This is a genomic window from Pediococcus pentosaceus, from assembly GCF_001437285.1.
GTDB lineage: Bacteria > Bacillota > Bacilli > Lactobacillales > Lactobacillaceae > Pediococcus > Pediococcus pentosaceus.
Genome location: NZ_JQBF01000005.1, coordinates 57,672 through 115,342 on the forward strand (window position 1 = coordinate 57,672; position 57,671 = coordinate 115,342).

57 protein-coding genes and 1 other annotated feature (2 of these 58 cut by a window edge) are annotated in these 57,671 nt (G+C 36.1%); of the genes, 7 read left to right on the forward strand and 50 right to left on the reverse strand.

Annotated features, from left to right (window positions below):
- The 3 genes from IV86_RS06415 to rpsO form a co-directional block, all read right to left on the reverse strand.
- Window positions 1-832: the 5' portion of a hypothetical protein gene (locus IV86_RS06415; protein ID WP_232625432.1), read on the reverse strand. The gene continues 44 nt to the left of window position 1, outside the view; 832 of the gene's 876 nt are visible here — the first part of the coding sequence; it begins with the start codon at window positions 830-832; its stop codon lies off the left edge, out of view.
- The gene (locus IV86_RS06420; protein ID WP_002833448.1) at window positions 825-2,537 is read right to left on the reverse strand and encodes a ribonuclease J; all 1,713 of its coding nucleotides are present in this window, start codon (window positions 2,535-2,537) and stop codon (window positions 825-827) included. The genes IV86_RS06415 and IV86_RS06420 overlap by 8 nt, the downstream gene beginning before the upstream one ends.
- Window positions 2,538-2,661: 124 nt before the next feature.
- Window positions 2,662-2,931: a 30S ribosomal protein S15 gene (gene rpsO / locus IV86_RS06425; protein ID WP_002833449.1), complete on the reverse strand. Its 270-nt coding sequence runs from the start codon at window positions 2,929-2,931 to the stop codon at window positions 2,662-2,664.
- 205 nt (window positions 2,932-3,136) lie between these two features.
- On the opposite strand from rpsO, the gene rpsT reads away from it, so the two are divergent.
- Entirely contained in the window at window positions 3,137-3,391 is a 255-nt protein-coding gene (gene rpsT / locus IV86_RS06430) for a 30S ribosomal protein S20 (protein WP_002833450.1), read from the forward strand.
- A 25-nt stretch (window positions 3,392-3,416) separates the two neighbouring features.
- Here rpsT and holA read toward each other — a convergent pair whose 3' ends face one another.
- From holA to IV86_RS06485, 11 genes are all read right to left on the reverse strand, one after another.
- Window positions 3,417-4,436: a DNA polymerase III subunit delta gene (holA, locus tag IV86_RS06435; RefSeq protein ID WP_002833451.1), complete on the reverse strand. Its 1,020-nt coding sequence runs from the start codon at window positions 4,434-4,436 to the stop codon at window positions 3,417-3,419.
- Entirely contained in the window at window positions 4,433-6,550 is a 2,118-nt protein-coding gene (locus IV86_RS06440) for a DNA internalization-related competence protein ComEC/Rec2 (protein WP_029258049.1), read from the reverse strand. Before IV86_RS06440 ends, holA begins: the two co-directional genes overlap by 4 nt.
- 133 nt (window positions 6,551-6,683) lie before the next feature.
- A complete protein-coding gene (locus IV86_RS06445; RefSeq protein WP_011673523.1) occupies window positions 6,684-7,166 on the reverse strand; it encodes a ComE operon protein 2 in 483 nt (160 codons plus the stop codon).
- Between the two features lie 18 nt (window positions 7,167-7,184).
- Complete coding sequence (locus IV86_RS06450) at window positions 7,185-7,892, reverse strand: helix-hairpin-helix domain-containing protein (protein WP_056979447.1); 708 nt, start codon at window positions 7,890-7,892, stop codon at window positions 7,185-7,187.
- A 69-nt stretch (window positions 7,893-7,961) separates the two neighbouring features.
- Window positions 7,962-8,438, reverse strand: a complete 477-nt coding sequence (gene coaD, locus IV86_RS06455; protein WP_002833455.1) for a pantetheine-phosphate adenylyltransferase — start codon at window positions 8,436-8,438, stop codon at window positions 7,962-7,964.
- Between the two features lie 4 nt (window positions 8,439-8,442).
- The gene (gene rsmD, locus IV86_RS06460; RefSeq protein WP_002833456.1) at window positions 8,443-8,994 is read right to left on the reverse strand and encodes a 16S rRNA (guanine(966)-N(2))-methyltransferase RsmD; all 552 of its coding nucleotides are present in this window, start codon (window positions 8,992-8,994) and stop codon (window positions 8,443-8,445) included.
- Window positions 8,991-9,251: a DUF2129 domain-containing protein gene (locus tag IV86_RS06465; protein ID WP_002833457.1), complete on the reverse strand. Its 261-nt coding sequence runs from the start codon at window positions 9,249-9,251 to the stop codon at window positions 8,991-8,993. The genes rsmD and IV86_RS06465 overlap by 4 nt, the downstream gene beginning before the upstream one ends.
- A 1-nt stretch (window position 9,252) precedes the next feature.
- Window positions 9,253-10,461 (reverse strand): FtsW/RodA/SpoVE family cell cycle protein, encoded by a 1,209-nt coding sequence (locus IV86_RS06470; protein WP_056979455.1) that lies wholly within the window; start codon window positions 10,459-10,461, stop codon window positions 9,253-9,255.
- Between the two features lie 101 nt (window positions 10,462-10,562).
- Window positions 10,563-12,407 carry a translational GTPase TypA gene (gene typA / locus IV86_RS06475; RefSeq protein ID WP_002833459.1) on the reverse strand — a complete coding sequence of 615 codons (1,845 nt, stop codon included), beginning with the start codon at window positions 12,405-12,407 and terminating at the stop codon, window positions 10,563-10,565.
- A gap of 74 nt (window positions 12,408-12,481) precedes the next feature.
- Entirely contained in the window at window positions 12,482-13,267 is a 786-nt protein-coding gene (locus IV86_RS06480; protein WP_002833460.1) for an inositol monophosphatase family protein, read from the reverse strand.
- Window positions 13,251-13,550 (reverse strand): UPF0223 family protein, encoded by a 300-nt coding sequence (locus IV86_RS06485; protein WP_002833461.1) that lies wholly within the window; start codon window positions 13,548-13,550, stop codon window positions 13,251-13,253. The genes IV86_RS06480 and IV86_RS06485 overlap by 17 nt, the downstream gene beginning before the upstream one ends.
- A gap of 84 nt (window positions 13,551-13,634) precedes the next feature.
- Here IV86_RS06485 and def point away from each other — a divergent pair, with 84 nt between their 5' ends.
- A complete protein-coding gene (gene def, locus IV86_RS06490) occupies window positions 13,635-14,189 on the forward strand; it encodes a peptide deformylase (protein ID WP_011673527.1) in 555 nt (184 codons plus the stop codon).
- A gap of 96 nt (window positions 14,190-14,285) precedes the next feature.
- On the opposite strand, the gene IV86_RS06495 is transcribed toward def, so the two are convergent.
- On the reverse strand, window positions 14,286-14,753 hold the full coding sequence (locus IV86_RS06495; protein WP_002833464.1) for a hypothetical protein: 468 nt from the start codon (window positions 14,751-14,753) through the stop codon (window positions 14,286-14,288).
- A 162-nt stretch (window positions 14,754-14,915) separates the two neighbouring features.
- On the opposite strand from IV86_RS06495, the gene IV86_RS06500 reads away from it, so the two are divergent.
- Entirely contained in the window at window positions 14,916-15,131 is a 216-nt protein-coding gene (locus tag IV86_RS06500) for a DNA-directed RNA polymerase subunit epsilon (protein ID WP_002833465.1), read from the forward strand.
- 4 nt (window positions 15,132-15,135) lie between these two features.
- Window positions 15,136-16,812, forward strand: a complete 1,677-nt coding sequence (gene rnjA, locus IV86_RS06505) for a ribonuclease J1 (protein WP_002833466.1) — start codon at window positions 15,136-15,138, stop codon at window positions 16,810-16,812.
- A gap of 178 nt (window positions 16,813-16,990) precedes the next feature.
- Here rnjA and IV86_RS06510 read toward each other — a convergent pair whose 3' ends face one another.
- The 30 genes from IV86_RS06510 to mraZ all read right to left on the reverse strand — a co-directional run bounded on the left by IV86_RS06510 (window position 16,991) and on the right by mraZ (window position 49,635).
- A complete protein-coding gene (locus IV86_RS06510) occupies window positions 16,991-18,397 on the reverse strand; it encodes a peptidoglycan endopeptidase (RefSeq protein ID WP_056979448.1) in 1,407 nt (468 codons plus the stop codon).
- 361 nt (window positions 18,398-18,758) lie between these two features.
- Entirely contained in the window at window positions 18,759-20,672 is a 1,914-nt protein-coding gene (locus IV86_RS06515; protein ID WP_002833468.1) for a PTS fructose transporter subunit IIABC, read from the reverse strand.
- A gap of 11 nt (window positions 20,673-20,683) precedes the next feature.
- Window positions 20,684-21,595, reverse strand: a complete 912-nt coding sequence (gene pfkB / locus IV86_RS06520) for a 1-phosphofructokinase (RefSeq protein WP_002833469.1) — start codon at window positions 21,593-21,595, stop codon at window positions 20,684-20,686.
- A complete protein-coding gene (locus IV86_RS06525; RefSeq protein ID WP_023440522.1) occupies window positions 21,592-22,347 on the reverse strand; it encodes a DeoR/GlpR family DNA-binding transcription regulator in 756 nt (251 codons plus the stop codon). Before IV86_RS06525 ends, pfkB begins: the two co-directional genes overlap by 4 nt.
- Window positions 22,348-22,471: 124 nt before the next feature.
- The gene (locus IV86_RS06530) at window positions 22,472-23,524 is read right to left on the reverse strand and encodes an AI-2E family transporter (protein WP_002833471.1); all 1,053 of its coding nucleotides are present in this window, start codon (window positions 23,522-23,524) and stop codon (window positions 22,472-22,474) included.
- 90 nt (window positions 23,525-23,614) lie between these two features.
- Entirely contained in the window at window positions 23,615-24,592 is a 978-nt protein-coding gene (locus IV86_RS06535) for a ribose-phosphate diphosphokinase (RefSeq protein ID WP_002833472.1), read from the reverse strand.
- Between the two features lie 68 nt (window positions 24,593-24,660).
- Window positions 24,661-27,105 (reverse strand): SF1B family DNA helicase RecD2, encoded by a 2,445-nt coding sequence (gene recD2, locus IV86_RS06540; protein ID WP_002833473.1) that lies wholly within the window; start codon window positions 27,103-27,105, stop codon window positions 24,661-24,663.
- Complete coding sequence (locus IV86_RS06545) at window positions 27,105-27,755, reverse strand: tetratricopeptide repeat protein (protein WP_011673534.1); 651 nt, start codon at window positions 27,753-27,755, stop codon at window positions 27,105-27,107. The genes recD2 and IV86_RS06545 overlap by 1 nt, the downstream gene beginning before the upstream one ends.
- Window positions 27,756-27,768: 13 nt before the next feature.
- Window positions 27,769-28,443, reverse strand: coding sequence for a histidine phosphatase family protein (locus IV86_RS06550; RefSeq protein ID WP_002833476.1), 675 nt, complete (start codon window positions 28,441-28,443; stop codon window positions 27,769-27,771).
- Window positions 28,444-28,549: 106 nt separating this feature from the next.
- Window positions 28,550-29,695 carry a tRNA 2-thiouridine(34) synthase MnmA gene (gene mnmA / locus IV86_RS06555; RefSeq protein WP_307724820.1) on the reverse strand — a complete coding sequence of 382 codons (1,146 nt, stop codon included), beginning with the start codon at window positions 29,693-29,695 and terminating at the stop codon, window positions 28,550-28,552.
- A 109-nt stretch (window positions 29,696-29,804) separates the two neighbouring features.
- Window positions 29,805-30,146 (reverse strand): DUF1831 domain-containing protein, encoded by a 342-nt coding sequence (locus tag IV86_RS06560; protein WP_002833479.1) that lies wholly within the window; start codon window positions 30,144-30,146, stop codon window positions 29,805-29,807.
- A 15-nt stretch (window positions 30,147-30,161) separates the two neighbouring features.
- On the reverse strand, window positions 30,162-31,322 hold the full coding sequence (locus IV86_RS06565; RefSeq protein WP_002833480.1) for a cysteine desulfurase family protein: 1,161 nt from the start codon (window positions 31,320-31,322) through the stop codon (window positions 30,162-30,164).
- Complete coding sequence (locus IV86_RS06570) at window positions 31,322-32,023, reverse strand: 5'-methylthioadenosine/adenosylhomocysteine nucleosidase (protein WP_002833481.1); 702 nt, start codon at window positions 32,021-32,023, stop codon at window positions 31,322-31,324. The genes IV86_RS06565 and IV86_RS06570 overlap by 1 nt, the downstream gene beginning before the upstream one ends.
- Window positions 32,024-32,034: 11 nt before the next feature.
- Entirely contained in the window at window positions 32,035-32,295 is a 261-nt protein-coding gene (locus tag IV86_RS06575) for a hypothetical protein (protein ID WP_002833482.1), read from the reverse strand.
- Window positions 32,296-32,303: 8 nt separating this feature from the next.
- The gene (locus tag IV86_RS06580) at window positions 32,304-32,843 is read right to left on the reverse strand and encodes an NUDIX hydrolase (RefSeq protein WP_002833483.1); all 540 of its coding nucleotides are present in this window, start codon (window positions 32,841-32,843) and stop codon (window positions 32,304-32,306) included.
- Window positions 32,844-32,845: 2 nt separating this feature from the next.
- A complete protein-coding gene (locus tag IV86_RS06585) occupies window positions 32,846-33,055 on the reverse strand; it encodes a cold-shock protein (RefSeq protein WP_002833484.1) in 210 nt (69 codons plus the stop codon).
- Between the two features lie 105 nt (window positions 33,056-33,160).
- Window positions 33,161-35,962: an isoleucine--tRNA ligase gene (gene ileS, locus IV86_RS06590; protein WP_056979450.1), complete on the reverse strand. Its 2,802-nt coding sequence runs from the start codon at window positions 35,960-35,962 to the stop codon at window positions 33,161-33,163.
- A 46-nt stretch (window positions 35,963-36,008) separates the two neighbouring features.
- Window positions 36,009-36,223 (reverse strand) — a binding site (T-box leader).
- Entirely contained in the window at window positions 36,219-36,950 is a 732-nt protein-coding gene (locus tag IV86_RS06595; protein ID WP_002833486.1) for a DivIVA domain-containing protein, read from the reverse strand. Its footprint overlaps the feature before it by 5 nt.
- Window positions 36,951-36,973: 23 nt before the next feature.
- Window positions 36,974-37,759, reverse strand: coding sequence for a YlmH family RNA-binding protein (locus IV86_RS06600; protein WP_011673538.1), 786 nt, complete (start codon window positions 37,757-37,759; stop codon window positions 36,974-36,976).
- Window positions 37,760-37,761: 2 nt separating this feature from the next.
- Window positions 37,762-38,034, reverse strand: coding sequence for a YggT family protein (locus tag IV86_RS06605; protein WP_011673539.1), 273 nt, complete (start codon window positions 38,032-38,034; stop codon window positions 37,762-37,764).
- An 81-nt stretch (window positions 38,035-38,115) separates the two neighbouring features.
- Window positions 38,116-39,435 carry a cell division protein FtsZ gene (gene ftsZ, locus IV86_RS06610; protein ID WP_002833489.1) on the reverse strand — a complete coding sequence of 440 codons (1,320 nt, stop codon included), beginning with the start codon at window positions 39,433-39,435 and terminating at the stop codon, window positions 38,116-38,118.
- 21 nt (window positions 39,436-39,456) lie between these two features.
- On the reverse strand, window positions 39,457-40,818 hold the full coding sequence (ftsA, locus tag IV86_RS06615; RefSeq protein ID WP_056979451.1) for a cell division protein FtsA: 1,362 nt from the start codon (window positions 40,816-40,818) through the stop codon (window positions 39,457-39,459).
- A gap of 297 nt (window positions 40,819-41,115) precedes the next feature.
- Window positions 41,116-42,228 carry a cell division protein FtsQ/DivIB gene (locus tag IV86_RS06620; RefSeq protein WP_002833491.1) on the reverse strand — a complete coding sequence of 371 codons (1,113 nt, stop codon included), beginning with the start codon at window positions 42,226-42,228 and terminating at the stop codon, window positions 41,116-41,118.
- A gap of 14 nt (window positions 42,229-42,242) precedes the next feature.
- Window positions 42,243-43,331 (reverse strand): undecaprenyldiphospho-muramoylpentapeptide beta-N-acetylglucosaminyltransferase, encoded by a 1,089-nt coding sequence (gene murG, locus IV86_RS06625; RefSeq protein WP_011673542.1) that lies wholly within the window; start codon window positions 43,329-43,331, stop codon window positions 42,243-42,245.
- A 4-nt stretch (window positions 43,332-43,335) separates the two neighbouring features.
- On the reverse strand, window positions 43,336-44,703 hold the full coding sequence (gene murD / locus IV86_RS06630; protein WP_056979452.1) for a UDP-N-acetylmuramoyl-L-alanine--D-glutamate ligase: 1,368 nt from the start codon (window positions 44,701-44,703) through the stop codon (window positions 43,336-43,338).
- A gap of 13 nt (window positions 44,704-44,716) precedes the next feature.
- Complete coding sequence (mraY, locus tag IV86_RS06635) at window positions 44,717-45,673, reverse strand: phospho-N-acetylmuramoyl-pentapeptide-transferase (RefSeq protein ID WP_002833494.1); 957 nt, start codon at window positions 45,671-45,673, stop codon at window positions 44,717-44,719.
- 16 nt (window positions 45,674-45,689) lie between these two features.
- Window positions 45,690-47,855: a penicillin-binding transpeptidase domain-containing protein gene (locus tag IV86_RS06640; RefSeq protein WP_002833495.1), complete on the reverse strand. Its 2,166-nt coding sequence runs from the start codon at window positions 47,853-47,855 to the stop codon at window positions 45,690-45,692.
- On the reverse strand, window positions 47,852-48,238 hold the full coding sequence (gene ftsL, locus IV86_RS06645; protein WP_002833496.1) for a cell division protein FtsL: 387 nt from the start codon (window positions 48,236-48,238) through the stop codon (window positions 47,852-47,854). Before ftsL ends, IV86_RS06640 begins: the two co-directional genes overlap by 4 nt.
- A gap of 15 nt (window positions 48,239-48,253) precedes the next feature.
- Window positions 48,254-49,198: a 16S rRNA (cytosine(1402)-N(4))-methyltransferase RsmH gene (gene rsmH, locus IV86_RS06650; protein WP_002833497.1), complete on the reverse strand. Its 945-nt coding sequence runs from the start codon at window positions 49,196-49,198 to the stop codon at window positions 48,254-48,256.
- A 5-nt stretch (window positions 49,199-49,203) separates the two neighbouring features.
- Complete coding sequence (mraZ, locus tag IV86_RS06655; RefSeq protein ID WP_002833498.1) at window positions 49,204-49,635, reverse strand: division/cell wall cluster transcriptional repressor MraZ; 432 nt, start codon at window positions 49,633-49,635, stop codon at window positions 49,204-49,206.
- Between the two features lie 287 nt (window positions 49,636-49,922).
- Here mraZ and IV86_RS08620 point away from each other — a divergent pair, with 287 nt between their 5' ends.
- The gene (locus IV86_RS08620; RefSeq protein WP_229564005.1) at window positions 49,923-50,006 is read left to right on the forward strand and encodes a DUF4044 domain-containing protein; all 84 of its coding nucleotides are present in this window, start codon (window positions 49,923-49,925) and stop codon (window positions 50,004-50,006) included.
- A 46-nt stretch (window positions 50,007-50,052) separates the two neighbouring features.
- On the opposite strand, the gene IV86_RS06660 is transcribed toward IV86_RS08620, so the two are convergent.
- From IV86_RS06660 to IV86_RS06675, 4 genes are all read right to left on the reverse strand, one after another.
- Window positions 50,053-52,404 (reverse strand): FtsK/SpoIIIE family DNA translocase, encoded by a 2,352-nt coding sequence (locus IV86_RS06660; protein WP_029258057.1) that lies wholly within the window; start codon window positions 52,402-52,404, stop codon window positions 50,053-50,055.
- 8 nt (window positions 52,405-52,412) lie between these two features.
- A complete protein-coding gene (locus IV86_RS06665) occupies window positions 52,413-52,931 on the reverse strand; it encodes a tRNA (cytidine(34)-2'-O)-methyltransferase (RefSeq protein ID WP_002833501.1) in 519 nt (172 codons plus the stop codon).
- A gap of 177 nt (window positions 52,932-53,108) precedes the next feature.
- Window positions 53,109-54,251: an AI-2E family transporter gene (locus IV86_RS06670; RefSeq protein ID WP_023440543.1), complete on the reverse strand. Its 1,143-nt coding sequence runs from the start codon at window positions 54,249-54,251 to the stop codon at window positions 53,109-53,111.
- Window positions 54,252-54,264: 13 nt separating this feature from the next.
- Window positions 54,265-54,621: a PTS glucitol/sorbitol transporter subunit IIA gene (locus IV86_RS06675; RefSeq protein ID WP_002833503.1), complete on the reverse strand. Its 357-nt coding sequence runs from the start codon at window positions 54,619-54,621 to the stop codon at window positions 54,265-54,267.
- Between the two features lie 137 nt (window positions 54,622-54,758).
- Between IV86_RS06675 and IV86_RS06680 the strand changes: the two genes are divergently transcribed.
- Together IV86_RS06680 and IV86_RS06685 are read left to right on the forward strand one after the other, a co-directional pair.
- Window positions 54,759-55,769: a lactonase family protein gene (locus IV86_RS06680; protein WP_002833504.1), complete on the forward strand. Its 1,011-nt coding sequence runs from the start codon at window positions 54,759-54,761 to the stop codon at window positions 55,767-55,769.
- A 17-nt stretch (window positions 55,770-55,786) separates the two neighbouring features.
- Window positions 55,787-56,416, forward strand: a complete 630-nt coding sequence (locus IV86_RS06685) for a copper homeostasis protein CutC (RefSeq protein ID WP_002833505.1) — start codon at window positions 55,787-55,789, stop codon at window positions 56,414-56,416.
- A 47-nt stretch (window positions 56,417-56,463) separates the two neighbouring features.
- On the opposite strand, the gene mgtE is transcribed toward IV86_RS06685, so the two are convergent.
- Window positions 56,464-57,671: the 3' portion of a magnesium transporter gene (mgtE, locus tag IV86_RS06690; RefSeq protein ID WP_002833506.1), read on the reverse strand. 142 nt of this gene lie beyond the right edge of the window; the window shows 1,208 of its 1,350 coding nt (coding positions 143-1,350); the start codon falls outside the window, past its right edge — the gene reads right to left on this strand; it ends in the stop codon at window positions 56,464-56,466.

The window sequence follows — 57,671 nt, forward strand, 5'->3', positions numbered from 1 at the left end:
ACGCTTTTATATCTTTCCCCTCAAAAAACTGTTTCTTTAGCGCTGTAAGCCATTCTTCTGAGGTAGGTAGGACACGCTTTGAAAAAGGATAGGAAAGCTCATATAGCAATTCAGCTTGCTGCTGTAGCATTTCTGATTGAACTGGATCATTATAGTTTTCAATAGCTTTTTTTATTTTTTTCCACATCTCATCAGTTCCTAATAAGTCCTTTGGAAACACTTCATATTCTTTTTCATCAATCCAAATAAAGCGCACTGGTTCCTCTAATCTCATCAAAACCAAGTCTTTTAAAATTGAAACACGCGTTATTTGGTTTGAAAACGGATCAACTAAATTAAACTTTGCCGCCCGTTTAAAGTTACTCCATGGTAAATAGTAAGCTTTTTCAATTACAGCAGCTTGCTGAATAACCCTCTTATCACCTAGATGGTAAAAATCTCGTTCGTTTTCTTTCACAGTTTTAGGAAAAGCAATCGCATATTCATTTTCTTGATTCTCGAGAAAATTTAAATATTTCTTTAAATCTGGCGTAGTCTCTTCATAATAGTTAAAAAGTTCTTTTCGAGCTAAACTAAAAATTTTTGTTTGAACCAGCGCCTCAAAATAATCTCTAAAAGTATTTTTCTGCTCAATGAACTTAGCTGGTTGATCACGAATCAACTCAATCGCTACCTTAAATTGTTTATTTTCAACGTAAAAATGAATTAAAACACGGATTAATTCATCATCTTGTTTTAATTCATTCTCAGTTTCAAGAATATGAATAGCTTCTGCACGTTGACCTGTTTTCCAAGCTTCATTTGCTTTGCTAATTACATTCATATTATTCATCGTCTTTAGATTTATTCGATTTTTTGCTCTTCTTATGATGTTGGTTCACTTCCATAATTACTGGTAAAATTACTGGACGTCGTTTCGTTTTATCGTATAAGAATTTACCTAATTGGTCACGTACATCTTGCTTCAAATGTCCCCAATCGAATTCTTTATTATCGAGATTAGCTTGCACTGCTCGTTCAACCAAGTCCGAACTTTCTTGAATTAAATCTACACTTGTTTTAGCGTAAACAAACCCTCTAGACGTAATTTTAGGTTCTTTAATAATGATTTTCTTCTTACGGTCAATTGTCACTACCGCAATGAAAACCCCATCTTCAGATAAAATTTTACGATCTCGAAGAACAATGTTACCGATGTCCCCTACACCAATCCCATCAATCATTGTATTTCCGACCGTAATTCCTTTACCTAGGAACATTTCACCATCTTTATATTCTAAAACATCACCCTTTGAAGCAATGAAAATTTGATTTTCATTGAGACCAACTTGTTCTGCAAGTTCTTTATGAGCTACTAAAAGACGGTATTCGCCTTGAATCGGAATTAGAAATTCTGGCTTAATTAGATTAAGCATTAACTGTAAATCATCTTTGCTAGCATGACCTGTAGCATTAGCTCGGTCTGAAATCGACTTAACTTCGGCTCCAGCACGATACAACATATCTTTAGTCTTAGCAAACGTTGTTTCCATCGCATGGGAAGGATTAGTAGCTATTACTACCAAATCACCTGGTTGAATCTTAAGATTTCCCTTTTTTCTAGCGGCCATTTTTTGTAAGGCTTTGATGGGTTCACCCAATTTACCAGTTTCCAAAATAATCGTTTCTTCTGGTTTCAACTTATCTAGTTGGTTTAAAGGAACAATTAATTCGTCATCTGGAATGTTTAATTTATTTAACTCGATAGCTGTGTTAACAATCTTCTCTAAATCATGTCCCGTTAAAACGACTTTTTTATCTGATTTAGCTGCAGCGTCAATCACCTGTTGAATCCGTAAAATATTCGAAGCCACTGAAGCTACAATTACCCGACCTTCATGGTATTTAATTGTCTCAGCCATTACATCAGCAATATCAGTTTCATTAGATGAACGTTCTGGATTTTCGGCGTTAGCAGAATCACTTAAAAGCGCGATAACTTTTTTACTTCCAATTTGTGCTAGCCGTCCGAAATCTGTCTGATATCCATCAGTAGCCGTTTGATCAAATTTAAAATCACCAGTATATACAATTTGTCCTTCCGTACAGCTCAACACAATTCCAAGTGATTCAGGAATTGTATGCGTAGTCTTGAAAAACGAAACAGTAACGTCGCCAAAATCAATTTCTTTCTTGTCATCTACCACATGGAAATTATCGAATGCTTTAAGTTCAGGGTCATCATTAACCGTAATTTTAGCCAAGGCAATGGTCATTTCTGAACCAAAAACCGGTACATTAATTTCTTTTAAGAAATATGGCAAAGCACCAATCGCGTCAGCATGCCCGTGAGTTAGGAACACACCCACAATTTTTTCTTTGTTTTCAACCAAATATGAAATATCTGGGATTACAATATCAATACCCAGCAATTCATTTTCCGGGTATTTTAGTCCACAATCCAAGATATAAATATCATCATGAATTTGAACAGCATACATATTCTTTCCATTTTCGCGAACACCGCCAAATGGAATTATTTTTATTGTGTCACTCATTTTTTCACCTACATAAATTAATTTTTTATTTTCCGCACAATACATACTTCCTTAATTCTAGCATAGATTAAACGCCAAAAACAAAAAAGCCTCCTGAATTAACAGGAGGCAAAAAAATATAATATTAACGACGAAGACCAAGACTCTTGATTAAATCACGGTAACGTTGTACATCTGTCTTACGTAAGTAAGCAAGAAGGTTACGACGATGACCAATTTTCTTCATCAATCCACGTTGTGAATGGAAATCTTTACGATGAACACGTAAATGTTCGTTGATTTCGTTAATATCAGCTGTCAAAACTGCGATTTGGACTTCAGCAGAACCAGTATCGCCTTCGTGACGAGCATACTTTGCAATAATTTCGTTTTTCTTTTCTTGTGAAATTGCCATGTTAAAACACCTCATTCTTTAAATTCCCCAAGACTGAGTAAATCGTCGGCAGATCGATGGACTAAGTAATGGGTTTGCTATTATCAAGCAGTATCTAGTTTAACTAATATAATGAAAATTTTCAAGTGCATTCAAGCATTGCAATAATTACGGGTCATCTGTATAATAATATTGTTGTACTAACCATATTCTGGAGGTGAATAAAATGCCAGTTATCAAATCTGCAATGAAACGCGTTCGCACAAGTGAAAAAGCTGCTGCTCGCAACCGCTCACAAATGAGTGCAATGCGTACAAGCATCAAAGCATTCGAAATTGCTGCTACAAACAACGCTGAAAACGCTAATGAACTTTTACAAACAGCTTACAGTCGTATCGACCGAGCTAAGTCAAAAGGTTTAATTAAAGCTAACAACGCCGGCCGTAAGAAGTCACGTTTAGCTAAAATGCTTAGCAAATAAAAAAACACCGGATTTCCGGTGTTTTTTATTTCCATCCATTTTTAAATTTAACTAAGAACAACTCAAAGAGTTCCTTCGGATCTCGTTGGGTTGTTTTTAATTGTTCTTCTAAATCAACCAACCCCATATAAGCATTTTCGAGACTTTGAATATTAAACTGACGCACAGATTGCATTGCTAACTTAATTCGGTAAGGATGCGCCTTTAACTCTTGTGCTAGCTTTCCTTGTGAGAAACCTCTCTCCATCAATATTTTAACTTGCAGCAACAATCGAAATTGGCTAACCAAAGCCGCGTTTATCCTTAGTGGCTGTTCTTGATTTAGGAGTAATACAGAATAATCATCGATTGATTTACGTAAATTTCCTTGCATTAATACATTGATTAAGTCAAAAACATTTTGGTTTAAGCTCTTAGGAACTAATTTTTGAACGGCATTCAAATCAATTTTCTCTGTTCCCGATGCATATACAGTTAATTTCTGTAATTCATTAATAATTTGTGCTAAATCATTATCCGTCCTTAAAATTAATTCATCTAACGCATCACTGTCAATTTCTGTTCGTTTCTCATCAACGTATTGCTGGATAATCTTCCGAGTATCGCTTTCTTTCGGTGAATTAGCATCGATAACTTCTACAATCTTTTTTAAGTCTTTGACAATTTTTTTCCGACCATCGAGTTTTTCATATTTTGCAGCGATTAACATAATTGTAGTAGGTTCCGGATTTTTAATATAGCTAAGCAACCCGTCCAAGTTAAACTTTAATTTAGTTTTTTCACCAGTCAAGAATACAGGGTTATTTAAAATGACCAAACGATAATCGCCAAAAAAAGGGGCAGACTGTGCATCATCTAAGACCATCCCTAAGTCCACATTTTCAAGGTCATACGTTCCTACGTTCATTACCCTTTGATCTTCAGGAATGAAATCAATTAATTCTTTTTTGACCGCTTTCTGGATATAGTTATCAGGACCTTCAACCAAATAGATTGACTTCAATTGCCCTTGTTTAAGTTTTTTTCTTAAATCAGTTAATTTCATTGAATAATACTTTCCTTTTCATCTATTCCTGTCTTCCATCTTCCCATACCATTCAAAAAATATCTATAAGAAATCATTCCTTCATCCTGTGTCGAAGCGTAAGGAATCCCCATTGAATTCAAGCGATTTATAACTTCTAGATTTGGATGTCCATACCGATTATGACGCCCAGCTGAAACAATAGCTAATTTAGGCATAATTACTTTTAGAATTTCTTCAGAATTAGCCGTCTTACTCCCATGGTGCCCTAATTTAAAAATATCCACCCGTTGATTTAATACACCACTTTCTAACAATTTACGTTCACCAGCTAGGTCTAGATCACCTGTTAGTAGTAAATTTTTACCACCCACATTACCAGCTAAAACTAAAGAATCACCATTTTCACCCTTTCCAGCTTGAAACGGATACTTAATTTCCATTGGTAAGTGATCAATTTTCGTCCCCGCTAAGCACGCAATCACCTTTGTATTGCGTCGGATAAATGGCAATATTTTTCGTTGATAATTTTGAGTTGTATCAACCCCCACCGGAAAAACCAAATTTTTCACTTTAAAATTGTTTAAAATTTCACTGGCTTCTCCAATATGATCAACATCTTGATGCGTCAAACATAAATTATTTAACTTAGATACTCCTATACTTTGTAAATAATTAATTGAACTATTCTTAGCGATGGTATGCTTCATTGCAACCGGCTTTTTGCCAAATTGCATTTTACCGCCTGTATCAATTAACGTTACTGTTCGATTAAACGGTTCACGAATTAAAATGCTATCGCCTTGACCTACATCAAAAAAGGTGATTTCACCATACGGGTTCAATTTAAACCAACTCCACAACCCCAGCCAAATCAGACTATAGAACGTTAACGCTCTTTTCTTAAATTTACTTTGCTTTGTTGAAATAATTTTTAGCGCTAATATCACCATGAATAAAGTGATCAGCCGCGAAGGTTTACCTACTTGAATTAATCCCGGTAATTTATCTAAATATTTCAAAGTTACTTCGAACATCATAATAATTGGATTTAATAGCACCATTAATTGGGGAATTGCAAAAGCTACAATTACGATTGGAACGATTACACTCGAAAAAATCGGAACAATAATTAAATTAAAAACCATCGTTAATAAGTGGATTTTGTATGTTGAAAATAGAATAATTGGTAATTCTACCAAAAATAATTTTATTCCTGTTGTCCAGCTATTTTCCATTTGTTGCATAATTAAGACAAAAGATAATAAATAACTAAGTTGCCCACCCATCTGAAGTAAGACAAACGGATTAAGCCATAAATTGACTAATAAAACTAAGCACCAGCTATCAAGCGTACTAACTTTTATAGCTATTTTTTTAGTTATCAACTGAACTAAAACTAATACCACCGCGCGAAATAGGCTAGTACTTCCCCCACCCAAAATAAAATAGAGGGGTAAAACTCCTATTTGGGTTATCTCCATCGTTTCCCTTTTAATTTTAAATCTAGTAAAAACAATTTCAATTAACTTGATGAAATAAAACACATGTAATCCTGAAATACAAAACAAATGAATAATACCCATATTACGTAACTTAGTGCTATTTTCTTTTAGATAATCCGTCTGTTCCCCAAGGATAATCCCCATACAATAACTCTGTAGTGGTTCCTCTAACTTTGTACATCTTTTCAATAATTTTTTACGCCAACTATGTATCTTAGCAATCAAACTATTTTTAGTTAAAATATTATATTCTATCAGACTAGCTTTACTCACTTTAAAATAAACTGCCTTACCATACATAATCCGTCGAAAATCAAATTGATTTATATTCGTTGGTCGTTCAAGCGGTTCAATATTCCCCTTAATTTTAAATTCAACTACTTTTTGAGTTTTACTAATTTTTTTTAAATCGTCAACCGTTTTAACTGGAATAAAAACTTGCAAGCCTTTACGGTTAACATTGTTAGTATATGCTCGAATTGAAACGCCGTCTTCCATTGGCTTAATTTCATCGGGATAAACTCTCAAATCAATTTCAATATCACTTCTACTTTGGTTATAAGTATTAATTGAATTTGCTTTATGACTAAAGTGAATAAAAAAACAGACACTAATCAATAATGCCTGCATTACCACTGTAAGTTTTTTTAAACATATAGTTCTAATTAACCAAATTATTAATAATAATAAAAATATTTTAGCTCTGGTAAAGATTAATCCAGACAGTAAAAAAACAGCTACTGTTGCCCATATAAAAGAAACCTCATTCACCTTCTCTTAAAATATGATTAATATTAATTTTATCTAAATCATCCTCTGAGAATTTAATCTGCTTAATTTCGACATTCTTTCTTTTTAAGAGCTCTACGGCATATTGGTCATTATGGTAATTTCTAAGATAATTAATTTTAATAATTCCGGACTGTAACAACATTTTTGTACACTGTAAACAGGGAAAATCCGTTACATAAACTTCTGCACCATCCGTTGCAACACCAAACTTAGCACATTGCAGAACCGCATTCATTTCCGCGTGTATCGTACGAACGCAGTGTCCCTCTACTAAATAGCATCCCTCGTCAATACAATGTACGTCTCCAGAAACTGAACCATTATAGCCCCCAGCTATTACTCGCCGGTCTCTAACAATAACTGCCCCGACTGAAAGCCGCGTGCACGTACTTCTGAGTGATAACAGGGTTGCCTGTGTCATAAAATATTGATCCCAATCAATTCTATTGTCCATATCATTTCCATCCTTAATTTATACAGTAATTGCATCTTGTAGTCCTTCAAAAATTTTATCACCAATCCCCTGTACTTGCTTTAAATCTTCAATGGATTTAAATTCGCCCTGTTGTTCACGATAATTAATAATTTGTTCAGCTTTTTTATCTCCTACACCATTCAATGTCAACAATTCTGCTTTAGAGGCAGTATTTATGTTAACTATTTTTTCAGTTGAACTATCGGTTGTGGAAGGGCTGCTACTTGAAATACTCGATGAACCAACTGCACTTAATTGTGACGGATCAGAATTTTTTATCTCACCCTTAATCAGTACATAAACTACTTGTTGATCAGACAATTGAGTCGCAAGGTTAATATTTCTTTGATCAGCTGATTTAGTCATTCCACCAGCAATTTCAATCGCATCCATTATTCGCATTCCTGACTTCACTTCATAAACTCCAGGGCTTTTCACAGCTCCTTTAACATCCACCATTATTTTAGAACTAGCAAGTCTCTGGGCGTGAGTCTCCTTATCTTGTCCACTCGCCATTGGCGTTGCAGAGTTTGAGCTGCTTTGTATAGAACTGGACGAACTAGTCAGATTGTTTCCAATCATCTTATCAGTACTATCATTACGCCCCGCTCCTACCAAAATACAAAAAAACATGACCACTATTGTGACTGTTATACCTGTTATTATAATTTGTTTTTGATATTTTTCCCAAATTTCTTCCAACATTTTTGCACCTCCTTAGCTAACAGAAGATACAAAAAAAGATTGGAATTTATTTTCCAATCCTTTAAATAGTCATTTTAGTCTTGATTTTAATAATACTTCTACAGTTTCAGGGACTAGGCCTTTAATGCTTCCGCCCATTTTTACAACTTCTTTAATTAAACTAGACGAGGTAAATTCCCACTTAGAATTAGCTGGTATAAATACCGTCTCAACTTCTTGATTTAAATATTGATTCATTCCAGCCACCTGAATTTCAAAGTTTAAATCTTCCCCATTGCGAACGCCTCGAACCAAAACATCTGCTTTTTCCTGTGTAAAAGTTTCAGCCGTTAATCCTGTTACCGATTTACAAGCAACATTTTCAAGGTCTCTAGTCACTTGCGTAATTAAGTTCACGCGTTCCTGTGGTGTAAATAAAGCCGATTTGTTGGTGTTAATCGCCACTACCACCGTTAATTCATCAAAAATTTTAGCAGCACGTTTAATAATATCTAGATGGCCATTAGTAATTGGGTCAAAACTTCCAACATAAAGAGCCTTTGTCATCGTATTATTCTCCCTTATAAATTACAATTTTGGTAATTCCATAATGTTGTTCACGTACACGATTTAAATATCCAATTTTCTCTGGCAATTCAACTTCATCACTGACTTCACAAATGATAATTGCGTCTGAAGTTAATAAATTTAAACCAATTAATTCTTGAAGGTCTTTCTCAATTGTTTGGAGTGCATAAGGTGGATCAAAGAAGGCCATCGAATATTTATTTCCTTTTGTAGCTAACATTTGAATAATTTTCTTGGAATCTCCCTTAATGACTTCAAAACGATCCTTTGCCTTAGTCACTTCAACATTTTCTTTAATTGTTTTAATAGCAGCAAATTGTTTATCAATCAACGTAGCGCTATCCATCCCTCTCGAAACAGCTTCAATTGATAATCCACCACTTCCAGCGTACATATCTAGCACTAAGCCTCCATCGAAATATGGCCCAATAATATTAAATATATTTTCTTTAATTTTATCTGTTGTCGGACGGGTTTTCATTCCCGGTACGGGTTTCAAACGACGTCCACCAAAATCACCTGAAATAACTCTCACTGTTCATCTTCCTCTGCTGAATAATCTTGACTATAGTCAACCCTTAAATCTGATCGTGGAGAGATATACGCAGATCTCACCATCTCAAATCCTCGAATTTTTTTTAAAGATTCCTCAACATTACTTTTATTAACGTAAAGGATTAAATAATGCATATCTTTTGAAACATAATCAACATCGCCAATTTTTTTGATGGGTCCGATTTTTTTGATGTTATTAAAAAATACAATAATACTTTGACGTTGTACTATATTCATTCTAATCTTCCTCTATGATTTGTTTCTGTTCATTAAGTGCTTGTCTTTGCGAAGCACTTATATTTAGTAGTACCCCCATGGTAGCCGATAAAACCATCATACTTGAACCACCATAACTAATGAAAGGGAACGTAACCCCCGTAATTGGTATCAAACCAGTTATTCCACCAACATTGAAGAAAGTTTGAACAACTAGATAAGTTGCAATACCATAACAAACAAGAGCATCATACATTTTACTGGACCTAGCACCAAGAATAATTGCTCTGAAAATAATGACAAATAGGATCGAAATGATAATTACAACCATAATCAAACCCAATTCCTCAGCAATTACCGACATAATAAAATCAGTATTAGCTTCGGGTAAATATCCCTTCTTTTGAATACTATTTCCTAAACCAACACCAAAAATCCCACCATTACCAAGTGCGTAATATGAATTAACCAACTGATTACCAGCACCTTTAGAAAGTTCAAAAGGATGCGCAAATCCTACCAAACGTTGAAGCATATAATTTGAGGTATGCACATCAATTTTCGAAGCAACTGTAGTTAATAGTATAAAAAATGCTGCTAATCCAGCAAATATTCCCGCAACACTTTTACGATAATTTTTACCACCTGCAAACAAAATTACAATTGCAATTGCCGCATTAATCGTTGAACCTCCTAAATCATGTTGTAAAAAGTTCAATAAAATTAGCGAACCAATCATAACCATTGGACTCCACGTTACCTTAGGAGAAATTTCTTCTCCTAATTCAATCCGATGTTGATGTAGTGACAAAATATTTGATAAATACAAAATAATAAATAACTTCAAATATTCAGCCGGTTGGATCCCAAAAGATCCAATATAGATCCATCCAGTAGCTCCATTTGTATTCGAACCAAAAAATATAAGAAAAAAAGACGCTACGTACATAACTAATGCACCAATTTTTAATATACCTTTATTCCTAAAACCTTTTTTGTTAATCAAAAAAAAGAACATCATGATTACAATTCCAACCATTACCCAAACTGCTTGTTTTAACAGATAACTTTTAGCGCTAATTCCATTCTGGATATAAAAATCAGCACTGGCTGAGTAGACCATTACAATTCCAAAAATACTAAGTATAAGATATGGGATTATTACCCATAAATCTAGATACGGCAATCGCTCTTTAAATCGCCTTGGAAACCAATATAAAAATTTTTGCATTAATATTTCACCCTTATCCTGCATAATACCTAATCTATTATATCGTACTACGCTCCTTAAAAATAAAAAAAGACGAAAATTAAATTTTCGTCTTTTCTTAATTATTTTTTAGCAGCCATTTTACGTTTCTTAGCAGCTTTTTCACGTTCATTTGTATTCAAGATTTGCTTACGCAAACGAATGTGATCAGGTGTAATTTCACAGTATTCATCTTCATTCAAAAATTCAAGTGATTCTTCGAGTGACATATGAACTGGTGTTTTAACCTTAGCGATATCTTCAGAACCAGCAGCACGCACGTTAGTTTGGTTACGTCCACGAGTAATGTTAACTGAAATATCATTTTCACGACTGTTTTGACCAACAATCATACCTTCATATACTTCAGTACCAGCATCTGTAAAGATAACTCCACGATCTTGAACAGCCATGATAGCGTAAGTGGTAACTTTACCAGAATTAATTGATACTAAAGTACCATTACGACGACCTGGATTCCAGTTCTTAATTTGTGGTAAGTATTCTTGGAAAGTATGGTTCATAATACCATATCCACGAGTCATTGATAGGAATTCTGTAGAGTAACCAATCAATCCACGTGAAGGAGCCAAGAAAGTCAAACGAGTTTGGCCATTATCAGTAGTTTCCATATTCTTCATTTCACCCTTACGTTGTGAAAGTGAATCAATTACAGAACCAGTATATTCATCAGGTGTATCAATTTGAACCATTTCATAAGGTTCACATAGCTTGCCATCGATTTCCTTGATGATAACTTCTGGACGTGATGCTTGAAGTTCGTAACCTTCGCGACGAAGTGTTTCAATTAAAATTGAAAGATGAAGTTCACCACGACCTGAAACAATCCATGCACCAGGATCATCAGTATCATCAACTCGAAGTGAAACATCAGTATGGAGTTCAGTCTTCAAACGTTGTTCCAACTGACGTGATGTAACGAACTTACCTTCGCGACCAGCAAATGGTGAATCATTTGTTCTAAATGTCATTTGTAGTGTAGGTTCGTCAATTCGTAACACTGGTAATGCTTCTGGATGTTCTGCATCGGCAACTGTTTCACCAACGAAAATGTCTTCCATACCTGAGATAGCAATCAAGTCCCCTGCTTTGGCTTCGTTGATTTCCAAACGTTTCAAACCAAAGTAACCAAACAACTTAGTAACTCGGAAGTTTTTCTTTGAACCATCAAGTTTAAGCACGGAAACGTTGTCTCCAACCTTGATCCGACCGCGGAATACACGTCCAATACCAATCCGTCCAACGAAGTCGTTGTAATCAAGTAAAGCAACTTGGAATTGAAGTGGTTCAGCTGAAGAATCTTCAGGAGCTGGAATTGTATCTACAATTGTATCAAAAATTGGTTTCATTGTGTGTTCTTGGTCAGCTGGGTCTGAAGAAAAACTAGAAGTTCCATTGATAGCTGAAGCATATACAACTGGGAACTCAAGTTGGTCTTCATCAGCACCAAGTTCAATGAATAGATCAAGAACTTCGTCAACAACTTCTTCTGGACGTGCGCCTGGGCGGTCAATCTTGTTAACAACCACGATTGGTGTTAAATGTTGTTCCAAAGCTTTTTTCAAAACAAAGCGTGTTTGGGGCATTGTTCCTTCAAAAGCATCAACAACAAGCAAAACACCATCAACCATGCGCATGATACGTTCAACTTCACCACCGAAGTCAGCATGTCCTGGAGTATCTAAAATGTTAATTTGTTTATCTGCATAACGTACAGCAGTGTTTTTTGAAAGAATTGTGATTCCGCGTTCACGTTCAATCGCATTTGAGTCCAAAGCACGGTCTTCAATTTGAACGTGTTCGTCTAATGTATCTGATTGTTTCAATAATTCATTAACCAAGGTAGTCTTTCCGTGGTCAACGTGGGCAATGATTGCAATATTTCTAATATCGTCTCTTAAATTCAATATGTTTCTCCCTTTCGTTTTTCAATGGCTTAACATAAAAAAACCTGTGACGTCTAATTCGTCACAGCATAATGCTATTTCACTATACTCATTATAGCAGAATATGCTTTTTTCGTAGCAACTAGTACAACGCCCGATTTTAGCACATTAATAGCCTCTCCGTCAACATACCCTACTTTTAACCCAAAGACCGCCGCTAAAGCGTTTCCAGCAGCAAAATCCCATGGTTTTAAGCTAGAAACATATCCAATTTGTTTACCCAAAAGTACTCGAATAAATTCGATTCCTGCACTGCCAATAACTCTAGCTCCTAGCGTTCTTTTTTCAACATCTTGGAAGTGATATGCATTATTAACTAGCATTGGGCCGCTTAACCCGATTAAACTTTCTTCTAGAGCTAGATTGGCTGGAGGATTGATTACATCTTGATTTTTATATACCACTCCAATTCCCGGTCCGCCATGTAATAAAACATCGCGCATGACATCGTAAATATATCCCAACAAAGGTTTTCCATCTTCATATAGAGCAATCATTACAGCAAAATCTTCACGTTGCTTAACAAAATTCATGGTCCCATCAATTGGATCAATGACCCACATCAACCCCTTGGCATCAGTTAAATCATTTTCAGATTCCTCAGCTAAAATTTTAGCATCAGGGAGTAATTGACTTAACGCTTCAATAATGTGAGCTTGATTACCACGATCCACTTCAGTTACCAAATCTCGGCGGTTTTGTTTTTCATCAACTTCTAAATGCTTTCCCATCTTTTCAAAGATAAATTGACGATCTTTGACTAGAAATTCCACTATTTTGGCGTCTAATTGAAGTAAGAAATCTTTATCTATATTTTTCATTTTCAATCACCTTAATTTTTTTAATATTTAAATCTTTTAATTGTTTAACCGCTAAAAATGGTTCCATACCAGAATTACTTAAAAATTCCCTAAAAAGTCTTTTTTCTTCACTCTTATTGGGCACTACTGCTTGAAATTTGCGATAACTTTCAACAAATTTTTCGCGTTTAACCCCTTCTTGATAAGTTTTTTCAACTATAGCGAAGAAATTAATTACATCAGTTAATTCGGCTGTATTCCAGCGTTCATCGATTGGGTAAGAAAAAGTTTCTTTTATACTCATTTTAATATTCCTTTTAAGATTTATTTTGTGTTAATACTATATTATATATTATACTTGTTGTTAGACGAATTGGAGGTTTTTATCTTGATTAAAATGAACGATATCACTCGTGACGGAAATCCCGTTTTACGAAAACGTGCTGAAAAGCTTACTTTTCCGCTTGATCCTAAATATCTCAAAGTTGCCGATGAAATGATGGAATATTTAAAAAATAGCCAAGATCCAGCCATTGCTGAAAAATACCACTTAAGAGCCGGCGTTGGTTTGGCCGCTCCACAAATTGGTTTATCAATCCAAATGGCTTCAGTCCTTGTTCCTGGGCCAGATAATACCATCGATTTAGAAGAAACATTAGTTAATCCTGTAATCGTTAGTCAATCGGTTCAAATTGCTGCTTTGGAGGAAGGCGAAGGCTGTCTTTCGGTCGATAAAGACGTTCCTGGATATGTTCCTCGTCACGACCGCATCACTGTGCGTTACCAAACCTTGGATGGCGAAGAAAAAACTATTAAACTCCGCGATTATCCTGCAATTGTTTGTCAACATGAAATTGATCATCTAAAAGGTACTTTATTCTATGATCATATCAATAAAGAAAATCCTTTAGATATTGAAGATAATGCTATTTTAATCGGCTAATTATAAAAAAGAAGCTATGCCTGCATGGTGAATCTCAAAAGTTAAGTTACCTACTTAATTTCTGACTATTCATTCCTTTGTGGCATAGCTTCTTTTTTATAGCTTACTGAGATCATTTAAGTAATCTTTAGTCTGACGATTAATTAAATATACAACGTCTAACTCTAAATGGTTTTGATTAAGCCAAATATCTGAAACCTTTAATTGAGGTCCATCTTCGTCTTCTAATTGATGCTTTCGGCAATATTCCGCTAGAATTTTGTTAATTTTAGATTCAATTAAATTAATATCCATACTATGTTTGAGGTTGGCGTGATAATTAAAACCAACAACGGATTGCCCCCAAACGTCTGCAACCGATTTTCCTTTTGCTCCATCAAATTCCATACCATCCATTTTAAGCTGCTTAGCTACTTGGATCATGGCATTATTTACGATTGTTTCACTTGCATTTCTAACTATTGTAGCTGCTTTGGTAATTCTTTTCCTTTTTATATATGTAAGAATTAATAGCACTGCAACTAAAATAATTAAGAAAATTATAATTAATGACTTAATTAGCATTTTTGATACCAGTCCCTCCGCCTTTCAAGGCTATGTTTCTATACTTATATCAGCCTCTATGATAAAATGTTTAAAGATGCGTTGTAGTAATACAACTTATTGAACGGGCAAAACTTTTATTTTTATTTGAACACATTTTTACGAAAGAAGGAAGAAAAAAACATGATTTTTAAAGTTTATTATCAAGAATCTAAAAAAGAAACACCACGTCGTGAGAATACACACTCACTATTTATTGAAGCTGAAACGAAGCCAGATGCAATTAAACGCGTCGAAACTAACAATCCAGACTTCAACGTTGAACAAGTCGAATTGCTCGAAGGTAAGGCACTCGAATATGAACAACAAGGTGTAAATTACAAGCTAGTGGAGTACTAAGCTTATGGGTAAAATTAACATTAAAAATAACGAGACTGCCGTTTATGCAATCGGTGGCCTTAATGAAATTGGTAAAAATACTTATGGTATTCAATTTCAAGACGAAATTATTGTCGTCGATGCTGGAATCAAATTCCCTGAAGATGAACTATTGGGAATTGACTACGTTATCCCTGACTACCAATTTCTAGTTGCTAACCAACAAAAAATAAAAGCCTTAGTTATCACACATGGTCATGAAGACCACATTGGTGGTATTCCGTTTTTACTACAACAAATTAACGTTCCAATTTATGCTAGTCCACTTGCTGCCGCTTTAATTAAAGGAAAACTTGAAGAACATGGTCTATTAAAAACCACCGAAATCCATATCATTGATGAGGATACGGTAATCAAATTCCCTAAGACTAGCGTTAGCTTCTTTAGAACCACCCACTCGATTCCAGATACTTTAGGAGTTGCCGTCCACACTCCTTCTGGGGTGATTGTCGAAACTGGTGATTTTAAGTTTGACCTAACACCAACTACACATCAGCCACCTAACCTTCAAAAAATGGCTAAACTTGGTGATGAAGGCGTATTGTTGTTAATGTCTGATAGTACTAATGCTGAACGTGATGAATTTACTAAATCTGAACGTTGGGTTGGTAAGTCCATTCGTAAAATTTTCGAAGAAGTCGAGGGACGAATTATTTTTGCTACTTTCGCTTCTAACATTTCTCGAATCCAGATGGCAACAGAAGCTGCACTAAAACATGGTCGTAAAATTGCGGTTTTTGGTCGCTCGATGGAAGCAGCTTTAGTTAACGGCCGTGAACTAGGATACCTTGATATTCCCGATGACGCATTAATCAATGCCGAACAACTTAACCATTTACCAGCTAATAAAGTATTGATCATGTGTACTGGTTCTCAAGGTGAACCGATGGCAGCGCTTAGTCGAATTGCCAACGGCACTCATCGTCAAATTTCAATACAACCTGATGATACTGTCGTATTTTCAAGTAATCCAATTCCTGGTAATACTATCAGTGTCAATAAAGTTATTAACGAATTAGAAGAAGCTGGTGCTCGCGTAATTCACGGAAAAGTGAATAACATCCATACTTCTGGTCATGGTGGCCAAGATGAACAACGTCTAATGTTGCGTTTGATGCAACCTAAATATTTTATGCCTATTCATGGCGAATATAGAATGTTGCAATTGCATACTGAACTTGCTCATGACTGTGACGTACCATTCGAAAATAGCTTTATTATGTCCAACGGTGATGTTTTAGCCCTTACAAAGGACTCCGCTCGTCGTTCTGGTCATTTTAGTGCCGGTGATGTATATGTAGATGGAAATGGTATTGGAGACATCGGAAACGTTGTTTTACGTGATCGTCAATTACTTTCTGAAGAAGGACTTGTGGTTGTCGTTGCAACAATTAACCTAAAAACTAAGATGATTGAATCCGGTCCAGATCTTTTATCACGAGGATTTGTTTACATGCGAGAATCCGGTGAATTAATTAATGAAGGTCGGCGTCGAATGTTTGCGAGAATTCGTCACGCAATGCGAAATCCGCACGCTAATGAAGCCTCTATTAATCGGGCAATTATTGATGATCTACAGAAGTTCTTATATGAACAAACTGAACGTCATCCTGTAATTATTCCAATGTTAATTATGGATTAATAAAAAACGCAATCTTATCAAACTCTGAGATAAATCTCTAATGATTGAAAAGATTGCGTTTTTATTTAGCTATAATTTTGCTAAACATGAAAAGTTCCCTTTCCCAAATTTTAAAAGGTAAAATAAAAAACGTCTCAACTAACCTAGGTTAATTGAAACGTTTTTTTCTTAGTTAATTTTAACGTACGCTACCAGCAAAACTTGGGTAGAAGTATGATGAAATTGTTGAAACCTTAGCATTTTGACCAAATGTTGGAGCATTTGCATATTGGTTGTTACCAAGATAAATAGCGACGTGATATGTTGAACCAGCGCTACCCCAGAATAATAAATCACCTGGTTGAGCAGCTGAAACAGATTTCTTTGTTACATATGATTCCATAGCTACAGTATAGCTTGGAAGACTAATACCAGCTGAATGTTGGTATACATATGAAACAAATCCAGAACAATCAAAACCTGAAGTTGTTTTACCGCCCCATACGTATGGGATTGTGTTATTAGCTAAAGATCTAGCTAAACCAGTAACAGAACCAGTATTTTGAGTAGTTGTTGTTGTAGCACTTGATGATGCAGCTGAACTAGCAACATTGGTTGTGTTAGTAGTTGTTGCAGCTGAACTAGTATGTGTAGCATATGAAGGAGTTGTAGCAGCGCTTGATGGTGCTACACTAGTTACAGCTTGTGATGTTACTGCACTACTTGATGGTGCAACTGAGCTTGCAGCTGATGATACAGCTGAACTTGGTGCTACGCTAGTTGCAGCTTGTGATGTCACTGCACTACTTGATGGTGCAACTGAGCTTGCAGTTGACGATACAGCTGAACTTGGTGCTACGCTAGTTGCGGCTTGTGATGTCACTGCGCTACTTGATGGTGCAACTGAGCTTGCAGCTGATGATACAGCTGAACTTGGTGCTACGCTAGTTACAGCTTGTGATGTCACTGCACTACTTGATGGTGCAACTGAGCTTGCAGCTGATGATACAGCTGAACTTGGCGCTACGCTAGTTACAGCTTGTGATGTTACTGCACTGCTTGCAGGTGCTACATATGTTGTAACAGCACTACTTGGTGCTGGTGTTACTACAGTTTGAGCAGCTGCACTACTTACTTGAACTGTAGCTTGTTGAGTAGCTTGAGGTACATATGTACTTGAAGCTTGACTTGCTGAACCATTGGCAGCAGGAATTGTTAAACTTTGTCCAACAATAATTAATGAGCTGCTAAGATTGTTTACTTTCATGATGGCATTAACAGATACACCATATTTTTCAGCAAGAACTGATAAACTATCACCGCTCTTTACGGTAATTTTAGTAACTTTTGAGTCTGTTTTGCCTGGAATATTGATATCTTGTCCAACAAAAATCAAGTGACTATTTTGATTAATGTTATTTAGTGATTCAATGCTTTTAACGGAAACTCCGTATTTTTGTGAAAGTGCCCAAACTGTATCACTCTTTTGTACCTTTACAGAATCAGCATGAGCAATCACTTGTGTTCCGCCTGCAACAAGAAGACCTGCTCCGGCCGCACCAGCTAATAATAATTTGGATGCATTTGATTTAGAATTGGTAACCATATAAGTTCGTCCACTCCTTAAATTTTCGTATAATTTTTATGATTTCTATCGTTAATATTCAAAATAAATTAGAATTGGTTTTTTGCACATATTTAATACTATCATTTTTAAGATATTTTGAAAACACTTTTTATACATTAACTATTCATCATAAATTAAAAAAATCTTATAAATCCCGCCACTACAATGTTTAACAAAACTTAAAAAAACAAATAACTTTTGACACTTTTTTTCTTAAAATCCTTTATTTCATGCATGTTTATCTAATGTTACACCAATATTACAAAAAAAGAGTATTGTTACAAAGAATGTAACAATACTCCCAAGTTAAACCATATTTTTTATACATAAAAATGAATTTTTATGCATCTTTTGAATTCTTTACTGGTTTCCATAATCCCATAATTACACCGGCTATTACCGCACCAATTACTACAGATAGAACGTAAAATAATTTATGATCAGCTAACGCAATTACCCATATACCACCATGAGGAGCCGGAACACTAACCTTCCAAAGTTGACTTAGTCCACCACCGATTGCTGAACCAATAATACTTGATCCAATTACACGAAGAGGATCAGCAGTTGCGAATGGAATGGCACCTTCAGTAATAAATGATAGTCCCAGAACCCAGTTTGAAATTCCAGCTTCACGTTCTTGTGCCGTAAATTTCTTAGGCCAAAATGTTGTGGCAATTGCTGTAGCTAAAGGTGGAATCATCCCACCCACCATTACAGCAGCCATCAAATCACCATTTTTAGTTGAAGTAAACGCTGCAATCGCAAACGCATAAGCAGCCTTATTAAATGGACCACCCATATCAATTGACATCATCGCTGCCAGTACAGCACCTAAGAGAACCGCGTTTCCGGTTCCCATGCCTTCTAGCACACCAGTTACCCATGCATTAACGGCCGCAAACACAGGGTTAACTGCAAAGAACATTAATGCGCCAACCAAAAGTAAACTCAAGATTGGATAAATCAACATTGGTTTTAGACCTTCAAGTGTCTTAGGAACAAATTTGAATAACTTTTTCAAACCGTTGACAATCAAACCAGCTGCAAAACCAGCAATTAATCCACCAATAAATCCTGAAACACTTGTTGTATGCATTACGCTTGCAGCTGACTGGGTTGCCATATAACCACCCACAACCCCAGGCATTAACGCTGGTAAATCACCAATTGATTGAGCAATAAAACCGGCAAGAATTGGGATCAAGAATGAAAAGGCATAATTACCAATTCCATTAGGGAAAGTAAACCACAAACTAGTTGCTGACGTATATCGCTCAATAAAGAACGAAAGAGCCATGATAATCCCACCACCAACTACAAATGGTAGCATATGAGAAATACCGTTCATTAAATCTTTATAAATTTCATTCCAAAAACCACCGTTTGATGATTCAGATTCTGACGCTTCATTTCCAGTAGAATGGAATGTAGTAGCCTGATTAGCTTCAACCAAATCAATTAATTCATCAGCTTTATTAATCCCATCAATGACTGGTCGATTTAAAAGTGGTTTACCATCGAAACGCGCCATTTCAACTTTTTTATCTGCTGTAATGATAACTCCATCAGCTCGTTCAATATCTTCATTAGTTAAACGATGCTTTACACCTTCGGAACCATTTGTTTCAACTTTGATCTCGATTCCTTTTTCCTTAGCCGCCTTTTTCAAAGCAGCCTCAGCCATATAAGTATGAGCAATCCCATTAGGACAAGCTGAAACCGCAACAATAAAGGACTTTTTATCTGAATCGACTGGTTCAGTTGTTTCAGCATCATGTGAATCTTCTACATCTTTTGCTGCTTCTGCAGCTTCAAATAATGCTAAGACATCCGCTGGAGTTTCAGCGTTCTTCAATTTTCCTACCAACTCTGGGTCAATCAGCAAACTAGATAGTTTAGCTAAGGCCTGTAGATGCGCATTATTCGCCCCCTCTGGAGCAGCAATCATGAAGAATAATTTTACAGGTTTTCCATCCAAGGCATCAAAATCCACCCCATTACTACTTTTAGCAAATAACACCGCTGCCTCATTAACAGCATTAGTCTTAGCATGAGGCATCGCAATCTCATCACCAATACCAGTTGTTGATTCAGCTTCACGATCTAGAATACCTTTAAGATAGGTCGCACGATCGGTAACAATTCCTTCACTAACGTATTTATCAATCATTTCGTTAATTGCATCCGATTTTGAATCTGCTTTTAGATCCATAATCATTAAGTTTTTCTTGAGTAAATCTTTAATCTCCATAATTTTACCCCTTACTTTTCAAAGACATCAATTTCGTTAAAAATCTCGTCAATTTTTTTATTAGTTGCAATATCCAGTGAAAATGCTGTGGCACTTCCACACGCTAAACCTTTTTTAAAGGCTTTTTCTAAATCATGTGACTGATTGAATTCTCCAACAAATCCAGCCAACATTGAGTCCCCAGCTCCTACAGAATTTAAGACTTTGCCTTTTGGAGCAAAACTTCTAAGCACACGATCCTTGGAAACTAGCATCCCACCTTCACCAGCCATTGAAATCATGACATTTTGAGCGCCCATTTCAATTAACTTTTTAGCATACTTCTCAATATCTGTATCGGTGGTTACTTCTGTATGAAATAATTCTCCAAGTTCATGGTTATTTGGCTTAATAACGATTGGATTATTTTCTAAGGTATCTAATAGACCCTGTCCCGTAGTATCGACTGCAAATTGCGCCCCATTTGCCTTAATTTTTTTAATTATTTGATCATAAAGGTTCTGGGGTAAATTGGCTGGGATACTTCCTGAAAATACAACAACATCTCCATTGCCAATTTGATTAAATTTGTCGATAAAACTTGCTAATTCTGTATCATCAATATTAGGTCCGAGAGCATTTAATTCTGTTTCTTGTTGAGCATGAATTTTTACATTAATCCTAGTATCTTCTTTAATCTCAACAAAATCGGTTTGCACATTCAATCTTGTTAATGCATCATTCACAAATTTCCCAGTAAATCCTCCTAGAAAACCTAACGCTGTGTTAGACACATTTAATTCATTTAAAATTCTTGAAACATTAATCCCTTTTCCACCCGGAAATTTACTTGATGTCTTCAAGCGATTAACCAAGCCAACTTTCATTTCATCCAGACTGATTACATAATCAATCGATGGGTTAAGTGTAACTGTGTAAATCATTTTTGAACCTCCATATAATATATATTTTCCTCTGCTTTGAGCCATTCTGGACAATGGTCGGCAATAATTGTTGCATCTTGCAATTCTGCAAAACGTACAAATGAAGTCTTATTAAACTTAGAGCTATCTGCTAAAACATAAGCATTTCGACTTCTTTTAATCACTTCTGACTTAATCTGGGCTTCTTGAATATCTGGAGTGGTAAATCCTAATTCTTGGGATACCCCATTGGTTCCCATGAAACATCGATCAAATTGAAATGTTCGAATCCGATCCGTTACCTCTGATCCAATCAAAGCCCGGGTTTTATTTTTTAATTGGCCACCAACTAGATACGCATTGATATCAAAATCTGACAGTAAACCAGCAATCGTCAATCCATTGGTTACAACTAACAGTCCCTCGATTTCTGCCAAGTATGGAATGATCGTTGCAGTGGAAGTTCCGGCATCCAAAAAAATAATCTCCCCACTTTGAACCAATTCTGCAGCTTGTCGCCCAATTTCATTTTTTTCTAATAGATTCATTTTCGATTTAACTTGAAAATCCGTTTCGGTTTGAAGCCCATTTTCAAGTTGAGCTCCACCATGAACACGGACTAGCTTTCCTTCTGCTTCAAGTTTTTTTAAATCTCGACGAACCGTAGAAATTGATGATTGATTTGCATGCATAATTTCATCAACTTTGATAACTTGTTTCTCTCTTAATAAACGTAAAATATTTCGTTCTCGAAGTTCTGTAAGCACTTTCATCAACCTCCATAGAAGAATATACCATCATTTTAGTTCAAAATCAATCAAATTAATTCAAAAAAATTCAATTTCGTTCATTTTACATCAAAAAAAGACGCCTATCACTTGATAGACGACTTCTAAATTATTCAATTTCACTTTCAATAACTTCTTTAGGGTTTCTAGGATGATGCTGCTTTAATTGAATTCCTAATAAATCAATGAAGAAAGCGACGGTAGGAATACCAACAATCAACCCCCAAGTTCCCAACATTTTTGCTCCAATAATTAAAGTAATGAAGGTTACAAAGACCGGCAAATCAGTGGCACCCGCCATCAACCTTGGGTGTAGAAAGTATGATTCAAAAAAGTGTATCAATATTACTAAACAAAGCACTTCTGCAATTGAGATAATACCATTGGCTGAAAAAGCAACAATTGACAAGGGGATTAATGAAATTAAAACTCCAGCAACGGGGACTAAACCTAGAACAAAGACAATAATAGCCATTAATAGTAGTTTAGGTACCCCAATTATCCATAAACCAATCACCATCAAACCGGTATTGATAATACAAATTACTAATTGGGTTTCAATTACCGTACCTAGTATCACTACGTACTTACGAAGTAAGTAGTATACATTTCCGAACATGATATCATACTTACTCTTTAAAATAGCATGCCCAAATTCACGTAAATGGTTGTAAGTTAAATTAAATACCATACTTAGAAATAACGCAATTATAACGTGTTCCGCAGCAATCCCGATCCTGCCAAGCTGATTTAACCCAGACATTGCGATGTATTGACTTCCTTTCACCGCTTGTGAGTTTCTATTTATCTCAGTAAGGATTGTTTGAACATAGTGGTTACTAAACGTATCACTGTCAATAGCATGTTTAATTAAAGAAGGAATTCCTTTTAATTGATCATAAATCATCGAGGCCGTAAAAGAAAAAACAAAGCCCGCAAAGGCCAGTAAAACAATATAAAAAATTATTGTACCAATTGGCTGACTAACCTTGGTGTATTTTCTAATCTTTTGAATTCCCACGTGTGACACAAAGGAAAAAATTACTACCAATAAAATTTGCGACATAAAATCTCTTAATAAAAATATTATCAATATTAGCGCTACTAGCGTTGCCCAAAGTTGAACAGATTTTTTATGCCATTGTTGAACTAATATATCCATTGAATTCCTCCAAATAAAAAGACCTGCACAAATTATAATCTGCAACAGATCTTAATCGAAAATTTAAAAAGTTATTTAACACTTATTTAATTATTTTTGGCTTTTAAATAATGGAGCAAGTGGTTCATTATCATAAATCATCTTAATTGCATTTCCTAAAAGTGGCCCTACAGATAATTCAACTAACTTATCAAATTTCTTATCAGCATCAATTCTAATTGAATCAGTAACAATGATTTTAGACAATTTAGATTCTTGTAAAATTTTAGGCGCATTATTAGAAAAGATTGCATGAGTTGCAGCACCATATACCTCAGTTGCTCCTGCGTTATGGAGGGCTTCCGCTGAAATCGTCAAGCGTGTTCCTGTGTCAATCATATCATCGACAACCAAAGCAATTTTATTTTTAACATTTCCAATGATTTCAGTCGGAATTTCATTAATACTTTCCACAGATTCTTCATTACGATTATCAATAATTGCAATGGGTGTGCCTAATAATTCAGCCATGGTTCTAGCTCTAGAAACACTAGCGTGATCAGGTGAAACTACAACCATATTTTCGACATCAAAACTCCCATCACTAAAATAACTTGCTAACAATGGAGCAGCGGCAAGATGGTCAACTGGAACATCGAAAAATCCTTGAATTTGTGGAGCATGTAAATCAAGCGTCAGAACACGAGTAATTGCATCATCTTCCAAAAGATTAGCAATCAATTTAGCTGTAATTGGTTCCCGTGAACGAGCTTTGCGATCCTGTCTAGAGTATCCATAATATGGAATAACAACATTAATTTGGCTAGCACTAGCACGACGCAAAGCATCAACCATAATTAATAATTCCATCAATGAATCATTAATAGGGTCTGAAATGGATTGAATTACATAAACTTCATCCCCACGAATACTTTCTTCAATATTTACTTGGATTTCGCCATCACTAAATTGCTTAATAGCAGCTTTTCCTAAAGGCATTCCCACCTCTGCAGCAATTTTTTCAGATAAAGCATGATTTGAATTCAAGGAGAATATTTTCATTCTTCTTTTTGTTTTACTTTCTTCCACAGCTGAACCTCCAATTATTATCTACCTATCATTATAGACAACTTAGGCTACACACTTCAAGATATTAACTAAATAAAATCATACGGGGTGACCCCTTCCATTCCAATCATTGGATCTACCTGTTCTTTTTGAACCATCGACGTAGTTAAATACTTTGGTTGCTCTACTTCCACTGGTGCTGACATTGATTGCTCTTGGTCAACTGGTTCTGATACTTGTATTTGGTTTACTTTTTCAGTTAAAACTTCTGCTTGCGGATTAATTCGGCGTTCTAAACTGGTATTTCGATTAGATGATTCATTGCTTACCGCTCTTTGGTAAGCATCAGGTTCACCCAACAAAATAATCGAATTGGACGCACGAGTTAGCCCTGTATATAAAAGGTTGCGTTGTAACATTCGATAGTATTGATGCACCATAGGCATAATCACCACCGGAAATTCACTACCTTGTGATTTATGAATCGAAATACAATATGCCAAGGTCAATTGTCCAAGGTCAGTTTTAGCATACGTAACCTCATTTCCATCATAGTCAACGACTAGATGAGCTCTGCCTTTGCCTTGCTTTTCCATAACGATTCCGGTAATTTCGCCAATATCACCATTAAAGATATTATTTTCAGGTGAATTAACCAATTGCAAAACTTTATCACCAATTCTAAAAGTTTGATTGCCAGATTCGATTTTCTTCGGTTTATCCGTTTGAGGTGGATTTAAAACTTTTTGTAGATGTCGGTTAATTTCATCTACTCCTGCACTACCTCGATACATCGGTGCTAAAACTTGAATATCATTCTTAGAAATCCCTTTATCTACAGCTTTTTGCGCGATTTGATCTATTGCGTCAACAACTTGATTAGCGTTGGCTAGAAAGAAGGATTTATCTTTTTTATTTTTGGTAAAATCTTTAGGTAATACCCCTTTTTGGATATCGTGGGCTAACTGAATAATCGATGAATCTTGTTCTTGACGATAAATTTTTGTCAATGAAATAGTTGGGATTTTACCACTTTTAATTAAATCATTAAATATTTGTCCTGGTCCAACTGATGGTAATTGGTCCTTATCCCCTACCAGTACCACTTGCATATCTGGATTAATGGCATTAACCAGCGTACTAAATAATCCGGTATCAACCATAGACATCTCGTCGATAACTAACAAATCGCCTTCAAGCTGCTTTATTTCATCATTCTGGAGATCGTCATTACCATTTAACCCTAGCAAACGATGAATAGTTTTGGCTGGTACATTCGTAACTTGGCTTAATCTTTTAGCTGCTCGACCGGTTGGAGCTGCTAACTGAATGGGGAATTTACTTTCCGTATATTCGTTAATATCCAACGAAATATCATTTAATTCTGCAAAGCTATTAATTAACCCCTTAACAATTGTAGTCTTCCCTGTCCCTGGGCCACCGGTAATAATTGTCAGAGGATGTGAAAGTGCAAGTTCAATCGCTGCATTCTGCGTATCATCATACTTTAAATTTAGATTCTTTTCAGCGGCTTTGATTGCCCGCCTAATACCTTTAACGTTCGAATTCGATTCACCGACCATGCGTTTAACGTTATAACTAATAGCGACTTCAGCATTATATAACCATTTCAGATAAATTTGGCCGTCCTCACCTACGACTTTTCCATCTTTACCTAGCTGTAAAACTTGATCTGCAATAGCTTCAGCATTTACAGCCGTACCTAAAAGCTTTCGGGCTTCTTGGAGTAACATATCTGCCAAAATATAAGTATCACCTGTGGCATTACACCAAGTTTTAATTGCTTCTAAAATTCCTGCTTGAATTCGTTTTTCAAAATCCGGTTTAATATTTAAGCTAGCAGCGATAGCATCAGCTCGTTTAAAACCAATATTTTCGATATCCTCGACCAATCGGTAGGGATTCTCTTCAATGATGTTAATTGCATCCTCATGGTATTTATTTACGATACTACTAGCAATTTTTCCTGTAATCCCCATATCACTGAGCTTTATAAGGATATCCTCTAATCCATTGGACTGGTCCAAAACCGATACAATCATATCAATTTGCTTTTCTTTAAGGTTTAGACCGTTTAAAACTCCAGGGTCTTTCTTAATTTCATTAAGTGCATCCGATCCCAAAGCTTCAACAATTTTTTCAGCGGTTTTCGTTCCAATTCCTTTGAATTGTGATCCCGACAAATATGTAACAACACCATCTTCTGTATTTGGCATAAACGCTCGATATTGATTAGCTTGAATTTGCATACCATACTTAGGATGTGCAATTAGTTTTCCATTAAATTGATACTTCTGTCCTTCTTGTACGTCACCAATATTTCCAGTAACAACAATCTGCTCTTCGGACCAGTCAAAATCATCTTCTTCTACAGTAACCAGGAGCACTTTAAATAAACTATCTGGGCTCTCAAAAAAGACCGCACTAATTTCACCAATCAGTTCGACCATCTTATTTTGAGACTGCTTTTTTGGGTCAGCATCGCCAAATAAATTCATTTTCTCAAATGCCATTAAACATCTTCCTTAGATTCACTTAGTAATTTATCGATATCAATTAATCGTTGTTTGCTACTTTCAAAATACGTTTTATCAATTTTTTTTGCTTGTTCAAAATAAATGTTTGTTTTCTTTTTAGTTAACGTCATTTCAACTACGCCACGGTTAAATAGTAACTTAGCTGTATTTTTATTTTCTAACGCCGCATCATAATACTTTTGGGCCCTTGGAGCATCCCCTAGGGCTAAATTAACATCACCCATTAATTCATTTGTATCAGCATCATGGGGATTCTGTTCTAACGCAGTTAGTCCAAAAGCAAAAGCTAATTTGTACTGACTTTGAGCATAGTAACCCTGAGCAATCATTAAATTAGCATCTTTTTTTAGATGTGCATCTTTAATAGTTTGAAATTCTACATTAGCCTTCTCATAGAGTCCAGATTCATAATAAACATTTCCCAAACCGTATGTTAATAAATCGACGCTATGCGAATCTTTAAATAAACCTCGAGCTTTTACTAAAAGTTCTTCAGCTTGGTCAAAACTTTGTTGTTTAACCAAAACCGTAGCTAACGCATAATAATTTTCAGCTTCTTGCGGATTTTGATCGATTTTATCAATCAAATCTTTAACTATATCTTGTTTTTTCTTATCTTCAGTCATTTTTTCACCTACATTAAATTACATCTGTTGGGTCAATGCGCTTCTTTAAGTAACTAGTATTATTCCAATCAACTAATTCAAAAGACTTTCCTAAGTCATTACTTGCTAGGACAGTCGTACTCGTATTGGCTAAACCGCCACGTTTCCTTAAATCAGTTAACGGAACCTCTAATAGTGAATTAATTAGAGCATTTAAAGCCGCTCCGTGGCTTACTATAATTACATTATCATTTTTAGCAGGATACTTTTCACAAATACGCAAAATAGTAGGTTTCATACGTTTTACTAAATGTTGAAAAGTTTCTCCCTTAATTTTGGTAGGATCATAACGATCTGGGTGGTTTCTGAATGCATCCACTTCATCTGTATATTCCCGCTCAACATCGACGAATTTCATTCCTTCCATAATACCTAGATTGAACTCTTTTAACCTACTAGAAATAGTAATTGGTGTTGGATAACCTTGTAATTCATCCAACTCATGTTGTAATGTCGTAGCTGTTACTCTAGCACGTCGTAAAGGACTGGCATAAATATGTTGAAATTTATTAGGTGCAAGAAAACTAGCTAATTGTGAAATTTCCGTGTAGCTTTCTTTCAATAGTGGAGAATCACCATTGGCACCTTGATAGCGTCCCTCTAAATTCCATTCTGTTTTACCGTGTCTAATAAAATATAATTTCGTCAAAATTCTTGTCCTTCTTTTACATAGTTACTAATAATTTTAACATTAAATGAATCCTAGGTTACCAAAAAACAAAAAAAGAACCAGACTAAGTCTGATTCTTTTTAAATTAGATGTATTGTAACATCTTCTTTTCACTATTGTATGCAGCATCAATGATTCCGCCACCAATACATTCCTCACCATCGTAAAGCACAAGTGCTTGTCCAGGAGTAATTGCACGAGCTGGATCATCAAAATCTACTGTAACTTTTGAAAAGTCTTCACTAAAATGAACTGTTACAGGTACATCTTGTGCACGATAACGGAACTTAGCTGTACAGCGGAAATCACGGCCTCGTTCTTCACCTAATTTATTCACAAAATGCATGTCAGATGCATCCAAACTAGCAGCATAAAGATGACTGTTTTTAAAACCTTGTCCAACGTACAAGATATTCTTAGAAAGATCCTTACCAACTACAAACCAAGGCTCGTTATTCTTAGATCCACCACCGATACCAAGTCCACGACGTTGTCCAATAGTATAGTACATTAAGCCAGCATGCTCACCCTTCACTTCACCATCGAGTGTCATCATCTTACCAGCCTTAGCTGGAAGATAATTTCCTAAGAATTCGCGGAAATTTTTCTCACCGATAAAGCAAATACCGACAGAATCCTTCTTATCATAAACTGATAGTCCAGCTTCTTCAGCAACCTTACGAACCTCAGGCTTAATCATTCCACCAAGTGGGAACATTACTCGATCTAACTGTTCAGCACTTAATTGACTTAAGAAGTATGTTTGATCCTTATTGCTATCTGTAGCTCGAAGGAGATGTTGGTGACCATTCTCATCACGCTCAACTTGGGCATAATGTCCAGTAGCTACGTAATCCGCACCTAAACTAATCGCATAGTCAAGGAAAGCTTTAAACTTAATTTCATTATTACAAATAACATCAGGATTTGGTGTACGTCCTTTTTTGTATTCATCTAAGAAATAAGTAAACACTCGGTCCCAATATTCCTTCTCAAAGTTAACAGAATAATAAGGAATACCAATCTTAGCTGCAACTTTTGCAACATCTTTATAATCTTCGGTAGCTGTACAATACCCATTTTCATCAGTATCATCCCAGTTTTTCATGAAAACACCTACTACATCGTATCCCTGCTGCTTTAGCAAGTATGCAACTACAGATGAATCCACACCACCACTCATACCAACAACGACACGTGTCTTACTGTTGTCAGTCATATTTATCACCATCATTTCTATCAGATTCTGGAGAATCTACGATTGAAGGTCGCATAAATCCAGTAAAATCCATTTTATACCAAACACTTATTAAATTCCACCATTAACAAAAAGTTAGTAACTATTTTTTAGCCAATACTTCTCTTTCAAGTAATTCTTGAATCAAAAAATGGTACTGTTCAACTAATGGTGCATCCTGTTCCCGACTAAAAATGTTAACACTTTGCATTCCATTAGCTGTGGTTGTACTCATTTTAAATCCAGAGAAATCTGGTTTAATCATTATCTTTAATTTAATCCCTTGGTTAAAGGGTGAAGTTGAATCTAACGAACGTTCTAAAACGAATGTCCCATTATTCTTAGTTGTGAATCCTAAGTCTAATAAAGTATATTTTTTTATATTAGCATTTAACGTGTAAATGACATTATCGCCCTTAACATTCACTTCTTTAGTAAAAGCCATCTGAACCCCTCGCTTCTATTTATTGCTTATTTGTTTTAATCGTTGTTCAATTGCTACAATCTGATCACACAGATACTCAATATCTTCTTCCGTAGTCTTTTTACCGAAGCTAATTCGAATCGATTCACTAATGCGAGGTGAATCCTCACCATACATCGCCGTCAATACATGTGATGGTTCTAAGCTTCCAGCGGTACAAGCTGATCCACCTGATATAGCGATTCCGGCAAGATCAAGGTTAGTTTGCATTACGTAAGTTGAAACTCCCTTCAACCAAATGTTAAAAACATGTTGGAGGTTGTTTTCATCTAACGAACCATTGATTTCAAATTCAATTTCATTTTCTTTTAAAGTTTGAATGATTTTTTGCTTAAAACCGGCATAACGAGCCTGCAATTGATTCTTTTGGTCTGCATCAAGCAAACTAACAGCCTTAGCAAATCCAGCAATATTGGCAACATTTTCTGTACCTGCACGCCGCTTGTCTTCTTGTTCGCCGCCTAATATAAAGCTATCGAAATTAACTTCGTTGTTTTTATACAAGAAGCCCATCATTTTTGGACCGTTCAACTTGTGGGCTGAAGTTGATAATAAATCAATGTGGTCACGCTTAACATCAATATCTACTAACCCGTAGGCTTGTACTGCATCGGTATGCAATACTGCTTGATGATTTTTCAATATTTCACCAATTTCATGAATTGGCATATGGCTACCAACTTCATTGTTACCAGTCATAATACTTACTAAGATTGTTTGGTCATCTAGCGCATTTTTAAATTCATCCAAACTAATCAATCCATTTTGATCGACCCCTAAATAAGTAACTTCAAATCCCATACTTTCTAAACGACGCATGGGGTTCAAAACTGATGGATGTTCAATTGCAGTAGTAATAATTTTTTTACCTTTATCTTGATTACGTAAAGCGACTTGTGTAATGGCAGTGTTATTACTCTCCGTGCCACCACTAGTAAAGATAATTTCATCATCATTCGCATGAATACTTTGTGCGATTATATGCCTAGCTTCGTCAAGTGTAGCTCGAGCTCGACGACCGAAGCCATGTAAACTAGATGCATTACCCCAGTTATTTAATAATTCATTAGATATTACTTCAACTACCGCGGCATCCGTTGGCGTTGTAGCTGCATTATCTAAATATACTTGTTGCATTATTTATTCCCTTCCATCTTAAATAAATCAATCAGCATTGATGCGGAGCGCTTTCCAGCGTCAATAATAAATTCGTCAAAAGAAACATCCGCATCATCACTACCGGTATCAGACATAGCACGTACCACAATAAATGGTTTGTCAAATTGATGAGCCACCTGTCCGACTGCCGCACCTTCCATTTCACAACATAAAGCATCTGGAAAGTTTTTTAGAATAGTTTTAACTTTATCAGCACTAGCAATAAATTGATCACCAGTAACAATTAGACCTTTTTTTGTATTTAAATTACGATTCTGAGCTGCTAATTCAAATTGATGAATCAATGACGCATCAGCCTTAAATCTAGCACTGTCTTGTTGTGGGAGTTGACCATATTCATAGCCAAATGCTGTTGCATCTACGTCGTGGTACGCCACTTCAGTTGATAGCACCACGTCTCCAACTTCTAGTCCTTCCCCAATTCCGCCTGCAGAACCTGAATGAATTAAGGCATCTGCGTTAAAATTGGTAACTAAAATTGCTGCTGTAATTCCAGCCTCAACTTTACCGATTCCCGAACGCACCAGAACTACATCTACATTACTAATTTTTCCTTCATAAAAAATGATTCCATTGATATTGGTTTCTTTTTCAAGTTCTAGCGTGTCAAGAAGCGTCTTAATTTCTTCTTCCATGGCACAAATTACACCATATTTCATACTTTACTCACCTATCCTACAAAAAATAAAATTAAGAAAACTAATATGATTCCAATTCCTAATCCTGCTATTGCGATGTTTAACTTCTTAGCCAATGCCCGGCTTTTTGCTTCCGACTGTTCGTCTGGATTGAAGCGCTGATCTTTAGTCTCACGCTGTTTTCTTTGGCTACGTGATAATTCTTCATCTACAGTTTGCTCTGCATCTATTTGTTCTGTTTCTTTTTGCAAACTCCTTTGATATTCAGCACGAGTTTGTTTTTTCTTATCCAAAGCCTCACCTACTTAATGTTAGCCTTCCAATAATAAATGGCTAAAATTGTTTTTGCATCTTCAATTTTACCTTCAGCGACAGCTTTTAATGCCTCATCCAATGAAAGTTCAAAAATATTTAAGTTTTCACCTTGATCACGAGGAAGTTCCTTAGTGACTTTCTTTAAATTGGTTGCTTTATACAAAGTCATATATTCATTTGAAAAGCCTGGAGCAGAATAAAAACCATTAATTTTTTCAATCTTCCCAGCTTCATAGCGTGTTTCTTCGTTCAACTCTCGTTTAGCTGTCTCAAGTAAATCTTCACCCGGTTCAACTTTACCAGCTGGGATTTCAATTGTTAACTTGCCAATTGGTGTACGCCATTGTTCTTCAAAGATCGCCTTACCGTCATTGGTTAAGGCTAAAACTCCCACAGCTCCTTGGTGCTTAACAACATCTCGATTAGCCAATTCGCCATCTGGTAATTTCACCGTTTGTTGATAAACATCAATAACTTCACCTTTATATCTTGAAATAGACTCTACTACTTTTTCTTCAAAACTCATTATTATTCAGCCTCCTCACGAAAAACTTTAACCGCGATTAATCCTTTGGGCCCATCTGCAAGCATTAACTTAACCTTTTCACCGACTTCTAAAGTTTTATAATCTTCAGATTGAATGACCGTGTAATGTGCGAATACTTTATCTCCACTAGCCGTTTCAATAAATCCATATCCTTTTTCTTTATCAAAGCTTTCTACTGTTCCAGTTTCCAAAATTTCAGCTCCCTTTTTATGTTTGTCATACTACCATCATAATGGTGGAAAACACTTCTGTAAATTAAAAATGATTAGGTTACTCGCCTAATCATTCTTAATTAATTATTTTTCTTCAAATCCTTCAGTAATTGCTTCAGGGTAATTTTCAGTAACGATTTGGGCACAACTAGCACATAGAGTTGCAAAATGTTCGTCTGAGCCAACATCAGTTTTTGTCATTCGGCAACGTTCGCAAACTTCCCCTTGAGCAGGTGTAATTTCGACTGCTAATTGATCGTCAAAAATTGCTGCATCTTTTGGAGCTTCTGATAATGCCTTTACTTCTAATTGTGAAACAATCAAAATCAAACGCAAGTCAACCCCTAGTCCATCTACTAATTGCTTAGTGGATTCGTCTAAGTATAAGGTAGCCTTAGCTTCCATTGATTTACCAATCATTTTACTATCACGAGCTTCTTCAAGCGCCTTTAATACATGTGAGCGCAGTTCCTTAATACTTTGCCATTTGCTTAGTAAATCTGCACCATCTGTATAGTTAGCAACTTCCGGCATTTCAGCTAATTGAACAAATTCTTCTGGTTCACGAAGGTATTCCCAAATTTCTTCTGCTGTATGTGGCAAAATTGGTGTAATTAATTTCGTCAATCCAACCAGAATTTCATAGAAAACAGTTTGCATAGAACGACGTTTTAAACTATTTTCAGGTTCAATATAAACGACATCTTTAGCGAAATCTAAATAAAATGCAGATAAATCCGTAATAATATAGTTCAACAATGTTTTGTAGATGTCGATGAAGTCATAGTTATCATATGAAGCACGAATCTTACTAATTAATTCATTGAACTGAACTAGCATATAACGGTCTTCTGGACGCAATTCATTATAATCTACGCCATTTTCCTTCGGATCAAAGTCAGAAGTATTTGCAAGTAAGTAGCGAACGGTATTGCGAATCTTCTTATATGATTCAGAGGCCTTTACAAAGTTTTCTTGAGAAACTCGAACGTCTGATGAAGAATCAATTGAAGAAACCCAGAGACGAATGATTTCAGCACCCATCTTCTTGTTAATTTCATCAGGAACAATGGTATTACCAAGTGATTTACTCATCTTATGGCCCTTACCATCTAAAGTAAATCCTTGTGAAATAACTTTTTTATAAGGAGCCTTGCCTGATACAGCCACGCTTGTAATCAAACTAGAATTGAACCAACCACGGTACTGATCAGAACCTTCCAATACCAGGTCAGCTGGGTATTCAAGATAATCGCGTTGTGCCAAAACCCCTTGATGAGATGACCCTGAATCAAACCAAACATCCATAATATCATTTTCTTTAGTAAACTCGCCATTTGGTGAATGCTCGTTGGAGTAGCCTTCTGGAAGAAGATCCTTTGCTTCCCATTGGAACCAAATATCCGAACCGTTCTTCTCGAATAAATCTGCAACATGGTTAATCGTTTCTTTTTCAAGAATTGGTGTACCATCTTCAGCATAGAAAATTGGCAAAGGAACTCCCCAAACACGTTGACGAGAGATGACCCAATCACCACGGTCCCGAATCATATTGTGAAGCCGCTTTTGACCCCAGTCAGGAAGAAATTCAACATCTTCAATAGCTTTCAAAATCTGATCACGAATCTTGTCTACAGATGCAAACCATTGAGGCGTTGCGCGGAAAATGATTGGTTTCTTAGTCCGCCAATCAAATGGATAACTATGCACATAGTCCATTTGTTTTAATAAAGCATTAGAAGCTTTTAATTTGTCCAATGCAATTGCATTAGCATCTTCATAAAAGACACCTTCAAAATCTGGTCCAGCTTCAGCTGTCATGTAGCCACGATCATCTACTGGTACAAAAATATCTAATCCATATTCCTTACCTACACGGAAGTCATCTTCACCAAAACCTGGTGCAGTATGAACTAACCCAGTTCCAGAATCCAAAGTAACAAAATCACCTAACATAACAACTAGTTCGCGATCGTTATCAAATGGATGGATAGCCTTGATACGGTCTAATTCACGGCCACGGATAACTTGAAGGGTTTGAACATCTTCCCAACCAAATTGTTCCGCAGCATAATTTAAACGATCTGTAGCAATCACAAATTTACGATCTTCACCGGCTGGTTGAACAACTGAATAATCAAAACCAGCATCAATCGTAATTCCTTCTGAAGCTGGGATTGTCCAAGGTGTCGTTGTCCAAACTACAAAATAAGTGTTTTCATCAAGAACGCCTTTTCCGTCACTAACTTTTTCTGCGTAAAATGCAGATGGTGAAGTAACATCATGATATTCTACTTCTGCTTCGGCCATCGCTGATTCAGATGACCATGACCAGAATACCGGCTTCTTACCACGATAAATTAATCCGAGCTCGGCCATTCGACCAAATGTTCTAATTTCTTGTGCTTCAAATTCCGGATTAAGTGTCAAATATGGATGATCCCATTCAGCAGAAATACCTAAACGTTTAAAATCAGTACGTTGTTTATCAACCTGTTTTAACGCATATTCATGACATAGCTTTCTAAAATCAGCTGTAGACATTTTTTTTCTGTCATAGCCTTCCTTAGTAAGCTGTTGTTCAATTGGAAGTCCATGGGTATCCCAGCCGGGAACGAACGGGCTTCTAAAACCACTCATTGACTTGTAACGAACAATAATATCTTTTGAAATCTTATTCATGGCATGTCCCATATGAATATTTCCATTTGCATATGGAGGCCCATCATGTAAAACGAAGGATGGTTTGCCTTCATTTAATTTTTGACGTTGTTCATAAATTTTATTTTCAGCCCAGATATCTTCACGTTTTTGCTCATTAACTGGAAGATTTCCACGCATTTTAAATTTTGTTTTTCCAAGGTTTAATGTATCTTTAACTCGCACTAAAACCACTCGCCTTTCCAAGTAAAATAAAAAGACTCCATCCCTTAACAGGGACGAAGTCTTCGCGGTACCACCCAAATTTAAAGACCATTAAATGGTCTTCCTCTTTGTAGCACTTAACGGTTGCCAACCGACTAGATTTACTGAATTTCAATCTAGCACTCAAAAGTGATCAACCTTCAAATTACATACTGACCTCCCACCGTCGTCAGCTCGCTAAGATGCTACATTTTGAAGATTCTTCTTTTTTAACGTTTTATTCTTTTGGTTTAACATGGAATCCTTCACTAGTTGGATTACCATTCTCATTATTGTAGTCTTCTGGGAAAACTACAACGGTTTGTTGATCATCTTGTACTTCAGGTTCAACTGCTGGAGTATCTGGAGTAACTTCGACAACTTCTTCTGAGTGTACACTCTCATCTTGGAAGTTGTCAAGCGTACCACTATTACGCATGGCTTCTTTAATTTCACCAATGGTGAGTAGTTCATCTGAACTAAGCAGATTATCCCAGTCGCGTCCCTTAATCATTTGAAGTTGTGACTCTAGTAAAACTTCAAATTTTTGACGGAAACTACGAGCTTGCTTCTTCAAATCATCAGTAGCAATTACAACCTTTTGAGCTTTACCAGCCGCTTCACCGATGTAACTATCAGCTTTCTTATGAGCCGCATCAATTACTGACTTAGCCTCTTTCTGGGCTTCTTTAGAAGTAAATTCGGCTTCGCGTTTTGAACTGATTTTGACTTTATCAGCTGCATCTTGTGCCACCATAATTGACTTATTGAGGGATTCTTTCATCTCATCAAAATAATCAATTCGACTTTTAGCCTCGTTAAGTTGTGAACGAAGTGTATCGATTTCATCATGAAGACGACGCTGTTCAAACGCAACTTCGTCTAAAAATTCATCAACTTCGACTGGATTGTATCCTCGCATTTTATTTGAAAATTGTTTTTGTTGTATATCTTGTGGTTCAATTGACATTTTAATAAAACCCCCATAACTCACTATCTAGTTTTGATTATATCCAGCTGGATCTTAAGTTTATCTTTTTTTGTTTTTCCAAGAATATCAACAAGTTTTATCCTACCATATTTTCGAACTGAAATAACATCATTTAACGCAATTAAAGTATCAGCTTTCTCATCAATCATCCAATTTAATTGAACTAAACGTTTTTCAATCAGTTCTTTCACTCGATGACGAGAGATCGAAAATCCTGTTGAAATAATTGAATCCATTCTTAAAGATGCTACAGTCTGGTTAACAGGCTCCCAATCATCTTGAACTTTTAAAATATCATTTGTTGAAGTAGGAATCAATTTAACTTTTATTTTACCAATTCGATCAATTTCATTTAAAAAGAAATTTTCTAATTCTCCATTGACAGCAAATTGCCAGCGTTCTGCTTGATGAACTATATCACCAAAAGTACTTCGTTTAATACCAGCATTAACCAATGTTCCTAAAATCTGACGATGTTCTAAATCTGTAAAATTAATTGGATAATTAATTTCAAAGATTCTAACAGAAAAATCATCTTCCGCAGGAACAAAATAATCTGGTGTAATCAATGCTCGCTTATTTTCTGCCTCGCTAAAGCCTCCATTAAAATAAACCTTTAGTTCAGGAAATCGATTAACTAGGGTTTGGAGAATATGTTGTTCTCGGGGATTTAAAAAATTAGTTAAAATTGGACGATTTTGATCTAAAGCCTCTTGGAGTGAAGATGAAAAGCTCTCAATTAATTCCTGCTCTTCTTTTCTAAAATGCTGTGTAATTTGATTATCCATAGTTAAATTACACCAAGCATTAAGGTTTCAAGAAAAACTAATCCATTTGCACACAGTTCAAGAACTAACAAAGCTAATATCGGCGAAAAATCTATTCCAAAGATAGGTGGAATAAATCTAAACCAACTCATATAAGGCTGACAAATTTTAGTAAGCAACTTTCCCAAGCCGGATTGATAAGCTCCTGGAAGCCAAGACATCAAAACCCACACAAAGATTGCTAACATATACAATTGAATGGCCCAATGTAACAATTGGAAGATTACTGTAATCATTATTTTCTATCACTCATTTCAATATTTTGTCCTAATTGCAATAAACGGGCTTGAGCTTAGCCCAAACCCTTTTATTATATTTTATTTGCCGCGACGTTTGAAAAATGGAGGTGTATCCAATGAATCATCGTCAGAGCTAATGTTGTTATTATCGTTAAAAGCGTTGAATTCTTTCTTTTCAACATTTCTAAAACTATCGTTATCGCGTGAAGTAGGACGAACCCCATTTGAAGCATTTGATTGACGTAATTGCCAGTCACCAAATGGATCATTAGCAGCTTGAGTAGGTTGTTCACTATTAGATGACGTGTTTAAACTTTCTGTAGAACCAGCACCGCGAATTTCAGTATTATTTGAAACATTTGTTGTAGTAGTATTTACGCTACTGCTTGGTGTTTCAAAAGAGGTGCGTGCTGGTTGACGGTGTAAAGACGCTCTACCAGCTTTTTTATCAATACCTGTAGCAATTACAGTTACTCGTACCCCATCTTGTAAATCATTATCAATAGAAGTACCGAAGATGATATTTACATCATCATTAGCTGCTTCCGTAACAATTTGTGAAGCTGCTTGTGCTTCAAATAATGAAAGGTCTGGACCACCAGTAATATTAAGAAGAACTTGTTCAGCACCATCAATTGATGTTTCGAGCAGTGGCGATGAAATAGCCTTCTTTGTAGCCTCTTCTGTTCTGTTTTCGCCGCTAGCTGAGCCAATTCCCATAAGAGCTGAGCCTTGATTTTGCATAACTGTCTTAACATCAGCGAAGTCCAAGTTAACGTAGCCAGGTGATGTAATCAAATCAGAGATACCTTGAACACCTTGACGTAATACATTATCAGCTTCGTTAAATGCTTCCATCATTGGAGTTTTCTTATCAACTAAATCTAGTAAGCGGTTATTAGCAATGATAATAAGCGTATCAACATGTTCTTTAAGATTTGCAACACCTTCTGCTGCAAATCGAGCACGTTTAGGTCCTTCAAATGTAAATGGACGTGTTACCACACCCACCGTTAAAGCACCTTGCTCTTTGGCAATTTGAGCTACCATAGGTGCAGCACCTGTACCGGTACCACCACCCATTCCTGCTGTAACAAAAATCATATCTGCTCCTTCAAGAGCAGAGGAAATGGTTTGTTGACTTTCTTCAGCGGCCTTAGCACCAACATCAGGTGTTGAACCGGCTCCTAGACCTTTAGTTAACTTAGGTCCTAATTGAATCTTAACGTCTGCGTTTGAAGCTTGTAAAGCTTGAACGTCAGTGTTAGCAACGATAAATTCTACTCCCTTTACGCCTTCAGCGATCATGCGGTTAACGGCATTCCCACCACCGCCACCAACACCAATTACCTTGATGTTTGCGCCTGTACTTTTACTTTCGTCCATTGAAAATTCCATGTTAATTCCTCCATCGATTAGTTAGTCAAAGAAATCACTAAACCATTTTTTGATACCATCGAAGCGATTTGAGTTTGCTGTGCTTGATGATGAATTATTAGTTGTTGGCTTAGGCCGTTCTTGTTGTGATTCGGGATGTCTCTCTGATGATTTTGTGCGTTGTTTAAATTTAGGCTTTTCATCAACAACATCATCTTGCGGTGTTTCTGATACGGTTCTTTCGCTTGAAACCATTGCTGTTTTAGCTAAAATCTCAACATCGCTCATGCGACCTTCATAATTCAAAATAGCAAGAGCTTGCGCAAAAGCAGGATGTCTTAGACCCATTTGATCTGGAACATATAGTTTAGCATTTGTTTCAAAAATTCTTTCAACTAACGTTTCGATTCCAGGAAGGGCAGCTCCCCCGCCGGTAATGACGACACCACCCGGCATATCCAGAGCCCCTACTTTTTCTAATTGTTTTTTTATGTTAGTTAATATTTGTTCCATTCGAGCTTCAATAATTTCACTTAAATATTTCTCAGTAACTGCAACCGGTTCATTTTGACCAACAACATTTACTGGAAATGCATCACTACTTGCTTGATCAGCAACAGCATAACCATACTGTTGTTTAATTTGTTCTGCATTATCTAACGAAGTATTTAATACTACCGAGATATCTTTAGTTACAAATTGTCCGCCTTCTTGTTCAACGAACGTGTACTTAAGATGATGATCATGGATCACAGCGGCAGTTGATTGTCCTGCACCCAAATCAAGAGTAATCGTACCAAAATCTTGTTCACCATCATTTAAAATTGTTCTGCCAAGAGCCAGTGGACTAACGACTACATCTACTAATCCTAAACCGGCTTGACGGATTGCGCTCTTTAAATTATGAATAATGGTCTTAGGACCAGTAATCAATCCCCCATTCATCTCAAGTCGAACACCGACCATTCCACGAGGGTCTTTAATGCCATCAAAACCATCAACGATAAATTCGTCAGGTAAAACATCAACCACTTCCTGTTCGGGAGGAAGATTATGTACTGAAGCTGCATTTGAAACTTCAACTACATCTTGATTTCCAATCTCCCTTGAGCTATCTGAGATAGCTATCATACCTCTGACAGGTTCTATTCTTAATAAATTAGCTGGAATACCAGCTACTACGTCGTGGATTTGAATATTTGCCTTGCGTTCTGCAGACTCAACGGCCCTTTTAATTGCAATTGAGGCTTTGTCGATATCAACAATAACACCACGATTTACACCATCTGAGGGCTCTCTTCCCACACCAATAACGTTCATTTGTCCTTTGACATATTCAGCAACAATAACTTTTATTGAGGTGGTTCCAATATCCAGTCCAACGTAAATTCCTGAATTATCCATAATAAAGGAACCTCCTAGTCGTTTAACCGTTTCTTATATATATATTCATCACATATATTAAACAGTTTACCATATTAATATCAATTCTTGTATAAAAATAGGAAATACTTATTCATAAACAATTATTTTTTTAATCAGCTCCAAAACTGATAGTTTTTCAATTAAAAAACTTATTCTAACGCAACCAATAGCACTTAAAAATCGTTTGACCCTTTAGTGGATTAAACGATTTTTATCTGAGAGCATCTTATCCATCTTAAGTTTCAATTTGATGTTAAGAATAAATTAACAGATTTATTAATCTATATCTTGTTGAGTATTTACTGTACTTTCAGCATTTGAGCTTTCTAAGTCTTCTTTACTTTGTGAGCTTGCTGAATTAATTGTTTCGGTTGAATCTGCTGAACCACTGGTAGAATCGGCACTTTCACTATTTTGTGTCATTTGTTCCTGCTTTTTAGCTTTGCTACTAGATTCGGCACTTTTAGACGATTCACTGGCTGCTTTAGCCTCATCTGTCCAACCGCTAGGTCTAGAAAAAGCTCCTACTTGTAAATCAACCATTCCCCGTTCTTTCATACTTGCTGAAATTTCGGGGTAATACTTCATTTTTTTAGCAAATGTACTCATAATAGCGTACACTTGATTTCCATCATTCATGAAAAAATGTAGACGATCCTTAACATTTTTAGTCGGTGAAAAATCGACTTCTGCTACATCATTTTGAACACTATTTGGCATCTGGGCATATTCCTTCAAAAACTTTTTAAGTGTACTATTTTCTTGGAAATTTCTGAAGATTGGGTAATCCGAACTTGGTTGACTAACACTCTTCCTAACAACCGAACCATCTTGTTTTACGGTGTAATAAGTCTTGTTTCTTATTACATATCCCATGACCGCGTTTTCTTTAACTTTAATTTTAACTTTGCCACTCCATGAAATGGATACGGTAGCATCTTTGATGTCTGTATTTTTCTTTAAAAGATTATTTTCAAATTTTCCTTCCTTAAATACGGAAGTTAAAATTACATCATTTTTTTTGATAGACACATTTTTTAAAATTTTAGCAGTGGAAACACGCTTATTACCGCTTACACTAAATTTTTGAACTCGACTAATTGAAGAATAAAAATAACCAAAAAATAAGGCGATCACTATCAACGTACTTCCAATTAATATTCCCAGTTTTTGTCTGGAAAGCCGTTGTTCTTTTACTATTCTTTTGGTGCCTTTTTTATTTGATTTTTTAACCTTGTTTCGATTATTTCTTCTAAAAGAAGCTTGAGGTTCGCGTGGATTTTTCGAAGTGGCTTTGCGTTTCCGCTTAAATCTGCTTCTACTATTTGCATTATGTTCTTTTTGATATTTGGCCCACGGAGTTAATTCTTCATCCTTCTTCTTTTTCATCTTACTACCTATATCTACTTACTAACCGATTTCAAAACATCATAAAGATTTTCAGCAGCACGTGGTTGACCCATTTTCTTAGCGTTTTCTGCCATTACGTTTCGAAATTTCTGATCTAGCATCAATGTATCAAGCGTATTAATCAATGCTTCGGAAGTAAGATCACTTTCTTTGATAATCTCTGCTGCATCATTATTAACCAGACTCATTGCATTTTTTGTTTGATGATCATTGGTTACATATGGGCTAGGAATTAAAATTGACGGTATTCCTAAAGAAGTAATTTCTGCTAAACTAGTTGCTCCAGCTCGCCCCACAATTACTTCCATATTGGAAAGAATTTCTGGCATATTTGCAATGTAAGGTAAAATAGCTATTTTGCCTTGATATTTAGCCAAATCAATATCTTTGGTTAAACGTTCGAAATGAACTCTTCCTGTTACAAATATTGTTTGATATGGACGTTCCATTAATTCTTCCAAGGTGTCGATAGTGACCTGATTAATCTTCTCAGCTCCACGGCTTCCACCAAAAATCAATACGGTAGGCACCTTATCGTCTAGACCAAATTGACTTAGTCCACTTGGTTTAATCTGTGCTACTTCAGTAGCGCGAGGATTACCAGTTAACACAACTTTCTTGGTAGGAAATTGACTTGCAGCCGCCTCAAACGAAATAGCAATTTTTTTAACGAACTTACTCAAAAACTTGTTGGTAACGCCAACCACACTATTTTGTTCGTGAATCACAGTAGGTACACCCATCATACTAGCTGCAAATACAACCGCACCACTAACGTAGCCCCCCGTTCCCAAGACTACATCTGGTTTAAATTCCTTAACCATCTTACGCGCTTTAACCACGCTACTTAAGAAAAGTCCGATTGTCTTAAAATTTTCAAGTGAAAGTGAACGTTTGAATCCTTGGATATTTATGGTTTTAAAATCAATTCCACTGTCTGGGACAATTTTACTTTCTAATCCCTTACTTGTACCAACGTACAAAATCTGTGAATCAGGTTCACTTTGTTTAACTTGTTTAATCAGTGCTAGGGCTGGATAAATATGTCCACCAGTTCCACCACCAGAAACCATCAGTCTCATTTAATTATTCCCCTTTATGTAAATTTTGAACTGCTGCAATAAATTCGTCACCACGTTCTTCAAATGTTTTGTATTGATCCCAACTAGCCGCTGCCGGTGAAAGTAAGATAATATCCCCTTCTTTACTATCTTGATACGCTATTTCAACCGATTCACTTACTCTAGAACTATCTTTAATTACTGAAATACCGGCTTTTTGAGCTATTTTTTTGAATTTCTCAGCAGTTTCGCCATTAACAATAACTTCTTTTACATTTGGCTCTAAGTCTGGAATTAAACGATCTAAATCGTCATGTCGGTCTAATCCACCTGCAATTAATATCACTGGTTTTTTAAAAGAACGTAAGGCTACTTGGGTAGCTTCGATATCAGTTGCTTTAGAATCATTATAGAATTGACGCCCATTGAGGTTTTCAACATATTGAATTCGATGTTTTACTCCACCAAAAGTTGTCAAAACTTGTTTAATATGAGCTGTGCTGACTTTTTCGATTTTAGCTACTGCGATAGCGGCTAGTGCATTTTCGACATTTTGTTCACCAGGAATTCCAATTTCATCGGCTTCTATAATTAATTCATCTTTAAAATAAAGTTTGCCTTCAATTTCGTACGCACCGCTCTTAGTCAGTCCTTGACGTGAAAACGGAACTACTTTCGCCTGAGTTCTTTTAGCTAGTTCTTGCCATTCAGTATTATCCCAATTGATTACCAAGAAATCGTTCTTGGTCTGATTCTTAGTAATATTCATCTTGTCATTAACGTAGTTTTCACGTGTTTTGTGCCAGTCTAAGTGACTAGCAAAAATGTTATTCAAAACTGCAATATGTGGATGAAGTCGATCAATACCAGCTAACATAAAACTAGATAATTCCATCACTATTTCATCTTCTGCAGTGGCCTTTTGAGCAACTGTTGTAGCAGGAACTCCAATATTTCCGGCAACATAAGCATGTTTTTTATTATCGTCAAGCATCAATTGAATTAGCGTTGTTACGGTTGTTTTCCCATTACTTCCTGTAACCCCGATCAACTCACTATCCATTACCCAGTATGCTAATTCCGGTTCAGAAACAATTTTTATACCTCTGGCTTGGGCGTCGACTAGAACGGGATTCGTATAAGGAATGCCCGGATTTTTAACAATCAACTCAATTTTATTTTGACTTAAAATATTGGTTGGATGTTCCCCTAGTACCATCTGGATACCTTTGTTCTCAAGCTTTTCAATTAATTCTTGTGGCTGGTTAGCGTTAGCATCATTAACTAAAACATTTGCTCTTAATCTATGTAATAAAAGAGCGGCGCTTACTCCGCTCTTGGCCATTCCTAAAACTAGAACATTTTTATTTTCCAAATCTTCTACTGACTTCATCATTAAAGACTCCCTATAAAATACTAATTAACGTAATTATGGATCCGATTAAACCAACTATCCAAAATACAATATCTACTTTCCATTCGCTCCAACCTAACATTTCAAAATGATGATGAATCGGACTCATTTTAAAAATACGATGTCCAGTTAATTTAAAAGAAAGTACTTGGAGAATAACACTTAAAGTTTCTAGTACAAAAACAATCCCGATTAAAATCAATGATAATTCCTGATTTAAAAGAATTGAGACAGCTGCCAAAGCTCCCCCTAAGGCAAGAGATCCCATATCACCCATAAAAATTTTAGCTGGTTTATGGTTAAAAACTAAGAATCCTAGCATTGAGCCCACTACTGCCATACAGAAAATCATTACTGGAATATTTTGTTGGTGAGCTGCAATAATTGCATACGTTCCAAAAGCAATCGTCGATAATCCTGCTACTAATCCATCTAATCCATCTGAAAGATTTACGGCATTGGAAAATCCAGTTAACCAGAAAATAACAAACAATGCATACCAGCCGCCTAGGTGCCAAATACCTAAGCCAGGGATATTTAATTGTAATGCCACTCCAGTCTCCTTAATCACTAGAAAGAAAATTAGTCCTCCAATAATTTGTCCTAAAAGCTTTTGCCAAGCTTTAAAACCTTCATTTTGGCGCTTTAACAACTTAATACTATCATCCCAGCAACCAATCAATCCAAATTCAACTAAAACAAAAAGTAACATTAAAAGGCTCACTTTTGCCCCGTGGAAAATCACACCAGTTACTAAACTAGCAATAATGATAGCAATGATAAACACCATTCCACCCATGGTTGGTGTTCCAGATTTTTTTTGATGCCATTTAGGTCCCTCTTCACGAATCATCTGTCCTTCATTCCGGACTCTAAAGTAATTTATAAATTGGGGCATCCCCACTAATGTTACTAGCGCACCTAGTATTAAAGCTGTTCCATTAATCATTTTTCTCTCCTAATCTCTACTTCTTAAGACTTACAGTCATGGTCATGCCAGATTTTATTGGACCACCCTTGGCCACCGATTGCCCAGAAACAAAACCATTCCCGCTATATTTCACATCAATATCAAACATGTTAGCTAATTTTATAACATCATTTTTTGACCACCCTGTAAGATCAGGCATAGTTATGGTTCCACCAGTGTCTAAGATAATTCGTTGCCCCACTAGAATACTACTTCCTGCACTCTCGGACTGTTCTTTAACAGTTTGCCCATTTCCTAATGTAACAACTGCCACATTCTTCTTACCCAATTCTTTTTTGGCTTCAGAAGCATCCTTGCCAACTAAATTAGGTACTTCAATTGAGCTGTCGAGCTTTGACTTATCAGTTTCCTTATCCTGTTCAAGGGCTTGTTTCATCACTGGACCAAATATTTCATCAAGTAATTGTGTGGCAGTTTTATCTTTGAGCACTGGCTTTTTCATCGTAATGTACATTATGTACTTAGGATTTTTGGCCGGGGCCATCCCAGCGACTGAATACAGATAACTGTCATCGCCCATTGAATATCCTCCACTTGCATTCGCAACTTGGGCAGTACCTGTTTTAGCTGCAATTTTATAACCTTTAATTTTGAAGTTTGAGCCGATACCATATGGTTTGTATACTACATCCTCCATTAGTTTTCGAACCTTTTTAGCAGTACTAGCCTTAATTGGCCGTCCTACATCTTTTGTCTTCATTTTATAAGTTGTTTTACCAGTATTCGGATCAACTACCTTTTTGATAAATTGAGGCTTAACCATTTTTCCATTATTAGCAACTGCTGTAAAACCTTGTAACATCTGGATTGCGGTCACATTGATTGCTTGACCGAAAGCTGTATTAGCTTGTTCAATCGGATAGTCGAATTGAATACTACCTTTAGATTCGCTTTCCAAACCAGAATTAGTGGATTGCAACAGTTTAAAACGATTAATGTATTTCTTCCATGTCTTAGCTCCCATATTTTGTTCTAAGTGAGCCATAGCGACGTTACTTGATAAGGCAAATCCTTTTGCGTAACTAATTACGCCCCACCCTTCTGTCTTCCAATCTGGAACAACTTTACCATCGATGGTATAGGTTCCAGAACGATAAGTGGCATCCGAGTCAAAATTACCACTATCAATGGCCGCAGAAGTAGTAAAGATTTTCATGGTTGAACCTGGTTCAAAAGTATCCTGAACTAGCGCATTATTCCATGCTTTAGAAAGTCCTTTTTTAGTTGAAGCATTAAAGGTTGGTCGTTGTGTTGTGGCTAAAATTGCTCCCGTTTTGGCATTCATAATTGTTGCGCTAATTGCCTGTGATTCCGATTCTGATTGAACCTTACTTACCACATTTTCCATGATGTTTTGTAAACGCTGGTCAATAGTAGTATAGATTGTGCTTCCGTCGCGTGCTGGACGCTCAGTCTGGGATCCTGGGAGCTGGTAGCCAAACTTATCTTTTTGCAACGATTGTTCACCATCAGTCCCCGTTAAAGTTTTGTTACTCATTTTTTCAATTCCCATAACGCCAGAAAGTTGAGTCGCATCATTTTCCTTTTGTTGAGATTGTTGAGCAAATCCAATCAAATTTGAAGCAAAAGTTCCATTGGGATATAACCGAGCTTCAGATGAAACAAAGTTAATTCCGTTTAATTTTTCTTTTTCTATTTTTTCTTTAGTCGCCACAGAAATATTGCTTCCCGCATTTCCAAATTCAACTTGGAACGTTTTACTATTGCTGGGACTAAGAGTTTTTAAAGCCTTGTGATAGCTAATTGGTAGATATTTGCTAAGTACTTTAGCCGTCTTTTTCTTATTGGTGACATAAAGTGGCTTGTTATTTGCTCCTACCTGCTTCTTACTTACAACTGCGTAAACTGAATATGTACTTGTGTCTTCGGCAATCGGATTGCCATTCGTATCTAAAATAGATCCTCTTTTGGCTTTAATTGTTTTATTATCGGTATACAAACGCTTTGCTTGACTACTTAAGTTAACACTTTCGACAGTGCCACTTACGGCAATATAAGAAAAGCGCCCAACAATAACTATAAATACTCCAATCACAATCAATAATAGCCATTTACCAAACATTTTCCGATTGTGTTGAGTTTCCGTAGTACCAGTTGTTCGCTTTTTTCGGTTCATCATTTATTTACATTCCTTATATTCTCAGAGTTGAGAGAAAGGCCTGCCTTTTTAGCAATTTTGTTCAACCGACTTTGGTCAGACAATTGATTAATTTCCTGTTCCATAATCGTATTTTTACTTGATAAGGCCGTCGCTTTCTCTTGAGTTGTTTCAAGATTATGTTGTGCAGTAGATAATCCTATTTTACCAGAAACAACTGTTAGCATTAACCCCACTAGAATAAAACCACAAATTGTTATCAAAATCTTTTCAAATTTTGAAAGTGGTAATTGCCTAGCAGTTACAACCTCACGTGCTCTTTTTAATTCTTTTTCACTAATGCCCGTAATTACTGTGTCGTTAATTAATTTTGTTCTACGGCCAGCATAATTATTTTGAGCCATTGGCGTCTATCCCTTCTATAACTTTTCGATAATTCTTAGTTTTGCGCTATGTGATCTTCTGTTTTCTTCAAGTTCATCTTCAGAAGGAATAATCGGCTTCCTATTGATCAACTTGTATTTTGGTTTCATATCATCTGGGATAATTGGCAGTCCAGCCGGTAAATCACCAATCTCAGTTTGTTCTTTAAACATTCTCTTTACTAACCGATCTTCTAATGATTGGAAAGTAATAACCGAAATACGTCCTGCTGGATTCAAAATTTGTAGGGCTTGTTCCAATGATTCTTCTAAAGCACCCAATTCATCATTAACCGCAATTCGAATGGCCTGGAAAATCTTTTTAGCAGGATGTCCACCCGTTCGCCTTGCTGCCGCCGGGATTGCGCTTTTAATTAAATCGGCTAGTTCACCAGTAGTTTCAATGGGCTTTTCTTCGCGAGTACTTTCAATTTTTCGAGCAACTTGCTTAGAATATTTTTCTTCTCCGTATCTAAAGAAAATTCGTACTAAATCGTTATAGCTCCATTCATTAACAACTTCTCTAGCATTCAATTTTTGAGTTTGATCCATACGCATGTCTAAAGGAGCATCAAATCGATAACTAAATCCTCGTTCTGCATCGTCAAACTGGGGTGATGAAACGCCTAAATCGTATAAAACGCCATCAACTCCATCAATCCCCAAGTGGTTTAATTCATTCTTTAAATTACGAAAATTTGATTTTACAAAAGTAACTTGTCCCTTAGCAACATATTCTGCTAAATTTTTTTGATTGTAATCAATTGCCGTTTGATCTTGGTCAAATGAATAGAGGTGACCATTTTCTCCCAACTTAGACAAAATTAGTCTACTATGTCCACCGCCACCTAGGGTGCAGTCTACATAAATACCATCTTCTTTTACATCTAAGCCGTTAACGGTCTCTTCTAAGAGAACCGTTGTATGTTTAAATTCCGTCATATTTATCACAATCCAAAGTCAATTAAATTTTCGGCGATATCGTCGAAGTTTTCTTCAGTTTCTTCAATAGTTTCTTCCCAGCGGGCTTTATTCCATATCTCAACTCGATTAGAAACCCCCACCAGGACACATTCTTTTTGTAATTCCGCATGTAATCTCAGTTTTTTAGGAATAATAATTCTTCCTTGCTTATCAAAATCACATTGGACAGCATCTGCAAACATAAAACGTACAAATGCACGATTATTCTTCTTATTAGAAGGTAGTTGACTGAGCTTCTCCTCAACTAGACGCCATTCAGACAAAGGATAGACAAATAAGCATCCATCCAGCCCTCTCGTAACAACAAAGTTGCTATCCAGTTGATCTCGAAATTTAGATGGAATGATTAGACGTCCTTTTGAATCAAGTGAATGCTCAAATTCACCCATGAACATGAAACCGCCTCCGTCAACTAAATCTATAACAATATTACCACTTCCCCCCACTTTCCACCACTTAAAACCCGAATGTTTTTCTTTTATTTGAAAAAAATTAACATACTTAGAAAAAGTATGAATTTATCAATAGTTCTTAGCCATAAAAGTAATCATTTCGAGGTGGGGATTTTTTCTAATTTGCCTTAAAAATACACTTATTGTAAAATTATCCTAAGTCAATCAAGAAAGTAGTGTTTTGAATGTATAATAAAAAGAAAAAGAAAAGCGGTTTACAAAAAACCATCATGATTTTTGTTTGGATTATGATTATCTTGACCTTGGGAAGTGTGCTTTACGCTCCTCTGGCTCAATTGTTTGGTGCAAATTAATCAGAATATAAAAAAAAGATTTAAGACAGATTGTCTTAAATCTTTTTTATTCTTTTTCACGATATACTTTACGAGGTTTACTACCTTCTTGAGGACCGATGATACCATTATCTTCAAGTTGATCCATAATACGGGCAGCGCGATTATATCCCACTCGGAACTTCCTTTGAAGCATTGAAGTACTTGCCCTTTGCATATCTGTTACTAATTGAACAGCTTCCGCATAATACTCATCTAATTCCCCACTATCATTTTCTTCAATTTCTTGGTCACTAATATCTAAAGTTTCATCATAGTCAGCAGATTGTTGTTTCTTAACAAAATCAATAATCTCCTTAACATCATGATCCGAAATAAATGCCCCTTGTACACGTTCAGGCTTGTTCTGACCCATCGGAAAGAACAACATATCTCCTCTTCCTAATAACTTTTCTGCTCCATTAGCATCAATGATTGTTCTCGAATCGATTCCCGACGCTACCGCAAAGGCAATTCTGGATGGCACATTAGCTTTAATCAAACCGGTAACCACGTTAACGGACGGACGTTGTGTCGCAATAATCATATGTATTCCTGCAGCACGTGCAAGCTGTGCCAGCCTAATAATTGCATCTTCAACTTCATTGGAAGCTACCATCATTAAATCAGAAAGTTCATCAACCACAACCACAATATATGGCATTTTTGGACGATTCATCCCGTCTGCTGCATTCTGTTCTTCGATGAAATCATTGTAGCTTTTAATATTTCGTTGATTTAGTTCAGCAAACAAATCATATCGATGTTGCATCTCTGCGACCACCTTATGCAGCGCTTTAGCAGCTTTTCTAGCATCGGTCACCACTGGGGTTAGTAGATGCGGAATGTCATTATAGATTCCAAGTTCTACCTTCTTAGGATCAATTAGAATTAATTTAACCTCATCTGGACGAGCATTCATTAAGATTCCGGTAATAATGACATTAATCATCACTGATTTTCCAGAACCTGTAGCTCCCGCAATTAGTAAATGCTGCATTTTAACTAAGTTAGCTTCTACTAGATTACCCGAAACATCTCGACCAACAGGAACTTTAAGTGGGTCTTCTGGATGGGCCGGTTGAGATTCAATAATGTCTCTAAATGAAACTGTCGAAATTGTTCGATTAGGAACCTCAATTCCAATTAATGACTTTCCCGGAATTGGAGCTTCAATACGAATATCTTTTGCGGCTAGAGCTAACGCTAAGTCATCGGCCAAGCCAACAATTTTACTAACTTTAACACCAATCGCTGGATGAATTTCGTATTCCGTCACAGAAGGCCCCATCTTCACGCTTTCAACGGAAGCATCAACTCCAAAACTATTTAAAGTATCTTGTAAAATTTTAGTATTCTTTTTAATTGAAGAATATTCGGAACTCTGGTCTGTTTGTGGAATTTCAGTTAATAGTTCCGATGATGGTAAGCGATAATTAGGATTAGTCTTAGACTCACTATCAAATCCACTATTAATTTCTAAATCATTATTGTTAACCTGATTCTTAGGTTTACGTTGAATTTTATTAGTAGTCGCAATTTCAATTTTTGGTTCAATTGGATGTTCGGTTCCTCTAGTTCCATCAACGATAGGTTCTTCCAAAACTTTTTCATCCGTTTTGGTAACTTCAACTACTGGTTTAGATGCCCTGTGCATTGATCGAGTAACACCCGTTTTACTTGATTCATTTCTGGTTTTTGATTGTTCTTTTTCTGAAAAATCTAAATTGCTGAACCAGTCGTATACATTGTTTGCAGCAGATTTAAAACTAGCGATCGCATGTCGTATGGTCCAAGCAAATCCAATTCCAATTTTTTCCAAAACCTGATCAAATGGGATACCAAACAGAACTACCAGCCCCATCCCCATTAGAATAACTGAAAAGAGCATGCTCCCTACGCTGCTAAGCAAAAAATGAGTTGCGGTATATAAAGTTGCTCCACCAATTCCTCCTCCAACATCATTTGTAGAGGTTTGTTCTAGAAAGGATCGTTCAATGCCATCAATGGCCCGACTGATAAACCCATTTTCTAATCTTAAGCTACTGGCAAATTGATACTCTACCCACAATAAATATCCTAACAAAGTCAAGCTAAGTCCAATTACTCGATCTGTTATTCCATTAAAAGACAATTCTTTTCCCATGAATAAAAGATACAATCCATAGATGAATAGAATAATGAATAAAATTGGGCTAAGACTACCAACAAAGATTCTAAACATGTTAGCGACTAAAATTCCTAGAAATCCTCGACCAAAATACCCTAATATTGCAACTAAAACGTAAGTTAAACCTAAAAGATTTTTTGTTGGTACTTGGGTCTTTTGCTTAGTTTTACGTCTTGTCTTTGTTTTTCGTTTTTTTCTTGTTTTTGCCATATCAAATCCTATTTTAATTTATCATTTTCATACAAATGGCTCATCTCTAAATTAGGGAATCCTTGTTGACGTAACACTTCATAAATTACAATCGCCGCTGAATTCGACAAATTTAGTGCCCGAATGTTTTCATCATTTTGTGGAATCCGTATTGCACATTCTTCATATTGCCGCATAAATGCTTCGGGTAGCCCTGTAGTTTCTTTCCCAAACAATAAATAATTATCTTCATCATTATTTTCGCTGGTATAATCTGCCTGTGAGTATGCACGTTTAGCAAATTTTGAAACAACAAATAATCTTTTTTTATCAGGAACCGTTGCTAAAAATTCGGGTAAATTTTCATGATATACAATTTCAACTTTGTCCCAATAATCCAGCCCTGCACGCTTTACCGTCTTATCATTGATGGTAAATCCCAAAGGTTTAATTAAGTGCAAAACTGTATTTGTACCCGCACAAGTACGAGCAATATTACCAGTATTAGCCGGCATTAGTGGTTCAAATAATACAATGTGATTTGTCATAATTTTTCTCCAAATATTTTTTAGAATTAAAAACGCAGATACTCGGTATTACGCGGCGAGTATCTACGTTCGTGAAGTCAATCTGCCCGTTTCAAACGAACATAGTCGATATTGCGATCAAACGATTTCAACTGCATATTAACATTACTTTTTAGTTTCCGCAAACTCCGCTTTAGTTCAGTCATATCCACCGATATTTTTCTTAAATGCTCTAAATCCATGAATAAACAGAACTTTTAGAACCGCGTAAGCTGGAATCCCAAATATCACGCCAACCAAACCAAAAATCTGTCCAGAGGCTAGCAATACAACCAAAATAGTAACCGGATGAATATCCAAATTACTACCTAAAACAAGCGGTGAAACAAAACGGCCTTCAATTGTTTGTTCAATTACGAAGACTATCAAAACCTTGACCAGCATGATGGGCGAAACAAAAGCTCCAATTACAATTGAGGGTACCATCGCTAAGAATGATCCTAAATATGGAATTAAATTGAGAAAACCTGCAGCTACTCCTAAGGTTAGGGCAAATTTAAGACCAATAATTGAATACCCAATAAAGAAAATTACTGCCACAAAAAATGCCACAATCAATTGTCCTCGGATGTACTGACTTAACTGTGTATTGATTTCTGTTAAAATTTGAATGAATCCATCCCGGCGTTTAACAGGAAAAACTTGTGCGATAAAATGAGGTAACCGATGTCCATCCTTTAATAAATAGAAAAGAATAAACGGCATTGTAATAATGCCAATAACTATTTTGGTAATCAAACCAATCACACTACCTAACGATGTGACCGTGTTATCCGCAAATTCGGTTGCCTTCTTACTCCATGATTGAACAGTATTACTACCAATACCATCAATTTGTTTTTTTAAATCTCCTAGGCGCGGATCTTTTAAGAATCCTTCGACCTTCTCAACTCCTGAATTCCAGTAGTCCGGCCAATTTTTAATCAATGCCGCGGATTGCTCCCGAATAACCGGAATGACAGACACAATTCCTGCAATAATTAAAATCGTGATTAAGACAAAGATGATCGTAATTGATAAAACTCGTTTCAATTTAAATCGCTGTTCTAATTTATCAACTAGTGGATTAATCAGATAATATAAGACTCCCGCTAAAATAATGGGAAAACCCACAATTCCGAAAAATTCCTTTAGTGGACTAAAAATCCATGTGACTTTTGAAATCATGTATAAAATCATCAAAAATAATAAAATGATGATTAAACTTACCACTGGCCTATTATCTAATACAAGCTTATTAAACCAGCTTCTCCAATACTTATTTCTTGGTTTATTGTCCACTGTTGTTCACCGCCTACATATATATAATCTCTTCTCCAACTTTAAATTCTGGAAATTGGTTAGGTGTTAAATAGATTGCACTTTCCAACGGTTTTTCAGGTACCGGTTTAAATTCCAGCGTTGTATGCCCAATCATTTGTAAGTTATTATTCACTAAACTACCAACAAAATTAATTTGATATTCAGTTTTACCTATCTTAATTTTGCCACCTTTTTTCAAAGCAAATTTTTGATGCTTTTGATCATCAATCGCTTGAATAATCGCAATGTTTTTTAAATCCGGTGTTGCAGTTTCGTCGAATAAAATGGCTAAAGCATCTTTTTTTGAAATCGCATCCGGTCCGACACTCATAATTTTTGCTGAAATCATCAAGACAAACACCCTTTCTATATTCTTATTTCATTGTATCATATCGCATAGTATTATCCCTTTAGTAAGCGCATTCAATACTAACTAAATGTGGTATACTTGTTGTTAATGTTTAAAAGAGCAAGGAGGACTATTTTATGATTGAATCCATTCTATTAGGAACATATACAAAGCAAACTAGTAAGGGTGTTTATCAAATTGATTTAGATACTGATTCAAAACAGTTAACTAATTTACAGTTAGTTACTGAAGTTGAAAACCCCACTTATTTAGCACTTAGCAAGAAAAATATTTTATATGCTGTTGACCGTTTTGATAACCAAGGTGGCTTATCTGTTACAGATTTATATTCACCCCAAAACGTTCTTCAACATATCGTAACTCCTGGTACTCCTCCGGCTTATGTCACAGTTGATGAAAAACATCAATTCGTCTTTGATGCAAACTATCACGAAGGTACTCTTCATGCCTATAGTATTAATAATGATCACACACTAACCCTAGATAGTACTTTTACTAATACGGGTAAAGGCCCTCTAAAAGAGCAAGACGGTTCACATTTGCATTACGTTGACCGCACTCCTGATGGTAAATTGATTGCTTGTGATTTAGGGACTGACCAAGTTTTCGTTTTAGATTATGATTCAACTGGTTTTAAAATTATTAGCACTTTCGAAACCACTCCTGGATTTGGCCCACGCCATATAGTTTTCAATAATACTGGTGATACAGCCTACCTAGTTGGTGAATTATCCAGCTCGGTAGCAGTACTTAATTATAAGGATTGCCAGCTAACCCATCTCCAAACTATTAAGACCATTCCGGATGATTGGAACCAACATAATGGTTGTGCGGCAATTCGCATTACTGATGATAGTCGCTTCTTATACGTTTCAAATCGCGGTTATGATTCCATTGCCGTTTTTGAAATCCAAGCTGATGGTCAATTGAAACTCATCCAAAATATCAGTGTTGAAGGAAGTTTTCCTCGTGACTTTGCTTTAAGTCATGAACAAAACTTTTTAGTAGTCGGAAACCAAACTACTAATAATTTATCTTTATTTGAAAGAAATTCTAATGATGGTAAACTGGAATTGATTCAAAAAGACGTTGCAGCTCCTGAAGTTGTATGTGTTCACTTTAAATAAAAAGAACGGAGAGAATTATGTTTAAAGAAATTCCAGTAGAAAATTTTACTGATATTCCAGCTTTAATTGCTAAAGGTGCCAATCGAATTGAACTTTGCGATAATCTCGCCGTTGGTGGTACCACCGTTAGTAAAGGTGTAATGGCCGAAACACAAAAGTATGCTAGTGAGCATGGGATACCTGTCATGGCAATGATTCGCCCGCGTGGTGGTAATTTCGTGTACAACGACATCGAACTTAAGATTATGGAAACAGATCTTTTTCAAGCCCAAGAGTTAGGGGTTGACGGCGTTGTCTTCGGTGCTCTTACGTCTGATGGAAGCTTAGATGAAGAAGCAATGGAACAATTGATCGGTGCTGCAAGTGGAATGCAAATCACTTTCCATATGGCTTTCGATGCAATTCCTACCGCAAAACAGACTGAGAGTATTGATTGGCTAGTGGAACATGGAGTGGATCGCATTCTTACGCATGGCGGTTCTTTAGATCAACCTATTGAAAAGGGTTTAGAACAAATTAAATCTAATCTTAAGTATGCTGCTAATCGCATTATTATAATGCCCGGTGGTGGCATAACCTCACAGAATGCTGAAGGTATTCAAAATGAGTTAGGGGTTCATGAACTCCATGGTTCAAAATTAATCTAAAACAAAAAGACATGCAATCACTGTTACGTGATCCATGTCTTTTTGTTTTAGTAAAAGTTTGCTAAACATATTGTAGCAATATTAAAGTAAATCAAAATTGAAGTTATATCACTTAAAGTTGAGATGAACGGACCACTGGCTACAACCGGATCCATTCCTAACTTTTCCATAATAATCGGTATTAAAGTTCCGACAAGGTTAGCAACAAAGATTGCCCCACTCATCGCCGCCCCAACGATAATTCCTAAAACCATGTTTTTTTGCCAGAATAAAATCACCGCAAAAATAGCAATTCCTGTTAATAGACCAATTAAAATACCGGTAATAACTTCATTCAAAATTAGTTTAAAAACACTATCGCCTTCTTCATCATTAGCTAGTCGGCGGATTGCTACAGCTAAACTTTGTGTACCGGCGTTCCCTGCAGTACCTGTAATTAAAGTGATAAATACTGCCAACACGCCAAATTTATCGAGTACATTTTGAAATTGGCTAATAACCATTGCACTAATTAATCCTAAAAACAGCATAGTTACTAACCAAGGAATTCGGCTTTTGACAGCTTTCCAAGGATTTTCTGACATATCTTCAGAATTAACCCCAGCTAAACGTGAATAATCCTGTGCCGACTCTTCGTCAATAACGTCGATAATATCATCAACCGTGATAATTCCTAACATTTTATTACGTTCATCAACAACTGGAATTGCAATAAAGTTATAATCACGAATTTGGGCAGCAATTTCAGTTTGATCCTCATCATCTCTTACAGATACCACGTTCGTATTCATGATTCGTTTGATAAATACATCATCCGGATTAACAATTAAATCCTTAACTGAAATCACTCCAATTAATTGATTAGATTCGTTAACTACATAAATGTATGAAATAGTTTCCGCATATTGAGCTTCCTGTTTAACTTGATTCATAGCCGAGCCCACCGTTGTATCTACGGCAACTGAAATGAATTCAGTTGTCATCAACGCACCAGCAGTTTTTTCTTCATACTTAAGTAATTGGCGAACTCGGGCAGCATCTACGGGTTGCATATATGATAGAAGTTTATGTAACTTATCATTTCGAACAGCTCCTAAAATATCCGCTTCGTTATCATCATACATCCCGTTCAACAACGCTGCAGCATAACTAGGTGCCATTTCGTCCAGATATTCTGCAATTAAATCTGGTTCATCATCAAGTTCATCAAACGTATCCGCCAGCTCATCCGGGTCTAGATACTTGTACACGAGAA

Bases quoted from the DNA above. Each gene is read 5' to 3' on its own strand.
- IV86_RS06420 (WP_002833448.1), bottom strand. From the start codon at position 2,537: ATGAGTGACACAATAAAAATAATTCCATTTGGCGGTGTTCGCGAAAAT.
- rpsO (WP_002833449.1), bottom strand. From the start codon at position 2,931: ATGGCAATTTCACAAGAAAAGAAAAACGAAATTATTGCAAAGTATGCT.
- rpsT (WP_002833450.1), top strand. From the start codon at position 3,137: ATGCCAGTTATCAAATCTGCAATGAAACGCGTTCGCACAAGTGAAAAA.
- holA (WP_002833451.1), bottom strand. From the start codon at position 4,436: ATGAAATTAACTGATTTAAGAAAAAAACTTAAACAAGGGCAATTGAAG.
- IV86_RS06440 (WP_029258049.1), bottom strand. From the start codon at position 6,550: ATGCAGGCATTATTGATTAGTGTCTGTTTTTTTATTCACTTTAGTCAT.
- IV86_RS06445 (WP_011673523.1), bottom strand. From the start codon at position 7,166: ATGGACAATAGAATTGATTGGGATCAATATTTTATGACACAGGCAACC.
- IV86_RS06450 (WP_056979447.1), bottom strand. From the start codon at position 7,892: ATGTTGGAAGAAATTTGGGAAAAATATCAAAAACAAATTATAATAACA.
- coaD (WP_002833455.1), bottom strand. From the start codon at position 8,438: ATGACAAAGGCTCTTTATGTTGGAAGTTTTGACCCAATTACTAATGGC.
- IV86_RS06465 (WP_002833457.1), bottom strand. From the start codon at position 9,251: ATGAATATAGTACAACGTCAAAGTATTATTGTATTTTTTAATAACATC.
- IV86_RS06470 (WP_056979455.1), bottom strand. From the start codon at position 10,461: ATGCAAAAATTTTTATATTGGTTTCCAAGGCGATTTAAAGAGCGATTG.
- IV86_RS06480 (WP_002833460.1), bottom strand. From the start codon at position 13,267: ATGAAAAATATAGATAAAGATTTCTTACTTCAATTAGACGCCAAAATA.
- IV86_RS06485 (WP_002833461.1), bottom strand. From the start codon at position 13,550: ATGAGTATAAAAGAAACTTTTTCTTACCCAATCGATGAACGCTGGAAT.
- IV86_RS06495 (WP_002833464.1), bottom strand. From the start codon at position 14,753: ATGCTAATTAAGTCATTAATTATAATTTTCTTAATTATTTTAGTTGCA.
- IV86_RS06500 (WP_002833465.1), top strand. From the start codon at position 14,916: ATGATTTTTAAAGTTTATTATCAAGAATCTAAAAAAGAAACACCACGT.
- rnjA (WP_002833466.1), top strand. From the start codon at position 15,136: ATGGGTAAAATTAACATTAAAAATAACGAGACTGCCGTTTATGCAATC.
- IV86_RS06510 (WP_056979448.1), bottom strand. From the start codon at position 18,397: ATGGTTACCAATTCTAAATCAAATGCATCCAAATTATTATTAGCTGGT.
- IV86_RS06515 (WP_002833468.1), bottom strand. From the start codon at position 20,672: ATGGAGATTAAAGATTTACTCAAGAAAAACTTAATGATTATGGATCTA.
- pfkB (WP_002833469.1), bottom strand. From the start codon at position 21,595: ATGATTTACACAGTTACACTTAACCCATCGATTGATTATGTAATCAGT.
- IV86_RS06525 (WP_023440522.1), bottom strand. From the start codon at position 22,347: ATGAAAGTGCTTACAGAACTTCGAGAACGAAATATTTTACGTTTATTA.
- IV86_RS06530 (WP_002833471.1), bottom strand. From the start codon at position 23,524: ATGGATATATTAGTTCAACAATGGCATAAAAAATCTGTTCAACTTTGG.
- recD2 (WP_002833473.1), bottom strand. From the start codon at position 27,105: ATGGCATTTGAGAAAATGAATTTATTTGGCGATGCTGACCCAAAAAAG.
- IV86_RS06545 (WP_011673534.1), bottom strand. From the start codon at position 27,755: ATGACTGAAGATAAGAAAAAACAAGATATAGTTAAAGATTTGATTGAT.
- mnmA (WP_307724820.1), bottom strand. From the start codon at position 29,695: ATGGTGATAAATATGACTGACAACAGTAAGACACGTGTCGTTGTTGGT.
- IV86_RS06560 (WP_002833479.1), bottom strand. From the start codon at position 30,146: ATGGCTTTTACTAAAGAAGTGAATGTTAAGGGCGATAATGTCATTTAC.
- IV86_RS06565 (WP_002833480.1), bottom strand. From the start codon at position 31,322: ATGCAACAAGTATATTTAGATAATGCAGCTACAACGCCAACGGATGCC.
- IV86_RS06570 (WP_002833481.1), bottom strand. From the start codon at position 32,023: ATGAAATATGGTGTAATTTGTGCCATGGAAGAAGAAATTAAGACGCTT.
- IV86_RS06580 (WP_002833483.1), bottom strand. From the start codon at position 32,843: ATGAGTTTTGAAGAAAAAGTAGTAGAGTCTATTTCAAGATATAAAGGT.
- IV86_RS06595 (WP_002833486.1), bottom strand. From the start codon at position 36,950: ATGTCAATTGAACCACAAGATATACAACAAAAACAATTTTCAAATAAA.
- IV86_RS06600 (WP_011673538.1), bottom strand. From the start codon at position 37,759: ATGGATAATCAAATTACACAGCATTTTAGAAAAGAAGAGCAGGAATTA.
- IV86_RS06605 (WP_011673539.1), bottom strand. From the start codon at position 38,034: ATGATTACAGTAATCTTCCAATTGTTACATTGGGCCATTCAATTGTAT.
- ftsZ (WP_002833489.1), bottom strand. From the start codon at position 39,435: ATGGAATTTTCAATGGACGAAAGTAAAAGTACAGGCGCAAACATCAAG.
- ftsA (WP_056979451.1), bottom strand. From the start codon at position 40,818: ATGGATAATTCAGGAATTTACGTTGGACTGGATATTGGAACCACCTCA.
- IV86_RS06620 (WP_002833491.1), bottom strand. From the start codon at position 42,228: ATGAAAAAGAAGAAGGATGAAGAATTAACTCCGTGGGCCAAATATCAA.
- murG (WP_011673542.1), bottom strand. From the start codon at position 43,331: ATGAGACTGATGGTTTCTGGTGGTGGAACTGGTGGACATATTTATCCA.
- murD (WP_056979452.1), bottom strand. From the start codon at position 44,703: ATGAAGTCAGTAGAAGATTTGGAAAATAAAAATGTTCTAGTTTTAGGA.
- mraY (WP_002833494.1), bottom strand. From the start codon at position 45,673: ATGATTAATGGAACAGCTTTAATACTAGGTGCGCTAGTAACATTAGTG.
- IV86_RS06640 (WP_002833495.1), bottom strand. From the start codon at position 47,855: ATGATGAACCGAAAAAAGCGAACAACTGGTACTACGGAAACTCAACAC.
- ftsL (WP_002833496.1), bottom strand. From the start codon at position 48,238: ATGGCTCAAAATAATTATGCTGGCCGTAGAACAAAATTAATTAACGAC.
- rsmH (WP_002833497.1), bottom strand. From the start codon at position 49,198: ATGACGGAATTTAAACATACAACGGTTCTCTTAGAAGAGACCGTTAAC.
- mraZ (WP_002833498.1), bottom strand. From the start codon at position 49,635: ATGTTCATGGGTGAATTTGAGCATTCACTTGATTCAAAAGGACGTCTA.
- IV86_RS08620 (WP_229564005.1), top strand. From the start codon at position 49,923: ATGATTTTTGTTTGGATTATGATTATCTTGACCTTGGGAAGTGTGCTT.
- IV86_RS06660 (WP_029258057.1), bottom strand. From the start codon at position 52,404: ATGGCAAAAACAAGAAAAAAACGAAAAACAAAGACAAGACGTAAAACT.
- IV86_RS06665 (WP_002833501.1), bottom strand. From the start codon at position 52,931: ATGACAAATCACATTGTATTATTTGAACCACTAATGCCGGCTAATACT.
- IV86_RS06675 (WP_002833503.1), bottom strand. From the start codon at position 54,621: ATGATTTCAGCAAAAATTATGAGTGTCGGACCGGATGCGATTTCAAAA.
- IV86_RS06680 (WP_002833504.1), top strand. From the start codon at position 54,759: ATGATTGAATCCATTCTATTAGGAACATATACAAAGCAAACTAGTAAG.
- IV86_RS06685 (WP_002833505.1), top strand. From the start codon at position 55,787: ATGTTTAAAGAAATTCCAGTAGAAAATTTTACTGATATTCCAGCTTTA.